The sequence below is a fragment of the Mesorhizobium sp. A556 genome, assembly GCF_054489545.1.
Window position 1 is genome coordinate 335,562 of the sequence record NZ_JBTMXA010000003.1, and the last position, 56,783, is coordinate 392,344.

At 62.2% G+C, this 56,783-nt stretch carries 50 protein-coding genes and 1 riboswitch (2 of these 51 cut by a window edge); of the genes, 27 read left to right on the forward strand and 23 right to left on the reverse strand.

The features are described 5' to 3' along the window. A protein-coding gene (locus ACX3P0_RS10125) for a thiamine diphosphokinase (protein WP_459088118.1) crosses the window boundary here: on the reverse strand, positions 1-325 show its 5' portion. Its footprint begins 320 nt before the window's first position; the window shows 325 of its 645 coding nt (coding positions 1-325); the start codon lies at positions 323-325; the stop codon falls past the left edge of the window. A gap of 101 nt (positions 326-426) precedes the next feature. Beyond that, positions 427-541: riboswitch (TPP riboswitch) on the forward strand. A gap of 42 nt (positions 542-583) precedes the next feature. Between ACX3P0_RS10125 and thiB the strand changes: the two genes are divergently transcribed. From thiB to ACX3P0_RS10145, 4 genes are all read left to right on the forward strand, one after another. Then, on the forward strand, positions 584-1,579 hold the full coding sequence (gene thiB, locus ACX3P0_RS10130) for a thiamine ABC transporter substrate binding subunit (RefSeq protein WP_459088120.1): 996 nt from the start codon (positions 584-586) through the stop codon (positions 1,577-1,579). A 38-nt stretch (positions 1,580-1,617) separates the two neighbouring features. Next, the gene (gene thiP, locus ACX3P0_RS10135) at positions 1,618-3,240 is read left to right on the forward strand and encodes a thiamine/thiamine pyrophosphate ABC transporter permease (protein WP_459088122.1); all 1,623 of its coding nucleotides are present in this window, start codon (positions 1,618-1,620) and stop codon (positions 3,238-3,240) included. Then, positions 3,237-4,010 (forward strand): thiamine ABC transporter ATP-binding protein, encoded by a 774-nt coding sequence (gene thiQ, locus ACX3P0_RS10140; RefSeq protein ID WP_459088124.1) that lies wholly within the window; start codon positions 3,237-3,239, stop codon positions 4,008-4,010. The genes thiP and thiQ overlap by 4 nt, the downstream gene beginning before the upstream one ends. Before the next feature lie 287 nt (positions 4,011-4,297). Further along, positions 4,298-5,701, forward strand: coding sequence for a M48 family metalloprotease (locus ACX3P0_RS10145; protein WP_459088243.1), 1,404 nt, complete (start codon positions 4,298-4,300; stop codon positions 5,699-5,701). 14 nt (positions 5,702-5,715) lie between these two features. On the opposite strand, the gene ACX3P0_RS10150 is transcribed toward ACX3P0_RS10145, so the two are convergent. Next, complete coding sequence (locus ACX3P0_RS10150; protein WP_459088245.1) at positions 5,716-6,573, reverse strand: RNA polymerase factor sigma-32; 858 nt, start codon at positions 6,571-6,573, stop codon at positions 5,716-5,718. A 333-nt stretch (positions 6,574-6,906) separates the two neighbouring features. Here ACX3P0_RS10150 and ACX3P0_RS10155 point away from each other — a divergent pair, with 333 nt between their 5' ends. The 3 genes from ACX3P0_RS10155 to ACX3P0_RS10165 all read left to right on the forward strand — a co-directional run bounded on the left by ACX3P0_RS10155 (position 6,907) and on the right by ACX3P0_RS10165 (position 9,255). Then, positions 6,907-7,680, forward strand: a complete 774-nt coding sequence (locus ACX3P0_RS10155; protein ID WP_459088126.1) for an amino acid ABC transporter substrate-binding protein — start codon at positions 6,907-6,909, stop codon at positions 7,678-7,680. A 139-nt stretch (positions 7,681-7,819) separates the two neighbouring features. Next, a complete protein-coding gene (locus ACX3P0_RS10160; protein ID WP_459088128.1) occupies positions 7,820-8,500 on the forward strand; it encodes an amino acid ABC transporter permease in 681 nt (226 codons plus the stop codon). Further along, complete coding sequence (locus tag ACX3P0_RS10165) at positions 8,497-9,255, forward strand: amino acid ABC transporter ATP-binding protein (protein WP_459088130.1); 759 nt, start codon at positions 8,497-8,499, stop codon at positions 9,253-9,255. The genes ACX3P0_RS10160 and ACX3P0_RS10165 overlap by 4 nt, the downstream gene beginning before the upstream one ends. Here the strand turns inward: ACX3P0_RS10165 and ACX3P0_RS10170 are convergent. Next, positions 9,218-9,877 carry a TetR/AcrR family transcriptional regulator gene (locus ACX3P0_RS10170; RefSeq protein ID WP_459088132.1) on the reverse strand — a complete coding sequence of 220 codons (660 nt, stop codon included), beginning with the start codon at positions 9,875-9,877 and terminating at the stop codon, positions 9,218-9,220. The genes ACX3P0_RS10165 and ACX3P0_RS10170 overlap by 38 nt on opposite strands. Positions 9,878-10,008: 131 nt before the next feature. On the opposite strand from ACX3P0_RS10170, the gene ACX3P0_RS10175 reads away from it, so the two are divergent. Continuing rightward, positions 10,009-12,045: an oxidoreductase gene (locus ACX3P0_RS10175; RefSeq protein ID WP_459088134.1), complete on the forward strand. Its 2,037-nt coding sequence runs from the start codon at positions 10,009-10,011 to the stop codon at positions 12,043-12,045. A 46-nt stretch (positions 12,046-12,091) separates the two neighbouring features. Here ACX3P0_RS10175 and ACX3P0_RS10180 read toward each other — a convergent pair whose 3' ends face one another. Then, on the reverse strand, positions 12,092-14,677 hold the full coding sequence (locus ACX3P0_RS10180; protein ID WP_459088136.1) for a TIGR02302 family protein: 2,586 nt from the start codon (positions 14,675-14,677) through the stop codon (positions 12,092-12,094). A 423-nt stretch (positions 14,678-15,100) separates the two neighbouring features. On the opposite strand from ACX3P0_RS10180, the gene ACX3P0_RS10185 reads away from it, so the two are divergent. Beyond that, positions 15,101-15,238, forward strand: coding sequence for a hypothetical protein (locus tag ACX3P0_RS10185; RefSeq protein WP_459088138.1), 138 nt, complete (start codon positions 15,101-15,103; stop codon positions 15,236-15,238). Positions 15,239-15,285: 47 nt separating this feature from the next. Beyond that, entirely contained in the window at positions 15,286-15,666 is a 381-nt protein-coding gene (locus ACX3P0_RS10190; protein ID WP_459078934.1) for a DUF2794 domain-containing protein, read from the forward strand. On the opposite strand, the gene ACX3P0_RS10195 is transcribed toward ACX3P0_RS10190, so the two are convergent. From ACX3P0_RS10195 to hemC, 6 genes are all read right to left on the reverse strand, one after another. Further along, positions 15,663-16,376 carry a glutamine amidotransferase gene (locus ACX3P0_RS10195; RefSeq protein WP_459088140.1) on the reverse strand — a complete coding sequence of 238 codons (714 nt, stop codon included), beginning with the start codon at positions 16,374-16,376 and terminating at the stop codon, positions 15,663-15,665. The genes ACX3P0_RS10190 and ACX3P0_RS10195 overlap by 4 nt on opposite strands. 132 nt (positions 16,377-16,508) lie before the next feature. Then, on the reverse strand, positions 16,509-16,991 hold the full coding sequence (locus ACX3P0_RS10200; RefSeq protein ID WP_459088142.1) for a tellurite resistance TerB family protein: 483 nt from the start codon (positions 16,989-16,991) through the stop codon (positions 16,509-16,511). A 51-nt stretch (positions 16,992-17,042) separates the two neighbouring features. After that, the gene (locus ACX3P0_RS10205; protein WP_459088144.1) at positions 17,043-18,644 is read right to left on the reverse strand and encodes a heme biosynthesis HemY N-terminal domain-containing protein; all 1,602 of its coding nucleotides are present in this window, start codon (positions 18,642-18,644) and stop codon (positions 17,043-17,045) included. 8 nt (positions 18,645-18,652) lie between these two features. Then, positions 18,653-20,026, reverse strand: a complete 1,374-nt coding sequence (locus ACX3P0_RS10210) for a COG4223 family protein (protein WP_459088146.1) — start codon at positions 20,024-20,026, stop codon at positions 18,653-18,655. A 106-nt stretch (positions 20,027-20,132) separates the two neighbouring features. Beyond that, complete coding sequence (locus ACX3P0_RS10215) at positions 20,133-20,846, reverse strand: uroporphyrinogen-III synthase (RefSeq protein WP_459088148.1); 714 nt, start codon at positions 20,844-20,846, stop codon at positions 20,133-20,135. Then, positions 20,847-21,773: a hydroxymethylbilane synthase gene (gene hemC, locus ACX3P0_RS10220; protein WP_459088150.1), complete on the reverse strand. Its 927-nt coding sequence runs from the start codon at positions 21,771-21,773 to the stop codon at positions 20,847-20,849. It lies immediately after the preceding gene. A gap of 95 nt (positions 21,774-21,868) precedes the next feature. Between hemC and tsaD the strand changes: the two genes are divergently transcribed. Genes tsaD through ACX3P0_RS10245 form a run of 5 tightly spaced genes read left to right on the forward strand, consistent with a single transcriptional unit; the run spans position 21,869 to position 25,368 of the window. Continuing rightward, a complete protein-coding gene (gene tsaD, locus ACX3P0_RS10225) occupies positions 21,869-22,954 on the forward strand; it encodes a tRNA (adenosine(37)-N6)-threonylcarbamoyltransferase complex transferase subunit TsaD (RefSeq protein ID WP_459088247.1) in 1,086 nt (361 codons plus the stop codon). Next, a complete protein-coding gene (locus tag ACX3P0_RS10230; protein ID WP_459088152.1) occupies positions 22,951-23,946 on the forward strand; it encodes an NAD(P)H-dependent glycerol-3-phosphate dehydrogenase in 996 nt (331 codons plus the stop codon). Before tsaD ends, ACX3P0_RS10230 begins: the two co-directional genes overlap by 4 nt. Positions 23,947-23,961: 15 nt before the next feature. After that, the gene (locus ACX3P0_RS10235) at positions 23,962-24,258 is read left to right on the forward strand and encodes a YciI-like protein (protein ID WP_459088154.1); all 297 of its coding nucleotides are present in this window, start codon (positions 23,962-23,964) and stop codon (positions 24,256-24,258) included. Between the two features lie 22 nt (positions 24,259-24,280). Further along, positions 24,281-24,715, forward strand: a complete 435-nt coding sequence (locus tag ACX3P0_RS10240; RefSeq protein ID WP_459078925.1) for an EVE domain-containing protein — start codon at positions 24,281-24,283, stop codon at positions 24,713-24,715. Beyond that, the gene (locus ACX3P0_RS10245) at positions 24,661-25,368 is read left to right on the forward strand and encodes a class I SAM-dependent methyltransferase (protein ID WP_459088156.1); all 708 of its coding nucleotides are present in this window, start codon (positions 24,661-24,663) and stop codon (positions 25,366-25,368) included. Before ACX3P0_RS10240 ends, ACX3P0_RS10245 begins: the two co-directional genes overlap by 55 nt. Here the strand turns inward: ACX3P0_RS10245 and ACX3P0_RS10250 are convergent. Next, the gene (locus ACX3P0_RS10250) at positions 25,365-25,922 is read right to left on the reverse strand and encodes a L,D-transpeptidase family protein (RefSeq protein ID WP_459088249.1); all 558 of its coding nucleotides are present in this window, start codon (positions 25,920-25,922) and stop codon (positions 25,365-25,367) included. The two genes, ACX3P0_RS10245 and ACX3P0_RS10250, sit on opposite strands and share 4 nt — an antisense overlap. 122 nt (positions 25,923-26,044) lie before the next feature. Here ACX3P0_RS10250 and ACX3P0_RS10255 point away from each other — a divergent pair, with 122 nt between their 5' ends. Together ACX3P0_RS10255 and ACX3P0_RS10260 are read left to right on the forward strand one after the other, a co-directional pair. After that, the gene (locus ACX3P0_RS10255) at positions 26,045-26,728 is read left to right on the forward strand and encodes a response regulator transcription factor (protein ID WP_459078923.1); all 684 of its coding nucleotides are present in this window, start codon (positions 26,045-26,047) and stop codon (positions 26,726-26,728) included. Positions 26,729-26,869: 141 nt separating this feature from the next. Continuing rightward, the gene (locus ACX3P0_RS10260; RefSeq protein WP_459078922.1) at positions 26,870-27,328 is read left to right on the forward strand and encodes a cyclic nucleotide-binding domain-containing protein; all 459 of its coding nucleotides are present in this window, start codon (positions 26,870-26,872) and stop codon (positions 27,326-27,328) included. A 57-nt stretch (positions 27,329-27,385) separates the two neighbouring features. Here the strand turns inward: ACX3P0_RS10260 and ACX3P0_RS10265 are convergent, their stop codons facing one another. The 4 genes from ACX3P0_RS10265 to ACX3P0_RS10280 form a co-directional block, all read right to left on the reverse strand. Next, positions 27,386-28,192 (reverse strand): exodeoxyribonuclease III, encoded by an 807-nt coding sequence (locus tag ACX3P0_RS10265; protein WP_459088158.1) that lies wholly within the window; start codon positions 28,190-28,192, stop codon positions 27,386-27,388. 154 nt (positions 28,193-28,346) lie between these two features. After that, the gene (locus ACX3P0_RS10270) at positions 28,347-29,021 is read right to left on the reverse strand and encodes an outer membrane lipoprotein carrier protein LolA (protein WP_459088160.1); all 675 of its coding nucleotides are present in this window, start codon (positions 29,019-29,021) and stop codon (positions 28,347-28,349) included. A gap of 118 nt (positions 29,022-29,139) precedes the next feature. Continuing rightward, positions 29,140-31,836 (reverse strand): DNA translocase FtsK, encoded by a 2,697-nt coding sequence (locus tag ACX3P0_RS10275; protein ID WP_459088162.1) that lies wholly within the window; start codon positions 31,834-31,836, stop codon positions 29,140-29,142. A gap of 277 nt (positions 31,837-32,113) precedes the next feature. Then, a complete protein-coding gene (locus tag ACX3P0_RS10280) occupies positions 32,114-32,851 on the reverse strand; it encodes an SDR family oxidoreductase (protein ID WP_459088164.1) in 738 nt (245 codons plus the stop codon). A gap of 94 nt (positions 32,852-32,945) precedes the next feature. Here ACX3P0_RS10280 and ACX3P0_RS10285 point away from each other — a divergent pair, with 94 nt between their 5' ends. Beyond that, entirely contained in the window at positions 32,946-33,536 is a 591-nt protein-coding gene (locus ACX3P0_RS10285; RefSeq protein WP_459088166.1) for a TetR/AcrR family transcriptional regulator, read from the forward strand. Between the two features lie 54 nt (positions 33,537-33,590). Here the strand turns inward: ACX3P0_RS10285 and ACX3P0_RS10290 are convergent, their stop codons facing one another. Continuing rightward, positions 33,591-34,565 carry an MBL fold metallo-hydrolase gene (locus tag ACX3P0_RS10290; RefSeq protein ID WP_459088168.1) on the reverse strand — a complete coding sequence of 325 codons (975 nt, stop codon included), beginning with the start codon at positions 34,563-34,565 and terminating at the stop codon, positions 33,591-33,593. 118 nt (positions 34,566-34,683) lie between these two features. Here ACX3P0_RS10290 and ACX3P0_RS10295 point away from each other — a divergent pair, with 118 nt between their 5' ends. Continuing rightward, positions 34,684-35,607, forward strand: a complete 924-nt coding sequence (locus tag ACX3P0_RS10295) for a LysR family transcriptional regulator (RefSeq protein ID WP_459088170.1) — start codon at positions 34,684-34,686, stop codon at positions 35,605-35,607. 191 nt (positions 35,608-35,798) lie between these two features. On the opposite strand, the gene ACX3P0_RS10300 is transcribed toward ACX3P0_RS10295, so the two are convergent. Continuing rightward, positions 35,799-36,260 (reverse strand): MarR family winged helix-turn-helix transcriptional regulator, encoded by a 462-nt coding sequence (locus ACX3P0_RS10300; RefSeq protein ID WP_459088172.1) that lies wholly within the window; start codon positions 36,258-36,260, stop codon positions 35,799-35,801. A gap of 122 nt (positions 36,261-36,382) precedes the next feature. Between ACX3P0_RS10300 and ACX3P0_RS10305 the strand changes: the two genes are divergently transcribed. The 3 genes from ACX3P0_RS10305 to ACX3P0_RS10315 all read left to right on the forward strand — a co-directional run bounded on the left by ACX3P0_RS10305 (position 36,383) and on the right by ACX3P0_RS10315 (position 39,931). Continuing rightward, the gene (locus ACX3P0_RS10305; RefSeq protein ID WP_459088174.1) at positions 36,383-36,760 is read left to right on the forward strand and encodes a nuclear transport factor 2 family protein; all 378 of its coding nucleotides are present in this window, start codon (positions 36,383-36,385) and stop codon (positions 36,758-36,760) included. A gap of 457 nt (positions 36,761-37,217) precedes the next feature. Further along, positions 37,218-38,423: a sugar transferase gene (locus ACX3P0_RS10310; RefSeq protein ID WP_459088176.1), complete on the forward strand. Its 1,206-nt coding sequence runs from the start codon at positions 37,218-37,220 to the stop codon at positions 38,421-38,423. Positions 38,424-38,626: 203 nt separating this feature from the next. After that, positions 38,627-39,931 (forward strand): DUF4214 domain-containing protein, encoded by a 1,305-nt coding sequence (locus ACX3P0_RS10315; protein ID WP_459088178.1) that lies wholly within the window; start codon positions 38,627-38,629, stop codon positions 39,929-39,931. A gap of 307 nt (positions 39,932-40,238) precedes the next feature. Here the strand turns inward: ACX3P0_RS10315 and ACX3P0_RS10320 are convergent, their stop codons facing one another. After that, positions 40,239-41,324, reverse strand: coding sequence for a porin (locus ACX3P0_RS10320; RefSeq protein WP_459088179.1), 1,086 nt, complete (start codon positions 41,322-41,324; stop codon positions 40,239-40,241). A gap of 443 nt (positions 41,325-41,767) precedes the next feature. Beyond that, positions 41,768-43,171 (reverse strand): mannose-1-phosphate guanylyltransferase/mannose-6-phosphate isomerase, encoded by a 1,404-nt coding sequence (locus ACX3P0_RS10325; protein ID WP_459088181.1) that lies wholly within the window; start codon positions 43,169-43,171, stop codon positions 41,768-41,770. 354 nt (positions 43,172-43,525) lie between these two features. Between ACX3P0_RS10325 and ACX3P0_RS10330 the strand changes: the two genes are divergently transcribed. From ACX3P0_RS10330 to ACX3P0_RS10350, 5 genes are all read left to right on the forward strand, one after another. Continuing rightward, entirely contained in the window at positions 43,526-44,881 is a 1,356-nt protein-coding gene (locus tag ACX3P0_RS10330; RefSeq protein ID WP_459088183.1) for a phosphohexomutase domain-containing protein, read from the forward strand. A gap of 243 nt (positions 44,882-45,124) precedes the next feature. Then, positions 45,125-46,789, forward strand: coding sequence for a hypothetical protein (locus tag ACX3P0_RS10335; RefSeq protein ID WP_459088185.1), 1,665 nt, complete (start codon positions 45,125-45,127; stop codon positions 46,787-46,789). Positions 46,790-46,829: 40 nt separating this feature from the next. Then, a complete protein-coding gene (locus ACX3P0_RS10340) occupies positions 46,830-48,455 on the forward strand; it encodes a DUF6311 domain-containing protein (RefSeq protein ID WP_459088187.1) in 1,626 nt (541 codons plus the stop codon). Beyond that, positions 48,452-49,426, forward strand: coding sequence for a glycosyltransferase family 2 protein (locus ACX3P0_RS10345; protein WP_459088189.1), 975 nt, complete (start codon positions 48,452-48,454; stop codon positions 49,424-49,426). Before ACX3P0_RS10340 ends, ACX3P0_RS10345 begins: the two co-directional genes overlap by 4 nt. Beyond that, complete coding sequence (locus ACX3P0_RS10350) at positions 49,392-49,778, forward strand: GtrA family protein (protein WP_459088191.1); 387 nt, start codon at positions 49,392-49,394, stop codon at positions 49,776-49,778. The genes ACX3P0_RS10345 and ACX3P0_RS10350 overlap by 35 nt, the downstream gene beginning before the upstream one ends. Before the next feature lies 1 nt (position 49,779). Here the strand turns inward: ACX3P0_RS10350 and ACX3P0_RS10355 are convergent, their stop codons facing one another. The 4 genes in view from ACX3P0_RS10355 to ACX3P0_RS10370 are tightly spaced (at most 5 nt apart) and all read right to left on the reverse strand, a layout consistent with a single transcriptional unit that may run on beyond the window. After that, positions 49,780-50,904 carry a glycosyltransferase family 4 protein gene (locus tag ACX3P0_RS10355; RefSeq protein WP_459088193.1) on the reverse strand — a complete coding sequence of 375 codons (1,125 nt, stop codon included), beginning with the start codon at positions 50,902-50,904 and terminating at the stop codon, positions 49,780-49,782. A 5-nt stretch (positions 50,905-50,909) separates the two neighbouring features. Then, on the reverse strand, positions 50,910-54,575 hold the full coding sequence (locus tag ACX3P0_RS10360; protein WP_459088195.1) for a glycosyltransferase: 3,666 nt from the start codon (positions 54,573-54,575) through the stop codon (positions 50,910-50,912). Then, a complete protein-coding gene (locus tag ACX3P0_RS10365) occupies positions 54,568-55,764 on the reverse strand; it encodes a class I SAM-dependent methyltransferase (RefSeq protein WP_459088197.1) in 1,197 nt (398 codons plus the stop codon). Before ACX3P0_RS10365 ends, ACX3P0_RS10360 begins: the two co-directional genes overlap by 8 nt. Then, positions 55,761-56,783, reverse strand: partial view of an ABC transporter ATP-binding protein gene (locus ACX3P0_RS10370; protein WP_459088199.1) — the 3' portion only. It continues 195 nt past the right edge of the window; the window shows 1,023 of its 1,218 coding nt (coding positions 196-1,218); its start codon lies off the right edge, out of view; it ends in the stop codon at positions 55,761-55,763. Before ACX3P0_RS10370 ends, ACX3P0_RS10365 begins: the two co-directional genes overlap by 4 nt.

Here is a 56,783-nt window from a genome sequence, read left to right on the forward strand (position 1 = left end):
AGGCGTGATCGGCGCGCGCGCCGCCGAAAGCGCCGGCAAGGACCAGCGAGGTTGCGCCGCGTTCAAGGGCTGCCGCGATCGCCAGTTCGCCATCGGTCTTGTCTTTTTCCGGCGGAAAGGTCTGCCGCAGCGTCGAGGCGAGATGATCTGGCAAATTGGGCGGCACGGAATCGAAATCGCCGACCCACAGTTCCGGCGTCAGGCCGAGCGTGACGGCATGGCCTATGCCGGCATCGGCGGCGATGATGCGGGTGTCCGCGATCTGACGTTCAAGCAAAGGCGTGCGCACGAGATCGCCGCCAAGCAGGATGGTGAATTGGCTCATGGCCGACGCCTCTATCAGCCCGGCATCGGAAACGGAAGCCGCGCTTGCATCACCGCGACAAACTTCGCTTGCCTCCCACCCGATCCCACCCTATGTCTCAGGGTGCTCTAACGGGGTGCCGGACGCGTTTTTCGTGGACCGGCTGAGAGGCAATCCTGCCAACCCGCTGAACCTGATCCGGTTTGTACCGGCGGAGGGATTAGTGCTTCGGTAGCCCGACGCCTCAATTCCTTTCAACACTTGGCAAAGGAGGCGCCGATGCGCATTTTTTCTCTACTCATTATTCCAGCCCTGGCGCTGCTCGTTTCTCCCGCTTCGGCGGCGGAAAAACTCACCGTTTATACCTATGAAAGTTTTACCGCCGAATGGGGCCCCGGCCCGCAGGTGAAGAAGGCGTTCGAGGCGGAATGCGGCTGCGAGGTCGACTTCGTCTCGGTCGCCGACGGCGTGGCGCTGCTCAACCGTGTCAAGCTGGAAGGCGCTTCGACCAAGGCCGATGTGGTGCTCGGCCTCGACACCAACCTGACCGCCGAGGCCAAGGCGACGGGGCTGTTCGCCCCACATGGCGCGGTATCCGACGTGACCGTTCCGGGCGGCTGGAGCGACGCTATTTTCGTGCCCTATGATTACGGTTATTTCGCCGTCGTCTACGATACCGAAAAGCTGAAGAACCCGCCGAAGAGCATGAAGGAACTGGTCGAGGGCGACCCGTCGCAAAAAATCGCCATTCAGGATCCGCGCACCTCGACACCGGGCCTCGGCCTGCTTTTGTGGGTGCGCTCGGTCTATGGCGACAAGGCACCGGAAGCCTGGGCCAAGCTCAAGGATCGCGTTCTGACGGTGACGCCGGGCTGGAGCGAGGCCTACGGCCTGTTTACCAAGGGCGAAGCGCCCATGGTGCTGTCCTACACGACGTCGCCCGCCTATCACATGATCGCGGAGAAGACCGACCGCTACCAGGCGGCATCCTTTGCCGAAGGCCACTATCTCCAGATCGAGGTCGCGGGCGTCACCACCACCGGCGCGAAAAATCCGCTGTCGCAGAAGTTCATGGCGTTCATGACCGGCCCGAAATTCCAGGACGCCATCCCCGAAACCAACTGGATGTTCCCGGCCGGCAAGATGGACAAGCCGCTCGATCCGGCTTTCGACAAATTGGTGAAGCCGGCCAAGACGCTGCTGTTTTCGCCGGAGGAAGTCGCCGCTAACCGCAAGGCATGGGTGAGCGAGTGGCTTGATGTGATGAGTAAGTAAAATTGACGACGCTGTCTGATCAGAGGGATTGCTAGGCCATGCGCGTTGGCCATCCCGCCGATCCTCGCATCGCCACCGGCCTTGCCGCACTTGGCTTCGTCACCATCCTGATCGGCGGCGCCTTCGCGGGCCTCGCCGTCGAGGGCGCGCAAAACACTTCCGGGGCGGTCGCCGCCTTCGATCCCTATCTGTTCCGCATCGTTCGCTTCACGCTTTGGCAGGCTACGCTATCGACGCTTTTGTCGGTGCTGCCGGCGCTGTTCGTGGCGCGCGCCTTGTCGCGGCATCCGCGCTTTTTCGGCCGCAGCGTCATCCTGCATTTGTTCGCCGTGCCATTGGCGCTGCCTTCCATCGTTGTCGTGCTGGGTGTTCTGGCGCTCTATGGCCGCGCCGGCTATCTCGCCGGCATTCTCTCGACCGTCGGCGGTGAAAGCTGGCCCGGCATCTACGGCATTTCCGGCATTCTCGTCGCCCATGTCTTCTTCAACCTGCCGCTTTGCGTGCGGCTGTTCCTGGAAGTGTTGCAGACAGTGCCGGCCGACCAGTGGCGGCTGGCCAGCCAACTTGGCATGGGGCCGCGTTCCGCCTTCCGGCTGATCGAATGGCCGGCACTACGGCAGGCCGTGCCGGGCGTTGCCGGTCTCGTCTTCATGCTGTGCGTCACCTCCTTCACCATCGTTTTGATGATGGGCGGCGGGCCTCGCGCGACCACGCTGGAAGTCGCCATCTACCAGGCGCTGCGCTTCGATTTCGACCCCGCCCGCGCCGTGGCGCTGACCGCCTTGCAGGTTGCGCTTACCTTTGCCGTGGTGCTGGCGCTGGCGCGCCTTGGCGCCAACACCACCGGCGACGCCAATCTGCCGGTCGCGCCGCGCCGGTTCTCAACGCCGGGCAGGACCGAGACGGCGCTCAATTCCACGCTCATTCTTGTGGCGCTGCTGTTCGTCGCCGGGCCGATGCTTGCAACGGTTGTAGCCGGCCTTCAGGCCGACCTTGGCCGGCTCGCCGGCGAAGACGCTGTGCGGCAGGCGACGCTGACCAGCATCGTGCTGGCCGTCCTGTCGGCACTGCTTTGCGTGCTGCTTTCGCTTTCGCTGGTGACGGCACGCCGGGCGCTGGCGCTGCGCCGCAAGGGCAACGCGAAGAAATCGCTGCTGGAACATTTGACCGACACAGGCGCAAGCTTCGTGCTGGTGGTGCCGCCCATCGTCATCGGCGCGGGCTGGTTCCTGCTGCTTCGCCATTTCGCCGATGTCTTCGCCATCGCGCCCATCATGGTCGTGACCGTCAATGCGGTGATGGCGATGCCCTTCGCCGTTCGCGCCGTGCGCCCGGCCTATGATGCGGCCAGCGAGCGCCACGAGAAACTGTGCGCGCTGCTCGGCATTTCGGGCTGGAACCGGCTGAGGCTGATCGACTGGCCTTCGCTTCGCCGCCCGTTTGCCACGGCCTTCGCCTTCGCCATGGCGCTGTCGCTCGGCGATCTCGGCGTCATCGCCCTGTTCGGCAGCGATGCCGTGCAGACGCTGCCCTATCTTCTGCTGGGCCGCATGGGCAGCTACCGCACGCAGGATGCCGCCGGACTGGCGCTGTTGCTGGGGCTTGTCTGCCTTGCGCTGATGTTTGCCGCCACCCGCATGGGAAAGGAAAAGCCGTCATGAACGCCGGTGCGGAAAAAGGGGGAGCTGCTGTGCGTCTCGATCGGGTCTCTTTCAGCTATGGCGAGGCCCCGCTTTTCTTCGATGTCGCGTTCGCGCCGGCAACCGTCACCGCCATCATGGGGCCGAGCGGTTCGGGAAAATCGACGCTGCTCAATCTGGTTGCTGGCTTCGAGACGCCGCAAACCGGCCGCGTGCTGATCGCAGGCCGGGATATCACGGCGGACCCGCCGGCGGCGCGACCCGTTTCGATGGTGTTTCAGGAGAACAACCTTTTTGCGCATCTGAGCGTCGAGCAGAATGTCGGGCTGGGCCGTTCTCCGGCCTTGAGACTGGGCGATGCCGACCGCGCGGCTGTGACCGATGCGCTTGCGCAAACCGGACTTGCCGGCAAGGAAAAGCGCCTGCCGCATGAATTGTCCGGCGGCGAGCGCCAGCGGGCGGCGCTTGCCCGCGTGCTGGTGCGCGAGCGGCCGGTGCTGCTGCTCGACGAGCCTTTCGCCTCGCTTGGGCCGGCGCTCCGCGAAGACATGCTCGATCTTGTTTCCAATCTGCAGGAGGCGCGCGCCATGACGATCCTGTTCGTCACGCACCAGCCGCAGGATGCACGCCGCATGGCCAAGGCCATCGTATTCGTGGAGGATGGCAAGGTCGCGGCAACCGGGTCCGTGGGCGATTTTTTCAACGGCGCTGGACCTGAAGCGTTCAGGCGCTATATCGGAACTGAAACCGGTGACGGCGTATCACGCGATGTTGCCCGAAAGCAGACATAATTTACGGCCAAGACCGCTGCATGGGCGACGGGGAATCCTTGCCATGCAGGGTTGAGTATGGCTAGGTCCGGCTACTCGGCCGATTCTTTTGGTGCCGGATTTTTGTGGCTTGGCCGTTCGTATTCCGGGATGCGAAGGACCGGTTTCGGAAGATTGTTATGCTCGAACCGTTCCCTGGAACCCGAAAGGAAGCCACCCTGCCTGTCGGCGTTCACCGCACTTGCCTGCGTTCCCTGACGCGAACCATCGCGCTGGGCAGCCTCGCTATTGCGCTCGCAGCGTGCCAGATGGTCACGCCGGATATCCAGGAATCGGGATTCCAGCCATCAAACAAGCCGGTCACGGTCGACAACGTCACCGCCAACAACAAGCTCGCGGCACTCGCCAAGGCGCAACACCCGCGCATTCTTGCAACCTATGGCGGTGAATATTCCGACCCGAAGCTGGAGCGGATGGTGGCCAAGGTGGTCGGCAGCCTCACCACGGTATCGGCCAACCCGACCCAGACCTACCGCATCACCATCCTGAACTCGCCCAACGTCAACGCCTTCGCGCTGCCGGGCGGCTATCTCTACATCACGCGCGGGCTTCTGGCATTGGCCAACGATTCGGCGGAACTCGCCGCCGTGATCGCGCATGAAATGGGGCACGTCACCGCCAACCACGGTCTGCAACGGCAGCAAAAGGAAGCCGAGGAAGTGCTGGCGACCAAGGTCGTGTCCGACGTGCTCGGCGACAGCCCGACCGCCAAGGCGGCGCTGATCCGCGGCAAGCTCAGAATGGCACAGTTTTCGCGCAACCAGGAGTTGGAGGCGGACGCCATCGGCATCAAGTCGGTGGGCGAAGCCGGCTATGACCCCTATGCCGCCGGCCGTTTCCTGCAGTCGATGTCGGCCTATACCGATTTCCGTTCGATCAGCGGCGCAACCGATGCCAGCCTCGACTTCCTGGCGACCCACCCCAACACGCCGCAGCGCATCGAATTGGCGCAGCGCCACGCGCGCGAATTCGGCCCGCCCGGCGTCGGCACCGTGGACCGGAATTCCTTTCTGGCCGGCATAGACGGCCTGCTCTACGGCGATACGCCCGAGGAAGGCTATGTGCGCGGCAACACCTTCATGCATCCGCGCCTCGGCGTTTCGTTCTCGGTGCCGGACGGCTTTTCCATCGACAATTCGGCAGCGGCGGTGACGGCCACCGGACCGGGCGACATGGCGGTGCGCTTCGACGGCGTAGCCATCGACAAGAGCCGCTCTCTGCTCGATTACGTCCGCAGCGGCTGGGTTGCCGGCCTCGACAATGCCAGCGTTCGCGAGGAAACCATCGACGGCAACGAGGCGGCAGTCGCCAAGGCCAGCGCCGATGGCTGGCAGTTCGATATCGCCGTCATCCGCGCCAACGGGCAGGTCTATCGGTTGCTGACCGCCGCACCCAAGGCCAGCACCTCGCTCGATGCCGTGGCGCGTACGGTCAGCGGCAGTTTCCGCGTACTGAACGCCGCCGAAAAGGCCGCGCTGAAGCCGCTGCACATCCGTGTCGTCACCGTAAAGCCGGGCCAGACGATCGGTACGCTGTCGGCCATGATGGTCGGTGTCGACCGCAAGCTGGACCTGTTCCTGGTGCTGAACGCCATGTCTCCCGGCGCCAGCGTCTCGGCCGGCGACAAGGTGAAAATCGTTACCGATAGATAGGGGCCGGATGCCGTTCAGGCGGCCAGGAATTCGGGGTTCTGCTTTACCAGCGCGGTTTTAAGCTTTTCCATCGCGCGCACCTCGATCTGGCGCACGCGTTCCTTGGAGATGCCCAGTTGCGCGCCCAGCGCCTCCAGGGTCGCGCCCTCGTCGCTCAGCCGGCGCTCCTCGATGATCCGAAGTTCACGCCCGTTAAGCCCCTGAAGGGCCTCCCGCAACCACAGCGCGCGCCGCTCGACATCGATCGCATCGCCTGCGATCTCATCGGGCAGCGGGTAATCGGAAACCAGGAAATCCATCCGTTCCGCCGCACCGGCCTCGTCGGCAAGCGGCGCGTTAAGCGAACTGTCCGGCGCCGAAAGCCGGGAATCCATCATCGCCACATCCGCTTCGGAAACGCCGAGCGCGTCGGACACCTGCCGGTAGAGCGCATCGTTCGTCAGCGGGCCGTCGCCGGTGGCGAGACGGGCGCGCAAGCGTCGAAGGTTGAAGAACAACGCTTTTTGCGCCGAACTGGTGCCGCCGCGAACGATGGACCAGTTGCGCAATATGTAGTCCTGCATCGAGGCCCGTATCCACCACGTCGCATAGGTGGAAAAGCGGACCTCCCGATCCGGGTCGAAACGGGCGGCGGCTTCCAGCAGGCCGACATGGCCCTCCTGGATCAGGTCGCCGGCAGGCAGGCCGAAATGCCGGAATTTCGACGCCATCGAAATGACGAGGCGCATATGGGCCACAGTCATGCAATGCAGCGCATTCTGATCGTTGTCCTGCTTCCAGCGCAGCGCCAGCAGATGTTCCTCCTCGCGCTCGAGATAGGGAGCTTTCATGGCCCTGCGAATGAAGGTGCGACCGGCAGTATCTTCCATAATTGCGCGCTCCCATATCAGACCCGGCTGCACTCAAATGCCGGCGCTCGGACGGGGTAAATGCTTGAAATGTTCGTGCATCGCCCTAGGCTGAAAATAACGTGCCGGGCCGGAAAATGGTTCCGTCGGTCAGGCGGCAATAGCGATCGCGCTTCCACCGCTGGAAGCACACCATCGTCTTTCCGGGATACTCGGTATGAAATACCCCATATGGTCCATCATTAGAAAATCATTCCTTATTTTGCCAAGGCCACTCTGTCAGATTGCGCCTCATTCAAACACCGGCGAACGGTCGGCAAACATCGGCGAAACGGCCGGAAAGCAGGGTACCCCACCATGAAATGGCTCAATTCACTCATCATCGCCGGCGCCGTGCAGGCGCTGGCGCTGACCGCCTCCTTCGCCGGCGCCAACCTCGACCAGATCAAGGCCGACGGCGTCATCAAGATCGGCACGGAAGGCACCTACGCGCCTTTCACCTACCATGACACCGACAACAAGCTGGTCGGCTTCGACGTCGAGATCGGCGAGGCGATCGCCGCCAAGCTGGGCGTCAAGCCCGAATTCCTCGAAGGCAAGTGGGACGGCCTGATCGCCGGCCTTGACGGCAGCCGCTATGACGCGGTTATCAACCAGGTCGGCATCACGCCGGAGCGCGAGGCGAAATATGCGTTCTCCGACCCCTATATCGCCTCCAAGGCGGTGCTGATCGTCAAGGGCGACAACACCGACATCAAGTCCTTCGCCGATCTCAAGGGCAAGAAGTCGGCGCAGTCGCTGACCTCGAACTTCGGCAAGCTGGCGCAGGAGAACGGCGCGGAACTGGTCGGCACGGAAGGCTTCGATCAGTCGATCCAGCTCCTTCTGACCGGCCGCGCCGACGCCACCATCAACGACAGCCTGTCCTTCCTCGACTTCAAGAAGCACAAGCCGGACGCCAATGTGAAGATCGCCGCGCAGGAAGAAAACGCCGACCATTCCGGCGTCATCGTTCGCAAGGGCGACCCGGAACTGGTCGAGGCGATCAACAAGGCGCTGGCCGACATCAAGGCCGACGGCACCTACCAGAAAATCGCCGACAAATATTTCGGCCAGGACGTTTCGAAGTAAGAACCGGACGGCTCCCAATCCGGTTTTTATGCGGCGAGTTGTCTTTGACGGCTCGCCGCTTTTCGTACGATATGAAGCACTGGGCTGTGCCAGTGGCGGTATCCGCCCCTAGCCGTGACCCCGCAAGGAGATGTTTCCCGTGCCCCATTGGCTGCAATTGATGCTGGATTCGCTCGGCCCCCTGTTGTGGGCCGCAGCCGTCTTCACCGCGCCGCTGACGCTTTTGTCCTTCGCCTTCGGGCTGACTGTCGGGCTGGTGGTGGCGCTGATCCGGCTGTTCGGGCCAAAGCCGCTGGTCGCGCTGGTGCGTTTCTATGTCTGGATCTTTCGCGGCACGCCGCTTCTGGTGCAGTTGTTCCTGATCTTCTACGGTCTGCCTTCGGCCGGCATCCTGCTCGACAACTTTACGGCCGCGCTGATCGGCTTCACCCTCAATGTCGGCGCCTACACATCCGAGATCATCCGCGCCGCCATCGGCTCCGTGGCGAAAGGCCAATGGGAGGCGGCCTATTCGATCGGCATGAGCTGGAGCCAGGCGATGCGCCGCACCATTCTGCCGCAAGCGATGCGCGTGGCGGTGCCGCCGCTCTCCAACACCTTCATTTCACTGGTCAAGGACACGTCGCTTGCCGCAGCCATCACGGTGCCCGAGATGTTCCAGGCAGCCCAGCGCATCGTCGCAACCACCTACGAGCCGCTGATCCTCTATGTCGAGGCGGCGATCCTCTATCTGGCCATGAGTTCGGTGCTGTCGGCCCTGCAGACGCGGCTCGAGGTGCGCCTCAACCGCTATGGCGGCTTCCTGGAGGCACGGGCATGATCGGCCTTACCGACATCGAAAAGCATTTTGGCGAAAACCATGTGCTGAAGGGCGTCAGCGTCACCATCACGGAGGGCAGCGTCACGGCCCTTGTCGGCCCCTCGGGCGGCGGCAAGAGCACGCTGCTGCGCTGCATCAACCTGCTGGAGATCCCGACCTCCGGCAGCGTGCGCATCGGCGACGACAAGCTGGTGTTCAAGCCGGGAGAACGGCTCGCCACGAAGGACATCCAGCGGCTTCGCCGCCAGACCGGCATGGTGTTCCAGAACTTTCAGTTGTTTCCGCACCGCACCGCCATCGAGAACGTCATGGAAAGCCTGACGACTGTGTTGAAATGGCCGGCCGAGCGCGCCAAAATGCGAGCAATGGAACTGCTCGAGAAAGTCGGCATGGCGCACAAGGCCGACGCATGGCCGGCGACCCTGTCGGGGGGCCAGCAGCAGCGCGTGGCGATTGCACGGGCGCTGGCGCCTTCCCCAAAAGTGCTTTTGTGCGACGAGCCGACCTCGGCGCTCGATCCCGAACTGGCGCAGGAAGTTGTCGATGTGCTGGGTACATTGGCCAACGAAGGCACGACGATGGTGATGGCGACGCACGATCTTCGCCTCGCCTCGAAAATCGCGCGCGAAGTGGTTTTCCTCGACGCCGGTGTCGTCGTCGAAACCGGGCCGTCGGCCGAGTTGTTCGGCAATCCGCAACGTGAGCGCACCAAGCGCTTTATCGCGACCCTGCGGCAGGAAGCGGAAGCGAAATAGCGGGAAAGCCGTATCGCGCGTGAAAACGCTCGATCTCGCGCGGTTTCGGCGCCTGCCCGGTGAAGATTTCGACATATTCGGGGATGCGCCGCATGCGCGTTGCAAGGTCTTCATCGACCTTCATCGAGATATAGCCGATCTGGACAAGATAGATGGTGCGCGCCCGCACGTCGGCCTGCGAAGGGTCGCAGCCGAAGCGCACGAACATCGACGTCAGCGCCACGATCCGCGCGGTATCCGCCTCGGCGACATGAGCCGCGACATCGGCGGACTGCAGCGCCCAACTGCGGATGGCGAATTCGAACTGTGAATCGAAAAGAGCGCCGTCGAGCCAGCAATCGAAGACGTTGAGCATGGCTTCGGCAATGCTCTCGGCATAGGCCTGCGACTGCCGCACGATGCCGCCCGTATTCGTGGTGCGCCAGCGTTCGACCAGCGCCGCCAGCAGCGCATCCCTGTCCTTGAAGAACCAGTAGAAGCTGGTGCGCGAAAGCTTGAGTTTCTGCGCAAGCGGAAGGATGCGCACCGCATCGACGCCAGCATCGATCAGCGCGTCATAGGCCGTTTCCAGCCAGGTCTCTGCGGAGCCTCTCCAGCCCGTATCGGTCGCCCTTTGATCCATCGGGCGAACCTAGCAGGCACGCCTTGCAGTCGCAACGAAAATGTACAGCGTGGTCTATTCAACGTACACTTAAGTGCGTATAATATACACCGTTGTACATTTCACTTCGCCGCGTCGATCAGGAGCCATGCATGTTGAACGATCCCCTTCTGCAACCCTACCAGTTGAAGCACCTGACGCTGCGCAACCGGCTCATGCTGACCTCGCATGAACCGGCCTATCCGGAAGACGGCATGCCGAAGGAGCGTTACCGGGCCTATCATGTTGAACGGGCCAAGGGCGGTGTCGCGCTGACCATGACGGCCGGTTCGGCTGCGGTGTCGCGCGACAGCCCGCCCGTGTTCAACAACGTTCTCGTCTACAAGGACGAGGTGGTGCCGTGGCTGAAGGCGCTGACCGACGAATGTCACGACCATGGCGCGGCGGTGATGATCCAGCTGACCCATCTCGGCCGGCGCACGCGCTGGGACAAGGGTTATTGGCTGCCGGTCGTCTCGTCCTCGCACGAAAGGGAAGCGGCCCACCGTGCCTTTCCGAAGAAGCTCGAGGACTGGGACATCGAGCGCATCATCACCGACTATGCGGACGCTGCCGAACGCATGAAGGCAGCCGGTCTCGACGGCATCGAGCTACAGGCCTACGGCCATCTGATGGATCAGTTCTGGTCGCCGCTGACCAACGATCTCGACGAGCCTTATGGCGGTTCGCTCGACAACCGCCTGCGCTTCACCTTCGACGTGCTGCGCGCCATCCGCAAGCGGGTCGGGCCGGACTACATCGTCGGCATCCGCTACACCGCCGACGAGGTGCTGGAGGGCGGCGTCACCCGCAAGGACGGGTTTGAGATTTCAAAAAAGCTCAAGGAATGCGGCATGGTCGACTTCCTCAACGTCATCCGCGGCCATATCGATACCGACCCCGGCCTCACCGACGTCATTCCGGTGCAAGGCATGGCGAGTTCGCCGCATCTGGATTTCGCCGGCGAGATCCGCGCTGCGACGAACTTCCCGACCTTTCACGCCGCCAAGATCCAGGATGTGGCGACCGCGCGCCATGCCATCGCCTCGGGCAAGCTCGACATGGTCGGCATGACGCGCGCCCACATGACCGACCCGCATATCGTGCGCAAGATCGTCGAGGGGCGCGAGCACGATATCCGTCCCTGCGTCGGCGCAACCTATTGCCTCGACCGCATCTATCAGGGCGGAGCCGCCTATTGCATCCACAACCCGGCGACGGGCCGCGAGACGGAAATTCCGCACGACATCCCCAAGGCAGCGAAGAAGCGCAAAATCGTCATCGTCGGGGCCGGGCCGGCCGGTCTGGAGGCCGCACGCGTTGCCGCCGAGCGCGGCCATGAGGTGGTGGTGTTCGAGGCCGCGAGCCATGCCGGCGGCCAGGTCCGGCTGACCGCGCAAAGCAAGCGCCGGCGCGAAATGATCGGCATCGTCGATTGGCGTGTGGCGCAATGCACGGCCAAAGGCGTCACCATCCATTACAGCACATGGGCCGACGCCGATGCGGTGCTCGGCGAAAAGCCCGATGTCGTCATCATTGCCACCGGCGGCGTGCCGCATACGGAAATATTGAGCGCCGGCAACGATCTGGTGGTGTCGTCCTGGGACATCATTTCCGGCGACGTCAAGCCGGGCGGCAACGTGCTGGTGTTCGACGACGCCGGCGACCATAGCGGCCTGCAGGCGGCCGAGGTCATTGCGGCGAGCGGCGGCAAGGTCGAAATGATGACGCCGGACCGCTCCTTCGCGCCGGAAGTCATGGCGATGAACCTCGTTCCCTATATGCGTTCGCTGCAGAAGCTCGACACGACCTTCACCGTGACCTACCGGCTGGAAGCCGTGAAGCGGCAAGGCAACGGCCTCGTCGCCGTCATCGGCAGCGATTATGGCGGCGTTGCCAGGGAGCGGCATGTCGACCAGGTCGTCATCAACCACGGCACCATCCCGCTGGACGAGCTCTATTTCGAGCTGAAGCCGCAATCGAGCAATCTTGGCGTGCTGGACCACGGCGATTTCATCGAAGGCAAGCCACAGGCCAGTGCCGGCAACCCGCAAGGCGCGTTCCAGCTGTTCCGGATCGGCGATGCGGTCGCCTCGCGCAATACGCATGCGTCGATCTACGACGCCCTGCGGCTGGTGAAGGATTTGTAGGGAGGCCGAAGCAAGGCGGCCCAAGCCGCCTTAGCGGCCCGATACCCTATTTGAGTTCGAGCAGGCGTTCGAGATAGCTGCGCTCGATATCAGGCGACAGCGCATTGCCCAGCCGCTTGCGAATGGCGTCCAGAATCCGGCGAGCGCGCTGCACGTCGATCTCGTCCGGCACCTTGACCGAATCGCCGAAGTCCGGCCCCTGTGTGGCGCGCGGCCGGCCAAGCGGATCGCGATCGCCATCACGCTGGGCGCCGCCCTGGCTGTTGCCCTTGTCGCCCTGCATGGCCTGCATCTGCTTCATCATGCTCCTGGCGCCGTCGCGCAAGGCTTCCAGCGCCTTGCCCTGATGGCCAACCGCATTGTCGCCCTCGCCCTCCCCAAGCGCCTGTTCGGCGCTGTCCATCGACTTGCCGGCCTGGCCGAACCCTTCATTCGGCTCAAGCCCCATGCCCTCAAGGCCCTTCTTGAGTTTTTCGAGGTCGCCTTCCAGTTTGCCCTGGCCCTCCTGCAACTGCTTCAGGGCCTCGGCGAACTCTTCCGGCGTCATGGACTTGCCTTCTTGGGGCTTGCCATCCTGCGGTTTACCCTGTGCGCCGGGCTGGCCCTGATCGTCCAGTTCGCCGAACGGATTTTGTTCGCCCTGTTCGCGCTGCTGCTGGCCGCGCCGCGCCTGATCCATGCGGAACGTCTCGTTCATCATCTCCTGCTGGCGGCGCATGATCTCGCCGAGCTTGTCCATCTGCCGGCGCATCTCGCTGTCCTGCTGGCCCGGCTGCTGCTGACGCCCGGCCTGCAGATTGTTCATCATGTTTTCGAGCTGCGACAGCAATTCCTGCGCCTTGTCGCGATTGCCGGACTTCGCCAGGTTTTCGATCTGGTCCATCATCTTTTGCAGATCGCTCTGGCGAAGCTCCTTGGCCCCCTGCTGCGTCTGGGCCGATTTCTGGTTCTGCTGGCGCTGCGCGAATTCCTTGAGGAAATCGTTCATCGCCTCGCGCAATTCCTTCATCGCCTTGTCGATCTCTTCGTCGCTGGCTCCGTTCTTCAGCGCGTCCTGCAAGGCCTGCTGTGCCTGCCGAAGCCGCTTTTCCGCCGCCGACAAATCGCCTTCCTCGATGCCGAGCGCGATCTGCCACAGATAGCCGACCTCGTCGCGCAGCTGATCGTCGCTGACGGCCAGCTTCAGGCGCGTTCTGGCGCTGATGATCGCCAAATAATGCGTCATGTTGTCGAACGTGTCTTCCGGCCTGAGCGTGATCGCGTCCATCAGGTCGAGCACGCGCTGCTTGGCGTTGGCGTCGAGAGCCAGCAGGCGGCGCTGCTCGATCACCGCCAGCGCCAGCGGGTTGGTGAACGGCCTGGCCGGCATGACGAGCGTCTTGCTTTCGCTCATTGCCGTCTGCCCGGCATCGTCGGTCGCGACAAGCTTCAACGTGACCGGCGCGCCGGCCCAGACATGCTCCGTCAGATCCTTGATGGTTTTGGCGGCGTTCGCCTTGCCGCCGCGGCGCGGCAGCGCCAACGGCATTTCAGGCGGGCCGTAAAGCGGCCGGGCGTTGGGCGCAGGCGCGTCAGCGAGCGCGAAGACGGCCTTGGCCGAAGCCGCGCCATAATCGTCGTCGATCTGGTAGGCCAATTCGGTCGTGCCATTGGCGGCGTGCCTGGGTTCGCCAACGAAGCGGATTGCCGGTCGCGCATCGGGCGTGACCGAAAACGTCCAATGCGCGAGTTCATCCTCGGCCGCCTTCAGCGCCAGCCTGCCGTCGACAGTGAGCTTGCCGGCGAACTGCCTGGCCTTGGCTGGAGCCGCGCCCCCGGCCGCCATTTGTGCGGCAGGTGCCGGCGCTGCGGTCGGTTCGATGGCGCGGCTGTTGCCGCTGGCATCGACGAAGGCAAGCGTTTCTTCGCCGGACCCGCCGGTAACGCGCAGCGCAACCTCGCTGCCCGCCGGTACGGTGACGGCGGCGCCATCCTGCCCTGCGACCGCGGTAAGGAAGATCGGCGGCTTGCCGGTATAGGCCGGTGGGGTGACCCAGGCGTCGACACGAGGCGGGATCGCATCGTGCACTGCGCCTGCGCGAAACGCGTCTGCGGCCCGGCCGCCAAGCGGGCCGAAGGAAAATGCGAAGGCGACGACCACGGCCAACACCGCAATTGCACGCAGACCCCAGGGGTCGCGATCGGGAACCTGCGGTCGCGGAGCATCGGCGGTAACGCGCTCCAGCGTCGCGGCCATGCGCTTCTGGTGCTCGCGCCACAAGGCTTGCGCAAAGCCCCTTTCCGGGCCGCTCGGCCTGTCGGCCTGCGCCTGAAGCGGGCTGTGCAGCAGGGCGTTGGCGGCCTCGATGCGCCGGTCGATCTCATCGGCCTTCGGCAGCCGGAAAAAGCGGAGCGGGTAGAGCGCGGCAAGAGCGGTGATGCAGAACACGGCAAGAACGCCGAACCGCAAAATGTCCGGCATCCGCGCGAAAAGCCCGAACCAGGCGGTGCTGAGGAACAAGGCCATGACCACGAGAAGCGGCAACAGCAACGGCCAGCCGCGCTCGAAAACCATCGAGCATCGCGTAGCCAGCCTGCTAACGGCCAATCTGGCCGAAAGACCTCTGCTTTCAGTGGCGGGTCGGTCCGTCATCGGCCCCTTGTCGCTTTATTTGCGGCCGGCCCGAACAGCTCAGCCTCACAAGCTCTAAAGCACGTCGCAATCTTTCAGATTCGCTTGCCGAGCTTTAGGTCTTTGTTTTCTCGCATGTCATTACCCGAAACCGGTTCCCACTTTCGGGAGACAAGCTCTAGAATAGCAGCAAACACGGCAAAGGCGAGGCGCTGACGGTAACGCGGGTCCCGAATATGAAAAGGCCGACGCCAGCTTGCTGCTGACACCGGCCTGTATTCTGGAATCGTCGCACCTCGCCTTTTTAACAAAGGCTGAGGTTGGTTCGATCCGACTCAGGCCCGTGGGCGGGGGGCTTGGGGTTTACGAGCAAGTGCCGGACCGAACCGTCTCAGGCAACGCAGCCAAGATTGACGGACAATGGGGCGGCAGGGCGGGTAAAAAATGGCTAAAAAAAGGCGGGAAATCACCAATTCCGACAGGGCGTTCGTCAAACGTGACTGGACTACGGCGCAGTACCTGTCGTCCGCCGGTTTTGGCGCGGGCTTGCAATTGGCGGGCGAAAGCGCAACCTTAGGCTAGACAACAGATATGCAAGGCTGGGGCCGTTTAGCCGTGAAAGGGTTGGCATGACCGATGGTGGCTCGGAGGATGGGGACGCATCGGGAATATTGATACCGCTTCATGAGGCCCGCCGCCAACGGCTCGATCTTCCGGTCGCGTTCGAACGGCGGGAACTGGAACAGATATTGAGGCTGTACGGCCGCATGGTTGCCGCCAATGAGTGGCGCGACTATGCCATCGATCATCTGAGCGACCGCGCCATATTCTCCGTGTTTCGCCGCACCAGCGAGGTGCCGCTTTTCCAGATCGTGAAAGACCCCCGGCTGGCGCGAAAGCAGGGCGCTTTCAGTGTTGTCGCCGCCGGCGGGCGCATCCTCAAGCGCGGCCACGAATTGACCCGGGTGCTTGGCGTGTTCGATCGGACTTTGAAGCTGGTCGACGCCTAGCGCGGTTCCAGCGTTCCGAACACCGTCTGCAGGAACTCGCCGAGCCAGCGCCTGAGATGCATGTCCCAGATCAGCCGGCCGCCAAGATGGTCGCGGCCGGGTTGCGCGCCCGGAAGCTCGAAGCGGTGCGCACCGTGCACCACCCAGCGGTGCATCATCATTTGGGTCAGTTCGGCGTGGAACTGAACGCCCCAGGCATTTTCGCCATAGCGGAAAGCCTGGTTGGGATAGGTTCCGCAGGTGGCCAGAAGGGTCGCGCCGCGCGGCAGCGAAAAGCCCTCGCGGTGGAACTGATAGACTTGGCTCGGCCACCGCATCAGCTTTTCGCCCTCCTCGGTTGCCTGGAGCGGATACCAGCCGATCTCGACCAGCCCGTCGCCATGGCTTTCGACCTTGCCGCCGAGATGGTTGACCAGCATCTGAGCGCCCAGGCAAATGCCGAGAAAGGGGCGGTTCTCCTTCAGCGGGACGGCGAGCCAATCGGTTTCGCGGCGGACGAATTCGTCGCTGTCATTGGCGCTCATCGGACCGCCGAACATGACCGTTCCGGCATGATCGTCCAGCGTTTCAGGCAGGGCGTCGCCCAGCGGCGGACGCCGAATATCGAGATCGAAGCCCGCTTCCAGAAGCATGTGGCCGACGCGGCCCGGACTGGAGTTTTCCTGATGCAGAACGATGAGGATTTTTGGCCGGCATGGCTGTGATGGCATTCCTGGAAAATCCTGACTGTCCACACCGCCTAAAGCACGTCGCGATCTTTCAGATTCGCTTGCCGAGCTTTAGGTCTTGTTTTCTCGCATGTCTTTATCCCGAAACCGGTGCCCACTCTCGGGAGACATGCTTTAATCGTCGCTGGAGACGCCGCCGGCCTGGGGCCATTCCGCGGCTGCCTTTTGCCGGGCGGCGATGCGGTCCTGCCGCTCCACGCCCAGCAATTCGGCAACCCGCCACACGACATTGTCTTCCAGTTCGTGCAGTTCGCCGTCCGCATAGACGATACTCCACATCAACCCGACAAAAGCCTTGCGGCCGTCGGCGTCGAGATGGCGCTTCAGCACGCTGGTGAAGGCATAGAGATCGACCGCCTCGCCGTCCGCCTTTTCACCGGCCTTGGCCAGTGCGTCGAGTTCCGCGCCCGTCACGCCGTAGCTTTGCGACAGCACCGCCTTGAATTTGGCCCACTCGACGTCCTGTCGGGCGCCATCGGCGTCCATGACATGATAAAGCAGGGCCGAAGCCGCGACACGCGGATCGTCCGCCTGCGCGGCGCCCCGGCCGGCGCCGCCCGGTAATTCCTTGAGAAAGGACAGTACGCGCTCGAACATCAAACTCCTCCGATTCACCACACACTGACTTAGCGCGGAAGCGGATCACGATCAAAACAAACGAAAGCGACCGGACGATTTCGCATCCGGCTCCTCGTCCTCCGGCTCGATGCCTGGGTCGTCGGGAAGGCGCATCGGTTCGGCCGGCTCAATCGCCTCTTCATCGATCGGCACGGCGGCCAGTTCGGCAGCCGTAACCGGTGCGATGGAATCGCCTGCAGTTGCCGGTTCCTTCTCCACCGGAGCAGCCTTCGGCAGGAGTACCGGGCGATCGGCCTCAACCACAACCGGCGACGCTGTCGGCGCGGCAAGCACGGGAGCATCGATCTCCGGCCGGTCTTCGTCGCTTTCGATCAGTTGGCCAAGCCGTTCCATCGGCGCGCGCCATTCGAACGCGTCGAGCCTGCCCGTGACCGGCGATACCGGTGCCCAGCACTCGGAAGCGACGCCGTCGGCAACCCATTCCGGATCGCGCGGCGCCCGCACCGCCTTGGACAGAAGTTGCCTGACCTTACCCTGGTCGCCCGTATCGGCCTCCTCGATGTCGGCCAACAACAGGTAAGCCCCCTCGCGAGGGTCGATGCGGATCGCCGTCTCGGCCTCGCGGCGCGCTGTCGCAAAGTCCTGCGCGTCGAGCGCAGCGCGCGCTACCGCCATCGAGGATTCGGCATTGTTCCGCTTCAGTTCCTGCAGTTTGCGCGCCCGGTTCAAGCGGTCGAGAACCGCATCGCCGGGCCGGGCATGCGTATAGAGTTCAGCGATCTCGGGATGCGGCTCGGCCTTCCATGCCGCCTCGAGGATTTTTGCGCCTTTGCGCACATCGTTGTGCCGAAACAGCGCGCGGGCGGCAGCGACTGCGGCCGGTGCGAAGCCGGGGCGCAGGCGGTTGGCTTCAAGCGCCGCCGCCCTCGCCGCATCGGGGTCGCTGTCGAACAAGGCTTGCGCCTTGGCGGTAAGCAGCACGGCGCGGCGGTTATTGGCCGATTCCGGCTCGATCTGCCGTGTCGATTTCTGCGCGTTGACCAGTTTGAGCGCGCCGTCCCAGTCGGCGCGCTGGGTCAGTTCTTCCAGCGTCGATTCGGCCGCCCAGGCCAGTTGCGGCGCCACCTGCGCCGCGCGCCCGGCATAGTGGCGGGCGGCATTGCGGTCGCCCAGCCTTTCGGCCTCGAGATAAAGTCCCCGCAGGCCAAGCAGGCGCATTTCCGGATCGTCGAGCATGGCCTCGAATTTCCCGCGCGCCGTCTCGTGGTCGCCTTCAAGCAGCGAAGCCTGCGCGTCGAGCAGGTGGATCAGCGGCTCCTGGTCGGAGCGGATCAGCTTGGCCGCCTCCTTCGCTTTCTTGCGCGCCAGCGCTGCGTCGCCCGCACCGGCAGCGATCATGCCCGTCGACAGCGCCTGATAGCCCCGGTCGCGGCGGCGCACGCGAAAATGCCGCGCAATAGTGTAGGGGCTGTTCCAGATCGACTTGAACAGCCACCAGAGGATCATCACCGCTGCCACGACAGCCACCACGGCCACCGCCGCCACCATCAGGCTGACCTGATACTGGTAGCCGTTGAACGTGACGACCATGTCGCCCGGCCGGTCCGCCAGCCAGGCAAAGCCGAGGCCCAGCGCGAAGACGATGGCGAGGAAAACGAGAATGCGGATCATCTGGGCCCTCACGCCTTCATGGCATTGGCGATCAGCGCGTCGATCTGCGCTTCGACATCAAGCCGCGCCTTGATCTTCGCGGCGAAATCCGCGCCGGCGGCCTTCACCGCATCGGGCAGCGTATCATATTCGGCAAGCGCCTTGGCGTAGTCCCCCTGGTTGACCGCCGCCTCCATTCGGGCGACCGTTTCGGGCACCCCGGCACCCGCTACCGCGCCGATCGGGCGCACCTTGACCAGCGATTCCGCGCTGGACATCAGGCTTTGGAAAAAGCCGCCATTCGGGTCGGGCGGGGTGGCAGCCGAAACCATCGTGGTCGCAGCCGCATCGACGCCGGCCGCGATTTCGGCGCGGGTCGCGACCCCCTTTTCGGCATAAGCGCGCAGCGCGGCAAGCTGCGGCGCATCCGGCGCGATGGCCGCGAAGGTTTCCAGTTCGGCCGCAAAAGGCGCGCCGCGATCCAGCGCCGCCTTCAGTGCCGAAGCCGCAATCGCCAGCGCGATCTTCGGCTGCGAGGCCTGCGCCTCGACCTTGGCCGACAGTTGCGTGACCGATTGCTCGAGCGCGCCGATTCTACCCTGCTGTTCGGAAGCAGCATTGCCCGCCGATTTGACCAGCGCATCCAGTTCCGTGATTTTGTCACTGAGCGGCTTGAGGTCGGACGACGCCATGGTTCCGGCCTGGCCGAGTGCGGCAACCGTCGTTTCCAGGGCCGCAATCTTGTCGCGCAATTCGGTGACGCCTGCCGTATCGCCGGTTTGCGATCCGGCGGAAGCCTTCAGCGCGGCGACATCCGTCTTGACCTGATCTAGCGCATCGGAAAGTCCCTTGACCCGCGCCATGGCGTCGCCGCCATTCTCCGAGTTCGATATGGCCGCGATCTGGGTTTTCAGCGCGGCGATGTCGCTGTTGACGCCTTCCAGGGAAGCCCCGGCGCCCGGCGCGCCGAGAAGGCCGGCATATTGCAAACCGCCGGCGCCGACGAGCGCGATGATCCCGCCGACGACGCCGGCAACGATGGCGTTCATGCTGCCCCGCCTGGGCTGGACCGGCTCGCCCGCCACGAAATCGGCCTTCGCAGCGGTATCGGTGTCGGCCGCCAGCTTGGCCGGCTGCGGCGTATCGTCGAAACCGTAATCGGCGCTGGCGCTCGCCCGGTCCGCCTGTTCGGCGGCCGCGATGCGTGCCGCCTCATCCTTTTCCCACGGCTCGAAATCGGCCGCTTCCGCCCGCATTCCCTCCTGGCCCGACGCCTCGTTCTCCGTTGCCTCAGGCGCTGCAGCCTGCTCTTCTCCGACCCGTGAGACGTCGCCCGGCTGAAGCTCGATGGTCACCGGCTCGCGGTGGGTTTTGGAATGTCGCGTCTTCGGCGTCTTGACCATGCTTGGCTCCGCTATTTCGCTTCGTCTTGACCGGCACCGGCTTCAGGAAAGGTCTACCACACCTCAACCGTGTGAAAAGGGCAGCGTGATGACGCGGGAGGACGCATCAGCCCCGCAACAGGTCGAACAGCGCCTCTTCGTTCGGCTCCCGGCTCACATGAATTCTTTCTCTCCCCAGCGGATCGAGAACCGCTGCAACGCGTCCCGACAGGCACAGGAAACTAGCGTCATCGAACAGTGGGGCAAGTTCTGGCGTCCGGGCGATCGCACGGATGGCCTGCGCTGCCTTGACCGAATAGAGCAGCACCGTGTCGACGGGGTGGCCATCAAGGGACGCTGCGATTTCCGCACTGTCGTAACCGATCGCCACCGTATCGTAGGTCTCGACCGGATGGACGCGAACGGATGCCGCACCCAGCCTTTGTTCGAAGGTGGAAAGCCTCACCCTGCCGCACAGATAGACGACGGCCATGCCGGACAGCGAAGCCGCCATATGGGCGGCCAGCGCCTCCGCGTCGCCCGGCCCTTCATGCACCGACAGAAAACCTGCCGCGCGCGCCGCTTCCGCGGTGCGTTTGCCGACGGCATGGCATGGCAAATGCGCCAGCGCCGCAATCAATTCCGCAGGCGCATGGCGCAAGGCGTTGGCGCTGGTTGCCGCAATGGCTACCGCGTCTTCCGGCAGACCGTCAATCGTGACAGGAAGCGGATGCGTCCGGGTCAGCGGCAGCAGGACCGGCTCAAAGCCCAGCGCCGCAAGCCTGGCTGCGGTGCGCGCGGCACCCGGTTCCGGCCTTGTCACCAGAACGCGGCGGCGCATTCAATACCATCCGTCAAAAAACTCTTCGCCGGCTTTCGCCCGCACGGCCGCACCGGCCTGCGCGCCGATCAGCGCGGCTTCCCGCGCCAGTCCCTCGGCCTCGATGGTGTGCGACTGCGTACCGTCGGGCGAAATGATCAAGCCGCTGAACGACAGCCTGTCCCCGTCGATCACCGCATAGCCGGCAATCGGCGTGCGGCAGGAGCCGTCGAGCGTGCCAAGGAAGGCGCGCTCGCAAGCCAGCGCCTGCCCTGTCGGGACATGATGGATCGCTGCCAGCATCTCGCCCACCGCGTCGTCGCCGATCCGGGTTTCGATGCCGATGGCGCCCTGCCCTGGCGCCGGCGGAAAATCGGCCAGCGGCATCAGGTCGGTGACGAGATGCTCCAGCCCCAGCCGCTTCAGCCCGGCCAATGCCAGGATGGTGCCTTCGGCCACGCCTTCGTCGAGTTTGCGTAACCGCGTCTGGACGTTGCCGCGAAACAGCACCACGTCGAGGTCGGGTCGCATGCGGCGGATCAGGGCCTGCCGGCGCAGCGAAGACGAGCCGACCTTGACGCCGCGCGGCAATTCCGCGATCGATTTCGCAGCCTTGCCGATAAAGGCGTCGCGGGCATCTTCGCGCGGCAGGAAGGCCGAAAGCTCCAGCCCGGCCGGCAATTGCGTCGGCATGTCCTTGGAAGAATGCACGGCAATATCGATGCGGCGGTCGAACAGCGCCTCTTCCAGTTCCTTGGTGAAAAGCCCCTTGCCGCCGGCCTCCGACAGCGCCCGGTTCTGGATGCGGTCGCCGCTGGTCGAGATCGGCACGATTTCGAACGCCGATTCCGGCAGCTGGTGCGCCGCCATCAGCCGCGCCTGCGTTTCCTGGGCCTGCGCCAGCGCCAGCAGGCTGCCCCTCGTTCCGATCCGTAATGGTGTTTGCATGACGCGCCGTCCGTGATAACCCCCGGCAGGCGGGGCTTGCGCACTCCTAGCGGGGATCGCGCGCATGCACAATCTTCGAGGGCAGCGACCAATTGATCCGCGTTCTGGGCATAGAGACGAGTTGCGACGAGACGGCGGCCAGCGTTGTCGCCCTGTCTGATGATTCCGAGCCCCGGATTTTGTCTAGCGTCGTGTTCAGCCAGATCGAGGAACATGCGGCCTTTGGCGGCGTGGTTCCCGAGATTGCCGCGCGCGCTCATGTCGAGGCGCTGGACGGCATCATTGAGGCAGCCCTTGCCGAGTCGGATACGGCGCTTGCCGAAATCGACGCCATCGCCGCGACCGCCGGTCCCGGCCTCGTCGGCGGGCTGATCGTCGGGCTGATGACGGCAAAGGCGATTGCGGCGGCGGCGGGGAAAAAACTGATCGCCATCAACCATCTGGAGGGCCATGCGCTGACCGCCCGCCTGACCGACGGCGTCGCCTTTCCCTATCTTTTGCTGCTGGTTTCCGGCGGCCATACGCAGATCGTCGCGGTGCGCGGGGTCGCAGACTACCAGCGCTGGGCCACCACCATCGACGACGCGCTGGGCGAAGCCTTCGACAAGACGGCCAAGATGCTCGGCCTGCCCTATCCGGGCGGTCCCAATGTGGAAAAGGCGGCAAGGCAGGGCGATGCCGGCCGTTTCGCCTTTCCGCGGCCGATGAAAGGCTCCGCACAGCCCGATTTTTCCTTTTCCGGCCTGAAAACCGCTGTGCGCCAGGCTGCAAGCGCCATCGCGCCGCTCAGCGAGCAGGACGTCGCCGACATCTGCGCCTCGTTCCAGGCGGCGGCCGCCGATGCGCTCAGTGACCGCGTCATCCGCGCCCTGAACCGGTTTCGCGAGACGTTTCCCGAGGAGAAGACCCCCACTCTGGTCGTGGCCGGCGGGGTTGCCGCCAACGGCACGATCAAATCGGCACTGGAAGCCCTGTGTGCGGATCATGGCTTTGCTTTTGTCGCGCCGCCGCTGAACCTGTGCTCCGACAATGCTGCGATGATCGCCTGGGCCGGCATCGAACGGCTGCGGGCCGGCAAGGTGGACGCCGATGCTTTCGATTTCGTGCCGCGGTCACGCTGGCCACTGGATAGCGTCTCGGAGCCGATAATCGGTTCGGGCCGGCGCGGGGCGAAAGCATGAAGGGCGGCGGCAACTGGCGCGTCTGCGTGCTTGGCGGCGGCGCATGGGGTACCGCGCTGGCGCTGGCGATGCTGCGCGCCGGCCACTCCGTCCGGCTGTGGGCGCGCGACGCAGAAAGCGTTGCCGCCATCAATCGCTGCGAGAACACGCGCTATCTGCCGGGCATCGCGCTCGATCCCGGTATCGAGGCCACCACCGACCTGGCGACAGCACTGGCCGGTGCCGATTGCGTGCTGGCCGTTACCCCGGCGCAGTCGTTGCGCGGCGTTCTGGCTACAGCGCAAGGTTTCATGCCGAAAAACATTCCGCTGGTGCTGTGCGCCAAGGGCATCGAGCGCGACACCGGCGCGCTGCTGTCGGCGATCGTCGGCGAGTTCCTGCCGAAAAACCCGATCGCGGCCCTTTCCGGCCCGAGCTTTGCAGCGGACGTGGCGAAAGGCCTGCCGACGGCGGTGGTGGTCGCGGCGCGTGACAATGCGCTCGCCGGTGACCTTGCCGCGCGCTTTTCGGCACGAAACCTTCGCTGCTATTCCAGCGACGATCTTGTCGGCGTCGAGATCGGCGGGGCGCTGAAGAACGTCTTCGCCATCGCCGCCGGCGCGGTGACGGGTGCGGGCCTCGGCGCCAGCGCGCAGGCCGCCATGGTGACGCGCGGTTTCGTCGAGTTACGCCGCATCGGCGCCGCCTTCGGCGCGAAGCCTGAAACGCTGATGGGCCTGTCGGGGCTGGGTGACCTCCTGCTCAGTTGCGCCTCGGTGCAATCGCGCAATTTCGCCTATGGGCTGGCGCTGGGGCGCGGCGAACAACTGGCCGGCCGGCCGCTGGCCGAAGGCGTGCCGACCGCCGCAATCGCCGTGCGCATTGCCGACGAGCGCGGCATCGACGCGCCGATCATCGCAGCGGTGGCCGCGATATTGGACGGAACGATTACCATCGGCGAAGCAGTATCCGCGTTGATGACGCGACCGCTGAAGACAGAAGCCGACGCTTAAACGAAAGGATACCACATGCTGTTTGCCCTGATCTGCACCGACAAGCCCGGAAAATTGCAGGTGCGCGCGGATACGCGGCCCGATCACCTGGCTTTCCTGCAAGGGTTGAACGATGAGAAAAAGCTGGCCTTCGCCGGCCCGTTCCTCGATGCCGACGGCAAGGCGAATGGCAGCATGGTCGTGCTCGAAGCACCCGACATGGAAGCGGCCGGCGCGCTTGCCGCCGCCGATCCCTACGCCAAGGCTGATTTGTTCGCGAGCGTCGAAATCCGCCAGTGGAACTGGGGCGTCAACAACCCGGCGAACGGCTGAGACGGAAGGCGGGGACAATAAAATGAATTACTGGCTGTTCAAATCCGAGCCATCCACCTTTTCCTTCGACGCTCTGAAGGCGACCGGCAAGACCGGCACGCAGTGGGACGGCGTGCGCAATTATCTGGCGCGCAACAACATGCGCGCCATGCAGATCGGCGATCTTGGTTTCTTCTACCATTCCAACGAGGGGCTTGAGGTGGTCGGCATCGCCGAGGTTTGCGCACTCGCCCATCACGACACGACGACCGAAGACCCGCGCTGGGAGTGCGTCGATATCCGCGCCGTGCGCGACGTTCCCCGGCCGGTGAAGCTGGCCGAGGTCAAGGCCAACCCGAAGCTGGAGAAGATGGCGCTGGTCACGTCGATGCGGCTTTCCGTGCAGCCGGTGCTACTGGGCGAATGGCAGGAAGTCTGCCGCATGGCCGGCCTCGATCCAGCAACCTTGATGCCTTGACGCGAATCTCGCCACTGGACGCCGAACGTTTCATTCTGGACAACACCACGCTTGCGTCGCCGCCGCATGTGCCGGAAATCCGCCTGCACCTGGCCGACGAAGCGCATGATCTATGGCAGCGCACGGAGGATGAACTGGCCGAGATCGGCCTGCCGCCGCCTTTCTGGGCTTTCGCCTGGGCAGGCGGGCAAGGGCTTGCGCGTTACATCCTCGACCACCCGGAAGCGATTCGGGACCGAAAAATTCTCGACTTCGCTTCGGGCTCCGGCCTTGTCGCGATAGCGGCGGCAAGGGCAGGCGCAACAAGCGTGATTGCCGCCGACATCGATCCGTTTTGCGCAACCGCGATTCGGCTGAACGCCGAAGCCAACGGCGTGGCGGTCGAATTCACGGACAGGGACCTGATCGGGATGGATGAAGGCTGGGGCGTGGTGCTGGCCGGCGACGTTTTTTACGACGCCGCCTTTGCCGGGCTGCTGCTGCCCTGGTTCAAAAACCTGTCGGCGCGCGGCGCGGAAATTCTCGTCGGTGACCCGGGCCGGGCCTATCTGCCGAAGACAGGGCTGGAAAATCTGGCGGTCTATGAAGTGCCGGTGACCCGCGCGCTGGAAGATGCCGACGTCAAGCGCACCACAGTATGGCGCTTTTCCTAACGAACCACCCGCACCACCGTCCGGTCCGACAAAAACGGCAGCAGCCGCGCCATAACCTGCGCCGTCACCGCCACACAGCCCTGCGTCGGCGTAAAGCCGGCCCGCGCCAAGTGAAAGAAGATCGCGCTGCCGCGTCCGCGCCGGCGGGGCGAAATGTTCCAGTCCAGCACCAGGCAGGCATCGTAGAGGCGGTCGTCGCGCTTCATGCGCTCATGGCTGGCGCCATAGGGGATTTTTACCGGGCGATTGTAGTTGCGGTCTTCCGGCACCTCGCACCAGCCGAGATCGGCGTCTATCGCCGTCATGGCCAGCCGGGTCCGCCGCCCGCCGGCAAACTGATCGTTGCGAAAATAGCCATGCAGTATCCGCATGGACGCCAGCGGCGTCGCCCCGTCTCCCTCGCGCTTGTTGGCCGAGATGCCGCCGCGCCCCAGCGCACAGGGAAATACCAGCCTGCCGGCCTGCAAAAACCCCTGGCTGGGATGGCCGGGCCGGGCGCGAACGGTGATGACGCGTAGGCCCGCCGGCAAAATTGCGCCGGCAGCATTGTTTATGCGTTTTTTCAGGTATGATCGTGCCACGGAACAAATCACTGTGATGGGCTGTTTTGTTCATCAAGTTCCGCATAAACGGGCAGCGGTCAATTGAAATTCATTGCAAAACAACGGATTGATTCATGACATCACGCACCATCCTGATCGTTGACGACGATGAAGACCTGCGCGCCACGCTTGTCGAGCAATTATCGCTCTACGAGGAATTCAGCGTGCTGCAGGAAGCGACCGCCGCCAAGGGCGTTGCCGCCGCACGCGCCGGGCTGATCGACCTGCTCATCATGGATGTCGGCCTGCCCGACATGGACGGTCGCGAAGCGGTGAAGATCCTGCGCAAGGGCGGCTACAAGGCGCCCATCATCATGCTGACCGGCCACGACACCGATTCCGACACCATCCTCGGGCTGGAGGCGGGCGCCAACGATTACGTGACCAAGCCGTTCCGCTTCGCCGTGCTTCTGGCCCGCATCCGCGCGCAACTGCGCCAGCATGAACAGAGTGAGGACGCCACCTTCGCGGTCGGGCCATACACGTTCAAGCCCAGCCAGAAACTCCTGATCGACCAGCGCGGCGCCAAGGTGCGGCTGACCGAAAAAGAAGCCTCCATCATCAAATACCTCTATCGCGCGGAACAGAAGGTGGTAACGCGCGACGTGCTTCTGGAGGAGGTGTGGGGCTATAATTCGGGCGTCACCACGCACACGCTGGAAACCCATGTCTATCGGCTGCGGCAAAAGATCGAGCGTGATCCTTCCAATGCCGAGATTCTTGTCACGGAAAGCGGCGGCTACAAGCTGGTTCCCTAAGCGGATAACCCGTATGTAACCATCATTGATTCATAATTCGTCCGATTTGCGGTTCGGGGCGGGGCCGCACGGAAAACGAGCATGATCCGGCTTCGGGACCATGGCACGGAAAGGGGAACGGCCTGACGGTTCGGGGACATAATGGCGCTGGATGACGACATCCGCATCCTCTCCGCCGTGGGGCTTTTCGAGGGCTTCACGCAGGAGCAACTGCGCCTGCTCGCCTTCGGGGCCGAAACCACGCATCTCGGCGCCGACAAGAAGCTTTACCGCGAGGACGACGTTGCCGATTCGGCCTATGTCATGGTCAGCGGTCGCATCGTCCTCTATCGCGAGGGCGGCGACCGCGAGCGGCTTGTGCTCGGCCATGTCGGGCCGGGCTCGATTTTGGGAGAACTGGCCCTGATCGCCGATACCAGGCGGCTGACCAGCGCCTCGGCGGAAATCGATTCGGAGGTGCTGCGCCTCAACCGCAGTATGTTCCGGCGCATCCTCGAAGAATACCCGGAGGTTGCGGTGCAGCTTCACCACCGGATAACCGCCGAATTGCAGGCGTTCCTGCAGAAGATCGAAAACCTGGCGCCACGCTTCGCGGGCTGAGGCGCAGTCCGCGCAGCGGACGAAAAGTCGGGAGCCGTAGCGGAAGACTTGTGCGGTTCATTCCAGGTCGAAACGGGCGATCACCGGCACATGATCGGAAGGGCGCTCCCAGCCGCGCGCAGCACTTAATATCTCGTAGCCATGGAACAGCGGGGTTAGGTTGGGCGACGACCAGACATGGTCGAGGCGACGGCCGCGATTGGAGGTCTCCCAATCCTGCGCCCGATAACTCCACCAGGTATAGAGCTTCTGGTCGAGCGGAATGTTGTGGCGCATCAGGTCGACCCAGCCGCCGCTTTCGCGCATGGCCTGGAAATTCGTCGTTTCGATCGGCGTATGGCTGACCACCTTGAGAAGCTGCTTGTGCGACCAGACATCGTGCTCCAGCGGCGCGATGTTGAGGTCGCCGACGAGGATCGAGCCGGACGCATCGTCGTGGTCGGCGCGGATAGCATTCATTTCGGCGACGAAATCAAGCTTGTGCCGAAATTTTCGGTTGATCTCGGGGTCCGGTTCGTCGCCGCCGGCCGGAACATAGAAATTGTGCACGGTAAGCGCCTTGCCGCCGGCCGCGACCCGGACCGAAATATGCCGGCTGTCCTCGATGCCGCAAAACCGGCGCTTCTCGACGATCTCGATCGGTCGCCGCGCCACCGTCGCCACGCCGTGATAGCCCTTCTGGCCATGGATGGCGATGTGCTCGTAGCCGAGCTTGCGAAAGGCGGCAGCCGGAAAAAGATCGTCCTGGCACTTGGTTTCCTGAAGGCACAAGACGTCCGGCGCATGCTCCATAAGCAGGCGCTCGACCAGCGGCATGCGCAGGCGAACGGAATTGATGTTCCAGGTGGCGATCGAAAAAGACATGCTGCAGGTCCGGCGGGAAAATCGCCCGGAACCTGCCAGCGTGGCTCGTCAAAGGCAAGCGGGGTGTAGCTGCGCGGCGCGGTGTGGCCGGCTTTCCACAACTACCGCAGTTCAAGCCTGGATTGACGGCTCTATCCGCCGCCTTCGGAGGAAATCAGCGCGGCGACTTCGACTTGGTGTTGAGTTCGCGATTCGCCGTGTAGTCGATCTTGAACGTATCGGGGGCGAAGCTGACCCCTTGCTTGGTGTTGAAGATCATCACGGTCGTGTCCTTGCCCTGCGCGTCGGTAATGGTCCACTGGCGCAGTTCGTAGGATTTCGGGTCGAACATCATGGTGATCTTCGAATTGCCGAACACGGATTTGTCAGCAAGCTGGATCGTCGTGAGATCGTCTTCTTCCTTGACGCTTGTCACCTTGTCGCCGGAGAGGTCGATCTTGTCGTCGAGCAGCAGCTTGAGCGGGGTCTTCGACAGCGGATAGAGATCGGACGTCTTCATCTTCTTGTTGAGAATGACGACGGACTGACCGTCCGATATGACCTGGAATTTCGACGAACCGTCATAGTTGAAACGGATCCGGCCCGGCCTTTCCAGATAGAACTTGCCGCCGGTCTGCTCGCCCTTCGGTCCGAACTGAACGAATTCGCCGGTCATCGTCTTCACCGAAGAAAAGTGATCGGCCACCTTCTGCGCGGCGACGGGAACCGCCGCCTGCGCCTGCGCCAGAAGACGAAAGCCGGGCACTGCGTTCATGGCGGCGGCACCTGCGAGGGCAAGGCCAAAGCCAACGAACTGGCGGCGCGTCGGGACAAAGGGAAAGTCGTTCATGCCTGTCGCTTTCGTCTGATTTCCACTCAAGGCGCGGGTGTGGCCCCCCAGTTGGGCTTTAGTTTGGCAAAATTGCCGGACCTGCCTAAACCCCGCCGTTCCGGCAAGGTTCCGTCCGTCAGAACTTGTCGTCTTCCGTCGGCACCAGGATTTCGCGCTTGCCGGCATGGTTGGCGGGGCCAACAATGCCTTCCTGCTCCATTTTCTCGATGATCGAGGCGGCGCGGTTATAGCCGATGCCCAGCCGGCGCTGGATGTAGCTGGTAGACGCCTTGCCGTCGCGCAGCACCACGGAGACCGCCTGGTCGTAAGGATCGTCGGAATCCTCGAAATTGCTGTTGCCGCCGCTTGAGCCGCCCTTGCCGGAGGACTCCTCTTCGTCGTCCTCGTCGCTCTCGGTGATGGCGTCGAGATATTCCGGCACGCCCTGCAATTTCAGGTGCGCCACGATCTTTTCCACCTCGTCGTCGGAAACGAAAGGCCCGTGCACGCGCTGGATGCGCCCGCCGCCGGCCATGTAGAGCATGTCGCCCATGCCGAGCAGTTGCTCGGCGCCCTGCTCGCCCAGAATGGTGCGGCTGTCGATCTTCGACGTTACCTGGAAGGAGATGCGGGTCGGGAAGTTCGCCTTGATCGTGCCGGTGATGACGTCGACCGACGGCCGCTGCGTCGCCATGATGACATGGATGCCGGCCGCGCGCGCCATCTGCGCCAGGCGCTGCACCGCGCCTTCGATGTCCTTGCCCGCGACCATCATCAGGTCGGCCATCTCGTCGATGATGACGACGATATAGGGGATCGGTTCGAGATCGAGCGCTTCCGTCTCATAGATCGCTTCGCCGGTCTGCCGGTCGAAGCCGGTCTGCACGGTGCGCGTGATCTTTTCGCCCTTCTTGTCGGCCTGGGCGACACGCGCGTTGAAGCCGTCGATGTTGCGCACGCCGACCTTGGACATCTTGCGATAACGGTCTTCCATCTCGCGCACGGTCCATTTGAGCGCGACGACGGCCTTCTTCGGATCGGTCACGACAGGGGTCAGAAGATGCGGAATGCCGTCATAGACGGAAAGCTCGAGCATCTTCGGGTCGATCATGATGAGGCGGCACTGCTGCGGCGTCATCTTGTAGAGCAGCGACAGGATCATCGTATTGATGGCCACCGACTTGCCTGAACCGGTGGTGCCAGCGACCAGAACGTGCGGCATCTTGGCGATATCGACGATGACCGCCTCACCATTGATGGTCTTGCCCAGCGCCAGAGCGAGCTTGGCCTTGGTCTGCTCGAAGTCGCGGCTGGCCATGATCTCGCGCAGGTACACCGTCTCGCGCTTGGCGTTGGGCAGTTCGATACCGATGGCGTTGCGGCCCGGCACGACTGCGACGCGGCAGGCAATGGCGCTCATCGAACGGGCGATATCGTCGGACAGGCCGATGACGCGCGACGACTTGATGCCGGGCGCGGGCTCCAACTCGTACATCGTGACCACCGGGCCGGGGCGGACGTGGATGATCTCGCCCTTGACGCCGAAATCCTCCAGCACGCCTTCGAGCAGGCGGGCGTTCTGTTCCAGCGCTTCATTCGACAGGCTGGCATCGCGCACCACGCTCGGCGGCTGCAGCAGGAAATGCAGCGACGGCATCTCGAAATGATCGGCGCCGATCAGCGAGGTCTGGGCCTCGCGCTGGGCGCGGCTTCCCTCGACCGGCCGCGCCACCGGCGCATCGATCTTCGCACCGGCAGGCGAGCGGAAGGCCTGCACATTGGCATTAGGAGCACCGGGGGCATTAGGGGCACCGGAGGCAGCGCGGCTCCGCACAGGCGGCTCCGGCGCAAAGTCCATGGCGTCGCCATGCGCGAAATTGTCCTCATCGAAGATGTCGGCGTCGTCGGGGTGGACCGACGCTCCGCGCTCGCTGACCATGGCGGCGAAAAACTCCGGCTCGACGCGTGCCCTGCCGCGCGAACTCATCCGTGCTTCAGCGATCTCCGCCACCTCGACCCGTTCGGCGGCACGCCGCCATGCGCTTTCGCGCGGGGCATCGTCGAAGCCGAGATCGTCGTGCTCGCGTTTGCGGGCCGCGCGGCGGCGGAAATAGGCACGCGCCGACAGCCACCAATGGGTGATCGCGCCCAGCGCCAGCATGCCCTCGCCGCCGTCGTCCTCTTCGTTCTCGAACATGGCCTGTTCGGCGTCGACCTGCTCGGGCACGACCGGCTCCTTGACGGCAAAGCCGTTCTTGCGGGCAATCAAGGCCGACCCGTATGCAAAAAGCCACAGCGCCGGCGCGACGAACAGCACGGCAAGCACACTGGCGATCATGCCCGTCGGGTAGCCGCCGACGAAGATGCCTGGAATTTTCAGCACCATGTCGCCGAACACGCCGCCAAGGCCGGTCGGCAGCGGCCAGGTTTTTGGCGGCACCACGCAGCCAGCGATCGCCGCCGCCAAAAGGGCAAAGCCGAGCCATGCCAGGCCCCGCTTCGGCAGTCTGTCGACGCCGCGCGCGGAAAACAAAAGGAAGCCCCACACCACCGCCGGCACCAGCGCCGCCACCGCCGACAGGCCGAAGAACTGCATGGCCAGATCGGAAAAGACTGCGCCCGGATAGCCCATCGCATTGGTGACGCTATTGTCGGTCGCATGCGAAAAACTCGGATCGGCGACATTCCATGTGGCAAGGCTGGCGACGCCGAAAACCACGACGCCAAACAGCGCTGCGCCGGCAAGACGCCCGACCTGACGCCGCGCGAACGCGTGGATGCCGTGTCCGATCGTATCGGTGAACACAAGCTGTGCTGAAGCCCCTGAGCGCATGCGGCCTTCCCCGTCTGTCATAGCCTGCACGAGACGCGGCGCGCCCGGCAGATTCAAGGGTCAGACTATCGGCTTGAAGGTTAAGGCTGCTTTAACCATGAGCGTTTTTGTCCGCCCTGAACACGCAGACTTCCATCCGAAGCGCTACGGGATCAATCCATCAGGCCAGGAAACGCGCTAGTCGGGCTAGGAGAGCACAGTCCGGCTGCTTTTTCGTGCGGCCAAAAGTGCATAATCGGGCTTGGACTCTGCCGTCAGCACGCTCTTCAGGCTGCGCTCAGGCTGCGCCGCCGTTGACGAAGACCGTCTGGCCGTTGATCCAGCCGCCATTGCTGCTTGCGAGCATCGAGACGACGTTGGCGATGTCTTCCGGCTCGCCCAGCCGCTCCAGTGGAGAGAGTTTGGCAATGTTCTGGATCAATTCCGGCGATTTGCCGCTGAGGAACAGTTCGGTGGCCGTAGGTCCCGGGGCAATTGCGTTGACGGTGATGCCGCGCCCGCGAAGCTCCTTGGCGAGGATCAGGGTCAGCATCTCGACGGCCGCCTTGGTGGCGGCATAGGCTCCGTAGGCTGGCAAGGCGAGCCGGGTCACGCTGGTCGAGGTGTTGATGATCTTCGCGCCTTTTTCCAGGCGCCGCGCGGCTTCCCGCAGCGTGTTGAAGGTGCCCTTGAGGTTGATCGCCACCATCGCGTCGAAGCTCGCATCGTCCATCTCGGCAATCGGCGCGAGGTTCATGATCCCGGCATTGTTGACCAGCAAGGTAACCTTGCCGAGCCGCGCTTCGGTTTCGTCGAACAGGGCGGCAACCTCTTCCGGCTTCGAGACGTCGGCCTTGATGGCGACCGCCCTGCCTCCGGCGGATGCTATTTGTGAAACGACTTCTTCGGCCGCTTTGGCCTTTGCCGCATAGTTCACGGTCACGGCAAAACCGTCACCGGCAAGCCTCCTGGCAATGGCGCCGCCGATCCCGCGCGAGGCTCCGGTCACGATGGCAACGGGTGATGTGGACAACATGAATGGCTTTCCCTTTTATATTACGGATCGTTTCGTAAATTAATATTGGTCGACTGTCAATTGTCATTACGTATCGTTTCGCTATTGTCATCTCATGAACAGCAAATCGCGCCCCGTCGGGCGGCCCCCCAGCAAGGCCGCGACCGCCCATGACGACATCCTGTCCGCCGTCCATGCTCTCCTGCAGACGATGTCGGTGCGGGATCTTACGATCGAGCGCATCGCCAAACAGGCCGGCGTCGGCAAGCCGACACTCTACAAATGGTGGCCGTCCAAGGCCGACATCGTGCTGTGCATGTTGCAGGAGCGCGTTGTTCCGGCGCTTGACCCGCCCGAAGGGCTGTCGCTGGAGGAGTCGATCCGGATCAAGGCGCGAAGGCTGGTCGATGCGTTCAACGGCTTCTTCGGGGCGGTGATCGCCGGGCTGATCGCCGAGGGCCAGCACGATCCGGAATTGCTGCAAAAGCTGAACGAGGAATACATCCTGCCCCGCCGCGCCGGCACCGTAGCGGACATCCGCCGCGCGCAGGGCGAAGGAACATTTCCGCCGGAGATTGACCCCGAAATCGTGGTTGATGCCGTCTTCGGCAGCATCTACTTTCACAGGATCACGAAAGTGCACCCGTTGACGCACGAATACGCAGACGCGCTCGTCGACAATTTGCTCGCGCTGACACGGCGCTAGGAGCTGCGATGCCCCGGCCGTCATCCGACCGGGGCAAGTGCCGCGCACCTGGCGTCAGTGCGAGGTCGAATAATTCACCGGCACCCAGCCATAGGCGTCGCCTTGCTTGCGAACGTGGCCGAGGCCCGGAAACGGCAGATGCGCGCCGGCGACGAGATATTTACGGTCGGCGGCGTCGGCGAATAGCTTGGCGCGTTCGCCCGCAGCTTCGCCGCTATCGCTATCGAACTGGATGGTGACCTGCGGGTGGGCGAATTGTATCGCGGCCACATGCACCACATCGCCCCAGATCATCAGGCTCTGGCCCTCGCTTTCCACCAGATAGCCGGTGTGTCCCGCCGTGTGACCGGGCAGTGCAATGGAACGCAGGCCGGGCAGGAATTCGGTCGGGCCGTCGAAGGTTTCAAGGCGCTTGGTCTCGACATAGGGTTGAAACGAAGCGATGGCGCCCTGGAAAAACCCTTTCGCGGCCTCTGGTGCCGCGTCGAGGTTCGCCTGGCTCAGCCAGTAATCGGCGTCGGCCTTGGCCGCATGGACAACCGCGTTGGGAAACACAGCCTTGCCGCCTGCCGCCAGGCCGCCGACATGATCGGGGTGCATATGGGTGACGAGGATTTCATCGACCTGATCGGGCCGGTAGCCGGATGCCTCGATATTGCTGAGCAGCTTGCCCAGGGTCGGGCCGAATAGCGTTCCGGCACCCGTGTCCACCAGCACCAGCTTGCTGCCGGTGTTGATCAGATAGGCGTTGTCGGACGTCTCTAACGGCGAGGCCTCGAAGTCGGCCGCCAGTTCGGCATCGACCGCTTGCGGCGTCGTATTGGTCAGCAGTTGGTCGACTGGCAGATCGACCGTCCCATCGGAAATCGCCGTGACTTCGAAAGCGCCGACCATTGTGCGGTAATAGCCCGGCGCCGAAGCCTTCTGCATCGGGGCTGCCGCATGGGCGGCGGTCGTCGCCATGGCGGCCAGGCCGAAGCTGGCCATCACCAGCGCCGACAGGGTTAGTCTCGTGGATGTGCTGTTCATCTGTATCTCCTTCAACCGCCGGATCGCGGTTTGTACGAGCCTATATCTACATTTGCGGTAATTTGAACAATCAGCTAGGCTGCAACTACATTTTGCGATATTCGCAAAAGGAAAGAACATGCTTGAAACCGTTTCTACCTTTGTGGCGGTGGCGACTGCCGGCAGCTTTTCCAGTGTAGCCAAAGCGCAGGGCGTCGCGGTTTCCTCGATCACGCGGCGGGTGGAGCTTCTGGAGGCCGACCTGCAGGCCAAACTGTTCATCCGCAGTTCTCGCAGGCTGACGCTGACCGATGCGGGGCAGAATTTTCTGCCGCGCGCCCGCAACCTTCTCGCCGAACTGGCCGAAGCACGCGACGGCCTGTCGGCCCTTGACGCCGCGCCGCGCGGCTTGCTCACCATCACCGCCCCGACGATGTTCGGGCGTCAGCACGTGGCGCCGGCGATCGTGAGTTTCCTGGCCGACTATCCGCATCTGGAAATAGAGCTGCATTCAGACGACGCGATCGTCGACCTGTCGGAGCGCCGCGTCGACGTGGCCATCAGAATGGGATTGTTGCCCGATAGCGACCTTGTCGCGACCCACCTCGCCCCGGTGCGCCGACTGGTCTGCGCCAGCCCGGACTATCTGAAGAAAGCCGGCACGCCAAAGGTTCCGATGGACCTCTTGGAGCGCAACTGCCTGACGGTGGCGTCGAACCGCACCCCATCCGGCTGGTGGAGCTTCGCCGGGGTCAACCGCGACCAGGCGCTGCCGGTTCACGGCAATATGCGTTCGGACGATACCGGAGCGCTCATCCACGCGGCGCTGGCAGGCGTCGGGATCGTGCACCTGGCAAGCTGGCTGGTCAGCGACTTGATCGTAGCCGGCAGCCTGGTGGAAGTGCTCCCCGATACAAGGCAGCCATCGGCGCGGTCGACATCGATTCACGCCATTCGCATGCCAGGTCGGTCCCATACCGCAAAGGTCAGGCTGTTCGTTGCCCATTTACGCAAGACCTTCGGCACACCGCCCTACTGGGACAGTGCTATCGGGCTGAATTGAGCGCGCCGGATGCTGAAGCGTCAGCGCTTACACTGCCACACCCGGTGCTGGCGAAATCCGCAACGACGTGGCGCCCTATGATCTGCTGCACGCGATCGGCAATGGTTTCCGGAGACGACGGGGCCGCCCACACCCGGCGCATGGTCATGCTGCTGCTCCACGGGCTGCGCTACGGGGCCAGTTCGCAAAAATCATGAACCGCGCGAAGGATTTTCGGCGCTAGCGATTTGATCGAGATTGCCGATCAGCCGTTTAAGCAGAGCAACAAGCAGTGCCGCTTCCGCAGGCGTGAATCCGGCCATCGCCTCGCGGTTCCCCTGAAACAAGGTCGTTATCGCCTCGGGCATGCGCTCCTGCGCGGCCCTCGTCAGCACGATGCGGCTGCTGCGGCCGTCCGCCGGGTCGCGTGTCCGCTCGATCAAACCATCCCGCTCCATGCGAGCCAGCATCTGTGCCATCGGCGGTTGCTCGACCTTGGCGAACCGGGCGAGGTCGCGCTGCGTGCTGGCCTTGCCGTTCTGGAGCGCGATCAGGACCGGCAACTGGCCAACGCCGAACCCGAGCGGCTTAAGCCGCTGCTCGCTAAGGCGTGCGAAACCCCGCGCCGCCAGGCTAATGAGATGCCCCGGCGTGGAAAGCACGTTTTCAGCCATTTTACCCCCGGTTCACCAAGCTTGACTCAAATAGATACGTACATATATATCTCCGATGAACGCTTGGCAATGACGGATCGAGGCCGTCGGCGGTCCCTTCAACCAGTCTTGAGGAAATGACCATGTCAAAAGACGACGTACGCGTTATCAGGGGCCTCTATGACCGTTTCAACGCCAGGGACATCGACGGCGTGCTTGCCGCACTTGCCGACGATGTCGTGTGGGCCAACGCAATGGAGGGCGGTCACGTTCATGGCCACGAGGCTGTGCGCGCCTATTGGACACGCCAATGGGCTGTCGTCAGCCCCCATGTCGAGCCGATAGCGTTTCAACAAACACCGGATGGCACCGTGTCTGTCGAGGTGATCCAGTCGGTATTCGACCTCGATGGTCAGCCGTTGGTCGGTCAGACGCACGGGCTGAAAGACAAGACAGTGACCCACATTTTCCGGATGGCCGGCGATAAGGTCACGCGCTTCGATGTTCCAGAAGATCATTGAGCATCGCGTCCGAACAAGGCGGGAATGACCCTTGACGCTCCGGCCGTCCATGCTTGCCGCCGTCGGACCGGCCTTCTTGCGCTTCCATTTAGCCGTTGCAACAAAAGCTGGCATGGTGCTACCGGTGGCGCTCGACGAGAGCATCCCACATGTACTGCGGTAGGTCTCACATCTCTCTTGCGTCAAATTTTGATGAGGCTCTGGTACATCCGTCTTGTGCGCCGATCGGCAGGTCGTCTTCGCCAGCGACGCTGATAGGAATCTCCTCGATCCCCAGCATGGTCCGGCGAGAAATTTTCGAAGACCTGGATGAAATATCCGTTGTTGCTGCTCATCGTCGCTTGACCGGGCAACACGCTCGTTACCGGACACCCCGCCTCGGCCAAAATTTTGCCTATGTAGCCAGCGAGAGAAACGCCCCGCGTAAAAGAAGCGCTGAGTAAGGATCGAGCGTGAAATGCGAATAGCTATCACCGGCGCCAGTGGCTTCCTGGGGAAACAGCTGGTGCTTTTGTTGAAAGGTCATGCAGCATCGCTGTTGCTGGTAGGTAGAGACATCGTCTCCCTGGGAGCCGCGTTTCCGAACGATGAAGTCAGCCGGTACGAGGCCCTATCGGCATCCGCGGTTGGGTGCGATGCCCTGGTTCATCTCGCTGTTCTCAACAACGACAGCAATTCCCCCTGGGAACAGTTCCGGCAGGTCAACGTGACGCTGGCCGTCGAAACGTGCCTTAAGGCACGCGATGCCGGTGTACGAAAGTTCATCTTCCTGTCATCGACCCACGCGCTTGATCCATCGGATAACAGCCCATACGCTCGATCGAAGCGGCAAGCGGTGGACGAACTGGAGAAGATCGTCGGCATCGATCTTGTCGTTTTGTACATCCCAGCAATTGTGGGAGAGCAATTGGCCGGCAAGCTGACCCGGTTGAACCGCCTCCCGCCTCTGTTCAAGCGATGGGCACTTACGCTTCTCAGTGCGTTCAAGCCGACGGCGAATGCCGAAGTCGTGGCGCAGTCGATCATTGAGCACGTCGAGAACCCAAACCGAAGTGGCCGGACGATCCTCAGCAATGACCAGGATGGAAACCCCGTTTATCGCGTCACCAAACGAGCGCTCGACCTGGCGGTAGCGACCGGCATTCTGGTGCTGCTCGGGTGGCTCATGGCCATTATCTGGGCCGTTGTGCGTTTGCAAACGTCGGGGCCCGGCATCTTCAAACAGGTCCGAATGGGCAAGAATGAGGAGGCCTTCACTTGCTACAAGTTCCGGACAATGGTGGTTTCAGCTCCATCCGCGGGAACGCACCAGGTCTCCCACAGTTTTGTCACGCCCGTCGGCAAATTTCTTCGGCGTACAAAACTGGATGAATTGCCCCAGATATTCAACATTTTCAAAAACGAGATGAGCTTGGTCGGGCCGCGACCGTGCCTGCCCTCTCAGACGGAAGTAATTGTCGCTCGGCGAGCGGTGGGCGTGTTCGGGATAAAGCCCGGCATCACCGGCCTGGCACAGGTCAACGGAATAGATATGAGCAGGCCGGGAATTCTGGCCCAATGGGATGAGCGATACCTCCGCTTGCGCACGCTGATCCTGGATATCCGCGTTATCGTATTGACCGTTTTTCGCCTAGGGACGGCTGATAGTACAGATTCCGGCTAAGGAATCTCCATTCTTCCCATGGCTCGACCCTGAAATGTGGCCCCCCCTTATGGATGGCTTTGAGCCGATGGAGGCGGACGAGATCGTCACGAAGTCGCGACAGATTGATGTTCTGGCTTCGCAGGCTGCCGGGGCCGCTCCAACCATCTGTTGAAGTTGGCTCACGCCCGGGGCATGATCGCATCTTCTGGGGGGAGATCGACATGACCACATATGCCGATGATGATGCCTATCCGTTTCTCACGATGGCGTATATCGAGACTCGCTTTGGAAATGAGTGGTTTTCCGGCTCGGGGGTCCTTGTTGGAAGAAATGACGTGCTTACCGCATCCCACCTTGTGTACGATCAATATTACGGCGCCGCCGACGAGATCATAGTCTATTTTTCCTATGACCCAGATTTGATTAACACCCCTTACAACGCCGTATATGCCAACTATTACACAAATTTTGACCCGGACGGCGACGGCTATATCAGCTTCGGAGACGGGCGCCCCGGCAGCAGCCTGGGAGGGGCGGAGCTGGACGTCGCTCTCTTGTCGCTTCCCACCGCCGTGGGGGATGCCCTGGGCTGGATGGGCATGGACTTCTCATTCACGTCTGGAACCGTGAATGTCACCGGCCACCCCGGCGCTTATTCCAACTATATGGTCAACGATGTCGATTATGCGTGGAAAGACACCACCGATCAAACCATCAACATCTCTAACATGGAGATAAATCCCGGCAATTCGGGAGGTCCGATTTGGTACGATACGGGCAATGGCCCCTATGTCATAGGCGTCGTTTCCACGGCTGACGCCGCGCCCAGCCTCTCACCACATGCCCAGTGGCTGAAAGATATCATCAACGACAATGATAAATTCCTCCCCGGTGGCAACAACAATAGCACGGTCATCTATGGAACGGACGGTGACAATCTATTCATAGCGGACGCATCCGTGACGTCGTATGTCGGAATGGCGGGAACCGATACCATCAAGTTCAACGAGGTACGCAACCACTACTACGTAGCGGTTAACGCCACCGGGGATGGTACGGTTGAAAACGCTTCCGGCCATTCATGGTCGCTTTCTGGAATCGAAAGAGTGTCATTCGTGGACGGCACGCTCGCCTTCGATTTCGACGGCAACGCCGGCAAGATGTACCGGCTGTATCAGGCGGCCTTCGACCGAAAGCCCGATGTCGAGGGCTTGAGTTACTGGATCGAGCACCAGGATGATGGGCTGTCGAGCTTGAACGCCGTTGCCGACAGCTTCATTCACTCACCGGAATTCGTCCGCACCTACGGAACGCCCCAGACAGTGACCAACGCGCAATATGTCGAGTTGCTCTACAATCACACGCTCGGACGCATCTCGGATGGACAGGGCTACAATTACTGGGTGAACAAACTCGACCATAACGCCACCAACCGAGGGGACCTCCTGGCCTTCTTTTCGGAAAGCGACGAAAATGTCGCGCGCGTCGAGCCCGATATTCATGACGGAATTTGGCTCATCGCCTGAGGCCGCTCGGCTCATCGCAAAACTGAAGCAGCGGCGGCGATCGGCAGCCTAATGCATGTCGCCCGAAAGTGGGAACCGGTTTCGGGGCACCGACATGCATCAAAACAAGGGCTTGAAGCGCACCCGCATGAATCCATTCAGGTGCGACGCGCTGTAGCGGAGGGCCGAACCCTCAACAAGATGCTTGTCCTATGATTTTGTGGACCGAATAGAGCGTCCTCTTTGCGTCCAATCGGACACACGGCGCGCTAAACAAAAAAACCCGGCGGTTGCCCGCCGGGTTTTTCTTTAGACAGAAAGCGTCGTCTTAGAACGAGCGCTGGAAGCGGATGATGCCACCGATCGAATCGTCGGTTGCGCCAGTCCAGCTGCCGGCACCAGCGACATTGTCGCCTTCGTTGACGTAGTCGACTTCGGCCGTGACGTTGAAGCCCGGAACGATGTCGTAGGAGACGTTCGCTGCAACGGCGAGGGTCTCGTCTTCGTCATACGAAACCTGTGCGTTCAAAGAAGTCTTCTCGTTGAGCTTGTAGGAAGCGCCGCCCCACAGAGCCCAGTTGCCGCCCCAAGGCTTGTAGAAGTTACGAGCGACGTTGTCGTCCGAACCGTAACCGCCCATGATGAACAGCGACAGCTGCTCGGTGGCGTTCACGTCCAAACGGACCTTGCCGGACCATTCTTCCCAGTTGCTGTTGTAGGCTGCGACACCGGAGATGCCACCCCAGCCAGCGGTGTACTTGACGCCGCCAACCACGTGCGGGACGTAGCTGTCGATGACGTCGAAGCCGTTACCGTCGGCGTTGTTGCCCTGCTCGACCGAGACGATCGCCGAGAAGCCGTTGCCGCCGTCGAACGTGTAGCTGATCAGGTTGGTTTCGAAGCCGCCGTAAGGAACCAGCGTATCCTGGATGACGTTACCGGCATAACCCTGGAACGTGTCGAAGACCGACTCGTCAGCGCCGATGCGCAGGCCGCCAAGCTGGATCCAGGCGTAGTTCAGCGAGGTCGAGCTGCTGCCATTGGCGTAGTTGAAACGCGTCTCGGTGTAGGTTTTCAAGGTGCCGAGTTCGGTTTCCTGGCCGGTCCAGGTGCGGAGCGCGAAGCGGCTCTGAACATGGTAGGAGCGGCGAGCGGTGCCGTCCATCACGTCGGTCGTAGCACGGCCGTCGAACGAGCCGGCATCGCCGCCCGAGATGTCGACGCGGACATAGCCGCCGACGCGCAGGCAGGTTTCGGTGCCGGGAATGTAGAAGTAGCCAGCGCCGTAAACGTCGCAGATGCGGACGTATTCAGCGGGTTCCGGCTCGGCGACGACGACAGCGTCGGCGGCGCGCGCACCGGATACTGCGACGAGAGCCGCAGCGGAGCCGAAAAGAAGGCTCTTAATGTTCATTTTCTGACCTCCAGTCAAAAGTTAAAAAACGGGTCTGGGTATTTTTTGCTGAAGGACAGCGTTCCCTGCCCCATCCCCACTACCGAAAAAGATGCGCACCGCGCCGCTTCCTCTTTCCCGACATTACCCATCGGTTAGCAGCGTTCAACCATGATCGCGCCGCCGAAAGCGCCGACGGGTTGCTATCAGCCCCCGCTGTTGCACAAAGAACACATTTTTGCCCGGACTTTAAGCTTTTGTTAGGAGAAACCCGACTTTCAGGCCGAGCCAGAGAGGCGCGGCATGGGCATGGAGTTGGTCGAGTCTTTGATTCTACGTGCCAGTAAGGACGCTCGCACGCCCGTCATATGACCGGCCATGCCGTGTCGCAAAGCGGTAGGGATCGGGGCCGAAGCCCGCTTCCCAAGCAAGCTTCGGCTGCCCGGCCAACGAGCGGCATCTCATCAGTTACGGCCGTACAGATCCTCAAAACGCACGATGTCGTCTTCGCCCAGATAGGAGCCGGTTTGCACTTCTATCAACTCCAGCGGTATCCTGCCGGGGTTCTCCAGGGCGTGAATCTCGCCGAGCGGAATATAGGTCGACTGGTTTTCCGTGAGAATGATCGTGTCGTTGCCTTTTTGAACCTTTGCGGTACCTTTCACCACGACCCAATGCTCGGCGCGGTGGTGGTGCATCTGCACTGATAGTTTGGCGCCGGGTTTCACGGTGATCCGCTTGACCTGGTCGCGCTCGCCGACGTCGATGGAATCGTAATGTCCCCAGGGCCGATGCACTTCGCGGTGAGAGAGATGCTCGGTACGGCCTGACCGCTTGATCTGGTCGACGATCTGCTTGACGTCCTGAACCCTGTCCTTGTGTGCGACCAGGACCGCGTCCTTGGTTTCAACCACGACCAGGTCCTCGACACCGACCAAAGCCACCAGTCTTGAGTCCGAACGGGCGAAGCTGTTCTTGCTCGATATGGCAATGACATCGCCACGAAACGCGTTGCCCGCCTCGTCGTGCGGCTGCGTCATCCAAAGTGCTGCCCAGGACCCGACATCGCTCCAGCGCGCGTCGAGCGGCACGACAACAGCATCAGCCGTTTTCTCCATGACCGCATAGTCCACTGAAATATCAGGGCATTTGCTGAACGTCGCCGCGTCAATCCGGATAAATTGCATGTCGGGTGAAACCGTCGCGGTTGCCGCTGCGCAAGTCTCAGCAACCACCGGATTTTGGGATTTCAGTTCGGCGAGGTAACGGCTGGCCCGAAACATGAACATGCCGCTGTTCCAGAGATATTCACCCGAAGCCACATAGGCATCGGCGGTCGCCAGATCCGGCTTTTCTTCAAAGCGGTCCACGGCATAGCCTGCCCCGATCTCACGGCCGCGCTTTATGTATCCGTATCCGGTTTCCGGCCGGTCGGGCACGATGCCGAAGGTCACGAGCTTGCCCTGTTCGGCGAGCGGAACGGCCGCTTTTACAGCCGCCTGGAAGCGATCGACATCCTGAATGCTATGGTCTGCGGCAAGCACGAGAAGGATCGGATCGTGGCCCGAAGAAACGGCTATGTTCGCGGCCAACGCGATGGCGGGCGCCGTATTTCTGCCCACCGGCTCCAGAATGATCTTGGCGTCCTCGATGCCGATAAGGCGCAACTGCTCGGCGGCCAGGAAGCGCTGCTCCTCGTTGCAAATCACCAGCGGAGCTTCCGGCGTCAGCCCATCGAGACGTTTCAGCGTTTCTTGCAGAAGCGTATGCTCGCCGCTGAAGGCATGGAACTGCTTTGGGAAAAGTTGCCGCGAAAGCGGCCACAGCCGGGTACCGGAACCGCCAGCCATCACAACCGGGACAAACATATGTCTTTCTTCCCCTGCTTTTCGTTGGGCGTTCATATCTAGAACCTCGGTAGAACGCTACACGGAGTTAGAAGCTTTATACGGCGCATTCGTGGCCGCTCGGACGCCGCCACTTTAACGGTACATGGGGCGGAAGCGAGCGGTTTCGGCCCAAGTCGAATGCCGCCACCAGAACGCCGTGCGTCCAATCGGACGCGCCAGGAACGCTCTAACACTTTGATGTAGCATCGGAATAATCCGGGCGCCACGACAACGCCGCGCTTTTTGCCGATTGCTTTTGCTTGCGCTCCCGAATAACTGGGCGCAACTCTAACGTTGGCCTCGGACCCGGTTGTCCGATACGCGGAAAGTGAAATGTCGTCGCCTTTCAAAGCCTATGATGTCCGGGGAAAGATTCCAGGCGAGATAAACGTACCGTTCGCCTATCGTTTCGGTCAAGCGGTCGCCCATCTGCGCGGCCCGGCGACTGTCGTGGTCGGGCACGACATGCGCCAGGACAGCCCCGCACTTGCCGATGCCATGGCCCAGGGCTTGCTTGACACCGGCGCCAGCGTTCTGCCGCTCGGGCAATGCGGGACCGAAGAAGTCTATTTTCACACCGGCGCACTTGGCGCCGATGCAGGACTGATGGTGACGGCAAGTCACAATCCCGAGGATTACAACGGCATCAAGATGGTACTCGCGGGGGCAGCCGCGGCCACCCGCGACAATGCGCTGGATGCGATCGAGGCGCTGGTGCTTTCGGATTCGCCGATCGAACGTGTCAGCGATTATAGCGCGCGCGGCCGGCTCGCCCGGCCCGTGTCGCGCGCTCCCTATATCGAGCGTCTTCTCAACCAGGTTTCCACGCGCGCGCTGAAGCCGATGAAGATCGTCTGTCATGCAGGAAACGGCTGTGCCGGGCCGATCATCGATCTTCTGGAGCCGCATCTGCCGTTCGAGTTCATCAAGGTCGATCACGAGCCCGATCCGTTTCTGCCGAACGGCATTCCGAACCCTCTCCTGCCGGAAAAACGCGTGCGGGCGAGCCGGGCAGTCGTCGAACACCAAGCCGATCTCGGCATAGCGTGGGACGGTGATTTCGATCGCTGCTTCTTCTACGATCACACCGGAGCGTTCGTGGAAGGCTATTATCTCGTCGGTATGATCGCCCAAAGCCTGCTGCGCGATCATCCGGGAGAAACCATCCTCTACGACCCGAGGCTGACCTGGAACACGATCGACCTGGTCGAGGCAGCGGGCGGCACGGCCAGGATTTGTCCCACCGGCCATGCCTTTTTCAAGGACAAGATGCGTCGCGAAAACGCCCTTTATGGCGGCGAAATGAGCGCGCATCACTATTTCCGGGATTTCAGCTTCTGCGATTCCGGGATGCTCACCTGGCTGCAAGTCGTGACTGAGCTGTGCGAGCGCGGGCTTTCGCTCCAAGAGGTTGTGGCCGAACGCATCCGGGCCTTTCCATGCTCGGGCGAAATCAATTTCACCGTCGCCGACGTAAGGCAAACCCAGGACCGCATCGCCCGGCACTATATGCCGGCTAACCCGACCATCGAAACTCTGGACGGAATCGGCATGGAATTCAGCGACTGGCGCTTCAATTTGCGCGCATCCAATACAGAGCCGCTGCTTCGCCTGAATGTCGAGGCGCGTGGCGACCGACGTCTTCTGGAAGAGAAAGTAGATGAGTTAAGCCGGCTCATCCAGGGGTAGCGCGCGCTACCTTGACGTGCATTCGCCCATTCAGGGCATTCCCGGCCCGCAAATCTTACGGATGCACATTCATCGCGCAGCAAGAAGTAAGCGCGGCCGTATTCCTGTCTGCTTCGTCTGGGCGAGAGCGCCGATCGCAGACAAGAAACTGTTCGCCAAAGGGCTCTTGATGCTCTATGTTCCGGTTTCACACGAGATTCTCTTCGTCGATCAGGCCAATGCCTCCTAAGTCCGGACCTTGCGATGGCCGATATCTTAACGTTTTACGGCTTCAGAAAACGGGTTGCCGCGGCGGACGACTCAGAGAATTTGCAGTATGCGGCCGAACCGCGGGATACAACCCCGGGGCATACGCCGAACGGCCTTGAGGCTCATCTTGCCGTTTCGCAAGCCGCGTGTGACTGGACCAACCAGGAGCTTGCCGACCTTTACCGGGTCGAGGCGCTGCTCGCACAAGCCAACGTCCGCATCGAAACCACACGGGGCACCAGCGACGAGGGCGATCCCTGGTTCGTTTTCTGCCGGGCTGACGGCGAGGTGTTCGTGCATCTCGCGCGCATCGACGGCATGTATATACTGGACAGTCCAAAGCTCGATATCGTGCTTACCGGCCCCAGTTTCGCGGCCCTTATCGATCGCTTCTCCAATGCGGTCGTGCTGTGTGCGCCGACGGGTAATATCGTACAGCTTCGCCCATTCTCGAGAAATTCGGTCGTGCGCATCCATCCTGCGGCGATGCTGGCAGCTTTGGTGTGGTCCCTCTATCTTGCCTGCGACAACATGGTTGGCAACGCACATGCCGGGGAACTGGAGCCTGCCACGGATGGCGGACACCTGACACCTATCCCAGGACTGGACGTGGACGCAGGTGCCGACAAGGCGCAGACCCGGCTTGAATCCGACCGCAAGCTTGCGGCGGTGGATAACCATGCGCCCGTGGCCAACCAAACCGACCATTTCCGCGTCTTGGCAGCCTCCGACGGGTTTTCCTGCAATGTGGCGAACGCCGCTGCCGGGATCGCCATCGGCCTGACGACGATTGCGATCTCTTTCGGGCTCTTTGACCGGGATATCGAGGCCACCCAAAACGCCGCCAAGATGGAGATGAGCGAAGGGCTGCAGAGCACGTCAGACCTCGCCCACGTGACCTCGCTCCCGTTGAGCTTCACGCCGATCGAGAAGTCCTTGTCGGAAATCAAGGAAGAGACCCCGGCGGAATCGGTGGCGACTGCGACGAACCCGACCGGGCTTACGCTGAATACCGGCGAGCATATGCGAGAAGTCGCAATGCAAATCGATACCGAGATAGCCGTCGACAAGATGGCGCAATCAGCCGCCGAAAAAGCCTCCTGGCCGCTGGCGGTCGACAAGGCCGTGGTGACGACGTTTACGCATACTTTTTCCTCACAGACTTCCGATCTTGCCGAGACGGCATCCTCGGTCGACGCGAAGGATCTGCAAGCGTTGATCACGCTTGCCACGGAACATCTCGGTCAGCTCTCCACCTACAACATCGTCGGTCTCAGTGTGGATGCGACCTTCGATGTATCTACCCTTAGCAAGCAGGTCGCGCAGTACGTCTTGGCTGATCTGACGGGCGGGCCGGACAGCACCGAAACGCCGCTTAATAACGCCGACGCCCAGCTACCCGACAACGGTTCGCATACGGATTTAATCGCGCAATATCTTCCTTATGACGACGCTGCCAAGAGCTTTGTCTATCAGTTCCTCCTTAACTCGCACACGATCGAGATGATCCAGTCCGGCAATTCGATCGTCTTTTTCGACACGACGCTGACAGGCGATCCCAACGATCAAGCTTATACCGTGAGCTGGATAACGGACGATCACACGATCGTCTCCACCATTGGCCACGCGCAGGATTTCGCCGACCTCGTGCTGGCTTGATAGCACCACATCGTTGGCAAAGGTTTCATCAGGAGTGGGAATGCTGTCCACGGCGACTCTTCGGGGCCTCGGACTCAAATCCTCAGGCCCGGTCGGCCTTATCCTTTCGATTCTTTTCGGCGCGCTTTTCGCATTCGTGGTGACGCCAAAGGGCTTTATCGCAGGGACGTCCAGCTACTGGCACACCCAGGTCGAAGACATCGCGCAGTATCTCTCGGGCTATCTGGCTTATCTAAACGCGCCCTGGTCGCTACCGCTGCTGGCCATCCCTTCCTTGAACTGGCCGGCGGGAACCGTCGTCACGTTCGTGGACGCGATCCCCTTATATTCTCTGTCGCTGAAACTCCTTTCGCTGATGGTCCACCTGCCGGAGAATCCGTTCGGCATATGGGTGCTGTTGTGCTTTGCCTTGCAAGGCGCCGCAGCCTGGTTTGCGGCATCGCAGTTGCGCGAGGACGATTGGTGGGCGCTGGGGCTTGTCGTATTTCTGTGCGTGCTGATGCCGACGCTGACGGCGCGTATGGGTCATCTCAGCCTGCAGGCGCATTTCATCCTGCTCTTTTCGCTCGGCCTGTATATCCGTACCCAGCGGCTGCAACGAAGCGTCATCGGTTGGTGGACACTGCTTCTCGTCGCGGCGTTTTACATCAATTTCTACCTGACCGCGATGGCGCTGGTCGTGTTCGGCGCATGCCAGATCGATCTCTACCGCAAGACAGCCAACCGGAGAGATCTGGCGGTCATCGCCGTGCCCGTCATCGCGATCGCCGCCACCATTTTGCCCATGCTTGGTGCCGCCTTCGGCAAGGCCGTGCCAGACACAGGTTTCGGCTACTATTCCATGAACCTGCTGGCCCCCATTGCGCAAGGCAGCCTGATTTCGATGCCCTTCTTCGTGGATGCCACGGGGGGCCAATATGAAGGCTACAACTACCTCGGGCTGGGCCTGATTGCGTTGATTGCGCTGTCTTTCTCGCGTTGGGCGCGCGTGGACGCCGAATGGAAGCGGCCGGGGTATTTTCTCGTGCTGGCCCTTGTTGCCTTTACAGTCTACTCGCTTTCGAACGAAATCTATCTCGGCCCGGTGCATCTGTTGCATGTTCGTGTCCCCGGCGCTTTTGATTCATTGTTCGAGACGTTCCGCTCCTCCGGGCGGTTTTTCTGGCCCGTCGCCTATGCGCTGGTGCTCTTTGCGGTCATACGCTTCGTCCATCTGCCGACGGCTACTCGAATTTGCCTGGCCGTGGCTGTCATTCTCGTCCAGTGCGTGGATTTGCAGCCTAGTTTCGCCCAATTCAAACAGGCGCTGAAGCGGGAGGCCAACGAGCCGGCCAATATAGCCCAGTGGAATGCGGCTCTTGCAGGCGTGACTACGATACATGCGTTTCCGAAGTTCAAGTGCAACGGCGCCCTGATGCGCGAGATCCTGCCCCTGCAGATGGTAGCGGCCAGGGGCGGCTATAACCTCACCACCGGCTTCATCTCGCGTTACGGCGCGGACTGCGACGCCATTGCCCCCGAGATCGCCGCTTCCGATCCCAGGACTTCCGCCTATGTTTTTACCCGCGCCCAGTTCACCGACGAGCAGATCGCATCATACGTGCCGGCGGGTACGCAGTGCCGTCAGCTTGACATATGGATGGTGTGCAGGAAAGAACGGGAATGAGCGGTGTAGAACTTTCGATCGTCGTCCCCTGCTACAATGAGGCCGCCGGAATAGAGGCCTTCTGGGAGAGGTTGACGAAGGCTGTCGTCCCCCTGGGCATCAGTTGGGAAGCGATCTTCGTCAATGACGGCAGCAGCGATGGCACGCTGGAGGCGATCTCGCGGCTTGGATCGGAAACCGGGGCCTTGCAGATTATCGACTTCAGCCGCAATTTCGGGAAAGAGGCCGCCATAACCGCCGGTCTGGACCACTCCCGGGGCGCGGCCGTGGTGATCATCGACGCCGATCTCCAGCACCCGCCCGAGACTATCCCGCAAATGGTGGAACTGTGGTCGAGAGGCACGGAAGTGGTTTTGTGCAAGCGCACGAACCGCGACATGGAATCCCCGTTGCGGGCGTTCATGAGCGGCTTGTTCTACAAGCTTGCCTCGCGTCTGTTCGAGGTGGAAATACCACGCGATGTCGGCGATTTCCGCCTCATGGACCGGGCCGTCGTCGACGCGCTTGGCCGGCTTCGGGAAAACCAGCGGTTCATGAAAGGCCTGTTTGCCTGGATTGGGTTCCGTACCGAAACCATCACGTTCAACGTCGAGCAACGGGCGCATGGCGCCACAAAATTCCGCTTCTGGAAACTGCTGAGTTTCGCCGTCGATGGCATCACCAGTTTCAGCACCGCGCCGCTGCGACTGTGGTTCTATCTCGGTCTCATCCTGTCGCTGCTTGCCGTCGGCTATGGCTTGACCATCACGCTCAGCGCCCTGCTGTTCGGCAACCAGGTTGCCGGCTATCCATCGATCGTGGCACTTGTCACATTGTTGGGCGGCTTGCAGCTCGTCGGCATTGGCATGCTCGGCGAATATGTAGGCAGGACGTACAAGGAAGTGAAGTTCCGGCCCCTCTACGTTATCCGCAAAGCGTCTGTGCAAGAGCCGAAGAATGTTCAAGTTTCCGGCACCCGACAGCCGTCGTGAATTCCTGACCTTTTGCGTCATTGGCGGCGCGAACACGCTCGTTCATGGCGCGATCGTGTTGCTGCTCGCCGGACACCTGTCCATCGATCAAGTCACCTCGAACGTCTGCGGCTTTCTGGCCGCAAATTTCGTTTCCTTCATATTGAACTCGATTCTCACTTTCCGGGTTCCTGTTGTTTTCATGAATTATTTCAAATTCCTGTCGTCGTCGCTCGTCACGCTCGGTATTATCGTCGTGCTTTCCTCTATTACACAGTATTTTTCAATCAATTATCTTTACGCACTGGTTGGCCTGATCGTCCTGTCGCCGATCCTCAATTTTCTGATCTTGAAACGCTTCGCGTTTCGGTAGCTCAGAGCCCGTCTCTGGACGTCGGCTTGCGATGCGCGAACAGGCCCAGCAATTCCTGCGCGGCCTTGTCCCAATCGAACCGCGCCACATTGCCTGCGGCAGCCTCCGATAGCTGCGCCCTCAGCTCGGACGACGAGATCAAGCGAGCCAACCCATCCGCGATCGCGTCGACATTGAGCGGGTCGACCAGCACCGACGCGCCGTGCGCCACCTCGGGCATGGAAGATAAATTGGCGGTAAGCGACGGCAGCCCATACCGCATCGCTTCCACCAGCGGCAGACCAAAACCCTCGTAGAGAGAGGGCATGGTCAGGAACAGCGCGTTTTCGTAAAGCGTGGAAAGTTCGCGCTCATCGACATACCCCGTCAGATGGACTTTCCCCTGCAATCCGAGCGACGCAACGGTCTTTTCAAGATCGACGTCTCCCCACCCGCGGCCGCCGGCCACGACGAGGTCCGCTTGTTGCATCACCTCGGAGGGTAGAGTGGCATAGGCTTGCAGCAGCCGGCCAAGGTTCTTTCTCGGCTCAAGCGTGCCGACAAACAGCATGTAGGGCCGCGTAATGCCCCATTTCGTCAGATATTCAGGCGGGTGTCCGCTCGGCCGGGGGGAAACGCCGGGATAGACCCGTGTGATGGGTGCCTTAAGCTTCGGAAAAGTCCGTGTGATGTCCATCTTCGTATGCCCGGACACGGCAACGATAGCGTCGGCCCGCCGCAGCGCCGGCGGCATCAGCACCCTCTCGACCAGCCGGCTCGCCGGCGCCATCGTATTGCCGGCAAAGCGCCAGACCAGATCATGGATCGTCAGGCAGCCGAAAATCTCTCGCGGAAGCCCAAGCGGCAGCCGATGCGCCGGACCCCAGAACACGTCGGGGCGATCGCGGCGCACCTGGAGCGGCAGCACCAGCTGCCCCCATAGAAAACGGCGGGCCCCGCCCTGCATGACCGTTATGCGCTCCTTATAGCGCCCGGTGCCCAGATGCAGCGGATGGATCAATGGCCCCGGCGCGTAAAGAACAAGGTCCGCATTCGCGCGCAGCAGCGCATTGACCATTTCATGCGTGTAGCGACCGATGCCGGTCAGGGGCCGAGCCAACAGACGCGCATCGACGCCGATCCGCATCGGCTTTAGCGTTCCAGATCGGAAGGCGGCGCTGGCCTGTCGCGAAATAACCCCTTCAGCATGCCGTTCAAGCGGCGGCCCAACACGGGATAGGCGTGGCTGTCGCGCCACTTCCGCGCTCGCCCCACCCGCTCCAGGAAGTCAGGCTCTCCGGCAGCAGCGGCCGCTGCGATGCGTTCCAGCCCCTGCGCGATATGTTCGGGCGTCGTACCCGGCAGCTTGAAGACGCTTTCCTCCAGGTCCTGAAAGATCGGCAGCGGGGTCACGACGACAGGCTTTTCCGCCGCCAGGCCATAGCGTACCGCGCCGCTCGCCGATTCGGTTGTCTCTTGATAGGTGTAGGCGATCAGATCGGCGCTGGAGAGCAACGCCAGGCTATCCTCGTCGCTGAGGAAATCGGTGCGCAAGTCGACATAGGGCCACAGCCTATATTTGCCGATAAGCGTCTTCGCCTCCTGGATCAGCCGATAGGAAGTGTCGGCCGGAAACTCGGCGTTGACCAGCCGCAGGCGGAAGTCGAGCCCCTTGCCCCGCAGCAGATGGATCGCCTCGATCAACTCCAGCAGCCCCTTGTTGGGCAGGAAGAAACCATAGCTCGCCACCGTGACCCGGCGGCTGCCGCGGCCTCCAGATGGTGCTGCAGCAGTCGAGGACCGTCTTGGCGCCAATACGCCGTGTGGGAATAGCGAGACGTTCTCGACCAGCCCCAGGCGCTTGAGCCTGTTCATGTCGTCGACCGAATGCACCAGCAGGCGGTCGCAGCGGGCAAGTGCGGAAACAAGCATTTCCAGCTTGCGATGCGGTTCGTGAGCCGGATCGATCGTGGCGTGGAGGGTGACGATTACGGTCTTGCCGGCATCCGCGAGGCGGTGGAGGAAGGCGGCGAAGCGTTCAAACTCGTAGAACCCGTAATTGAACTGGACCACGAGCAAATCGAGCTTCCACGTCTCGATGGCCGCCAGCACATCGGCGAAATCGTCGGATTTGCCTTCATGCCAGCAGCGGACGACGTTGTCGCCGTCCTTTCCCAGTATCTGGTCCGTATGGCCGGCCAGGATCACGGTGGGCAGCCCGAGCACGTCGATGAGGTGCTGGGAGTAAGTCGCAATGCCGCAACGCTTGTTGTAAGTCGACATCCAGCCGACTTTCGGGTCTGCGAGGAATGATGCCTCGGCGGCTTGCGCTGCCGCTTGCACATTGCGTCGCGCCACTGCGGCCCAGCCATAGTCCTCCAGAAGCCCCTTTGGAACGGGAAGACGCGGCTGGCCGGCCTTGCGGCGGAAGGCGTCAGTCATCAGCAAAGCCAGGTGATCACCGTCCGGCTCGGCCCACACGCTTTCAGGCTTGTCGGGCTGATGCGTTTCCGCGCGCGCAAGGCTGAAGTCGATAAGATCGGCATTGTCTCCGGTGCAAAAATCCATCTGCCCGCTCCAGCCGGTAGCGATCACGTGCAATCCGCACAGCATCGCCTCGGCGATCGGCAGGCCGAAGCCTTCCGCGCGGCTGGGCGCGACCAGCGTATCGCACTGCTGGTAGAGCGCTTTCAGTTCACCATCGCCGATGTCGTCCATGATCAGCAGCACGGCGGGATAGGCCGGATTGGCCGCGCGGCGCTCGGCCAGCATTTCCTCGATATGGTTGTGCGGGTTGCGAAACGTCTTGATGACGAGAAGAACGTCATCCTTTTCGCTGAAACTCTTGCCGTAGCTGTCCAGCAGCACGTCCGTTCCCTTGCGCGGGAAACAGGAGGAGACGTGCAGAAAGGTGTAGCCGGCAGTCGCGACCTTGTAATCCTTGTCTGCCTCGACACGCTCCCAATGGTCGATGCCATTGCCGACCACCGAGATCGGTATCGAAACCCCGCTATCGACAAGCAAGCGCTTGACGTGTTGCGACGTGACGGTGGCGAACTGCAGGCTCTCGTTAAAACCCTGGGCATAGTCGAAGGGAAACCCGGTCTCTTCCCAGGCGTAATTGTGCATCCCGTTGATGCGGGCATCCATGTCGGCCACGCGTGGCGGGTACATGTTGCGGCTGACGACGTCCACGGCACCGGCAGGCGTCGCCGACGCGCGTTCATGCAGCTTGTTAAGGTCGGGATTGGCGGAGAGGAAAGCAGCGTCAGGTTCGAATTCACCTGGCCCTTCCGCCGAAAGCAGCGACACGGTCGCGCCACCGGCTTCAAGCGCACGCGCCAGTTCGCGATTGACCACGGCCAGGCTGTAGGTTGAATCGAACGGGCCTTCGAGCCGCCACTGCATGGGGCTGGAAAGCCCCCCCGCGCGCAGCCGGGCCTCGGCGGCCGTCCGGTTGCGCACTACGGCCTCGGCGAATTGGATGAGATCCTGCTCGCTCGCTTTGGGACGCAGGGGCTGCAGGGCGCTCAGCAGTCTTTCCTGACAGCGCTCGATGCGCGACAAAGCCGCGGCCCAGTCTTCCGGCGGTTCCGAGACGGCAGCGGCCTTCTTGATGGCCGCAAGGGCCAGTTCACCGCTATGCTGCCAGGAGAACGTGGCCGCCTGTTGCAAGCCGCGCTCGGCAAGGCGGGCACGCAAATCGGCATCGGTCAGGGCCGCTTGCATTTTCGCGGCCATGTCGTCGACCGACAGCGGGTCGAACATGGCCTCGTCATTGCCGATCACCTCGGGGAGGCTGGATGTATTGGCGGCAAGGACGACGGTGCCGCACTGCAAGGCCTCAAGGCAGGGAAGCCCAAACCCTTCATGCAGCGACGGAAAGACGAAAAGGCTGGCCAGATTGTAAAGCCGGATCAGATCGTCGTCGGCGACATAGCCTAAAAATTTCACCGCATCCTTTGGCAACCCCTGCCGGCGCGCCACGTCCTGGAGTGCGAAACGATCGAGTTCCGATATCGAGCCGGCGAGCACGAGTTGATGGCTTTCGCGAAGCTCGTCCGGAAGACGGGCGAACGCCTCGACCAGGCGAGCCAGGTTCTTCCGTGGATCGCTGCCGCCGGTATAAAAGATGAACGGCTTTTCGAGCCCGAACGTGGCTCTTATGTTTTTCTTGTCGGCTGCCGAAAGCTCCAGCACGCGGAATTGCGAATCCGCAGCCTCGGAGGCGTTGACGATCATGTCCGGGGCCACGCCGAGAAACTCGACGGCCTCGGCAAAGGAAGATTGGGAGATGGTGACGATGCCGGCGCTTTTCTTCAGCTCCTCCAGCTTGGCCAGATAGTGCCTTTTGAAATCCGGTGCCTTGTCCAGATAGTCCTGCCGGTACACCATCGGGATAAAGTCATGCACCGCGGTGACGACCGGCACCGACGAAAGGCGACCGATGCTAAGGACGGCGCTATCGATATAGCCCTCGAAGAATGAGGGGCAGAAGACCACATCGGGTCTTATCATCTCGATATAGGCTTCCCGTAACAACGCCGAGGCGCCGTGGCGCCAGCGCAGCCGTGGCGAACGATCTTCGCAATGGTCCAGCAATTCAACGACATGGATATTGCCCGGCCTGACAAGACCGTCGAATACCCGCCGTATCGCTGGCAGCGTCTCGGGAAAAGTCGAGTTGACGAGCAAATGGATAACATTCTCGCCAGCTTGCTCGGCAATCGCCTGAACCAGCGAATAGGCATAGCGGCCGAGGCCGCGAAACCGGCTCTCCGTCTGGCAGGCCTGCATATCAATCAGGATGTCAGTCATTCTTCCCCACGCCCAGACGCTCGCTCAAGGCCCTGTAAAGTTGCCGCCCCTTCGGAGACAGGCTGGAGACCGTTACGTCGTGCTGAAAATGCTGGCTCTGCGCCCAGTTGCCGAGCGGCCGCAGGAAGGGACGCATCCGCACCTGAATGCCTGGAAAGCGGTCCAGCACCCACTTGCCGGCGACACGGACCCGGGGGTTGGAGGCGGCCAGCATCAAAAGCCGCCTTGTCGTTTTCGTGCCTAATGCCGCGAGCGCTGCAGGCGCGCGGGCTGCCTTGGCCTTGGCGTCGCCCAAGAGCCGGCTTGCGACGCGCAGTGGCCTGGTGATCCGCCAAGACGTACTCTCATAGACGGCGGCAAGCCGCTGCTGATAATCGACGAACTCGCGCAATTGATCGCGAAGATCCGCCACATGGTTCTCCACGGACCTGATCTCCTGGCGGATGCCATGTTCGAAACGCCCCGAGAGCGTGTCCAGGGTAAGTCCGTAGTCCGCGGCAAATAACGGGTCGAACTGCGCCAGGAATTCCGGCTCGCCGGCTTTCTGCGCGATCACGGCATAATCGGGGCTCACGCCACGGAAAACGTCGATCAGCCGCACCGTATCGGCATCCAGCAGCGATTTCCGCTCCTGCAGGCGCAGAACCTTGCATCGGGCAAAGCCGTGATAGCGTGGAAGGAAGGAAAGCAGGCCCGGCGGCAACGGCTTGTTGTGCGTCGGGTCCATATGAAAGCTCAGCGTGCCGACATCGAGGTTTTCGGCATTCGGCGTCTCCAGGATGAGCAGGCCGCCAGGGCGAAGCACCCGGTGCGCCTCCGCAATGAGGGTCTGAAGCACCTCGAATGGAAGATGCTCGGCAATGTGGAAGCCGGAGACTACCGCCTGGCTGCCATCGGCCAGCGCGCGCAGGAACGCGATGGCATCCATGTTGCGCGCCGACAGGCCGCGAGAAAAACACTCCTGCAGCATGCCCTCATCGAGGTCGACCCCCTGGGCCTGCATGCCGTGTTCGCCGGTAAGTTCCAGCCATTCGCCCCGGCCACAGCCGAGATCGGCCAGTTCCGCGCCTTCGGTCGACTGGGTGAAGGGGCGAAGGAAAGGCAGGTAGACGGCCAGGCGCTCCAGAATCTCCTCGCGCCTGCCGCGAAAATTCGCCTCGAACTCATGGTAAAATGCGTGGTCCGTCATTGCGTCCGCTCCAGCTTGGGTGGCGCCCAGGACATGCCGACGAAGCGGGGCTTGTCCGTGTTGATGACGGAAAACGTCAACGCAAGATCCTGCCAATGGTAACTGCGGCCCAGATGCGTGTCGCCCTCATGCAGGGCGACCGCGACGGAATAGTTTCCTTCGCCGAAATTGGCGTCAAAGGTAAAGCCCAGGGACAATTCCTCCCCGGCCTGCCGCACCGCAAGGGGCTCGCCAAGATGGTACGTATTGGTGCCGAAAACGGGTTGGCCGAGCCTGTCCTTTATCATGTAGCCAACAACGAGATTGGGAATGTCGGCAATAAGACGGATATCGAGACGCAGGGTAACGCGCTGGCCCACCTTCAAGATGTCGATCTCGGCGCCGTCTGCATCCAATAAAGCTACCTTGTCGATCACCGCCTCGCCGTTACCGGACGTCGTGCGTATGCGGCCATCCTCGCCGATTGTCTGGCTGACCGTGTAGCCCTCTTTTTCGGCAATGATGGCATTGTACACGTCCAGCACGCTTTCGGGATCGCCATCGGAGCGAATGGTGCCCTTGTCGATCAGGATGGCACGGTCGCAGAGTGAAATGATGGCGGCACGGTCATGCGAAACGAGCAGCAGCGTCGTGCCTTCGGCGCGGAACTGTCGGATGCGGTCGAAGCTCTTGTGCTGAAAGTAAGCATCGCCCACCGACAAAGCCTCGTCCACGATCAGGATCTCGGGACGTACGGCGGTGGCGACCGCGAAGGCGAGCCTTACCTGCATGCCGCTCGAATAAATACGGATCGGCTGGTCGAAATACTCGCCGATCTCGGCGAATTTCTCGATGTCGGGCAATGCCGCCTCCGCCTGCATGCGCGAAAGGCCCATCAGCGCGGCCGTATTCAAGGTATTGGCCCGGCCCGTCATATCCGGGTTGAAGCCCATGCCCAGTTCCAGCAGCGCCGCCACGCGCCCATCGATAAAGACATTGCCGCTGGACGGCTGTATCGTTCCCGCCAATATCTTCAACAA

Bases quoted from the DNA above. Each gene is read 5' to 3' on its own strand.
- thiB (WP_459088120.1), top strand. From the start codon at position 584: ATGCGCATTTTTTCTCTACTCATTATTCCAGCCCTGGCGCTGCTCGTT.
- thiP (WP_459088122.1), top strand. From the start codon at position 1,618: ATGCGCGTTGGCCATCCCGCCGATCCTCGCATCGCCACCGGCCTTGCC.
- thiQ (WP_459088124.1), top strand. From the start codon at position 3,237: ATGAACGCCGGTGCGGAAAAAGGGGGAGCTGCTGTGCGTCTCGATCGG.
- ACX3P0_RS10145 (WP_459088243.1), top strand. From the start codon at position 4,298: ATGGTCACGCCGGATATCCAGGAATCGGGATTCCAGCCATCAAACAAG.
- ACX3P0_RS10155 (WP_459088126.1), top strand. From the start codon at position 6,907: ATGAAATGGCTCAATTCACTCATCATCGCCGGCGCCGTGCAGGCGCTG.
- ACX3P0_RS10165 (WP_459088130.1), top strand. From the start codon at position 8,497: ATGATCGGCCTTACCGACATCGAAAAGCATTTTGGCGAAAACCATGTG.
- ACX3P0_RS10170 (WP_459088132.1), bottom strand. From the start codon at position 9,877: ATGGATCAAAGGGCGACCGATACGGGCTGGAGAGGCTCCGCAGAGACC.
- ACX3P0_RS10175 (WP_459088134.1), top strand. From the start codon at position 10,009: ATGTTGAACGATCCCCTTCTGCAACCCTACCAGTTGAAGCACCTGACG.
- ACX3P0_RS10180 (WP_459088136.1), bottom strand. From the start codon at position 14,677: ATGACGGACCGACCCGCCACTGAAAGCAGAGGTCTTTCGGCCAGATTG.
- ACX3P0_RS10185 (WP_459088138.1), top strand. From the start codon at position 15,101: ATGGCTAAAAAAAGGCGGGAAATCACCAATTCCGACAGGGCGTTCGTC.
- ACX3P0_RS10190 (WP_459078934.1), top strand. From the start codon at position 15,286: ATGACCGATGGTGGCTCGGAGGATGGGGACGCATCGGGAATATTGATA.
- ACX3P0_RS10195 (WP_459088140.1), bottom strand. From the start codon at position 16,376: ATGCCATCACAGCCATGCCGGCCAAAAATCCTCATCGTTCTGCATCAG.
- ACX3P0_RS10200 (WP_459088142.1), bottom strand. From the start codon at position 16,991: ATGTTCGAGCGCGTACTGTCCTTTCTCAAGGAATTACCGGGCGGCGCC.
- ACX3P0_RS10205 (WP_459088144.1), bottom strand. From the start codon at position 18,644: ATGATCCGCATTCTCGTTTTCCTCGCCATCGTCTTCGCGCTGGGCCTC.
- ACX3P0_RS10210 (WP_459088146.1), bottom strand. From the start codon at position 20,026: ATGGTCAAGACGCCGAAGACGCGACATTCCAAAACCCACCGCGAGCCG.
- ACX3P0_RS10215 (WP_459088148.1), bottom strand. From the start codon at position 20,846: ATGCGCCGCCGCGTTCTGGTGACAAGGCCGGAACCGGGTGCCGCGCGC.
- hemC (WP_459088150.1), bottom strand. From the start codon at position 21,773: ATGCAAACACCATTACGGATCGGAACGAGGGGCAGCCTGCTGGCGCTG.
- ACX3P0_RS10230 (WP_459088152.1), top strand. From the start codon at position 22,951: ATGAAGGGCGGCGGCAACTGGCGCGTCTGCGTGCTTGGCGGCGGCGCA.
- ACX3P0_RS10235 (WP_459088154.1), top strand. From the start codon at position 23,962: ATGCTGTTTGCCCTGATCTGCACCGACAAGCCCGGAAAATTGCAGGTG.
- ACX3P0_RS10240 (WP_459078925.1), top strand. From the start codon at position 24,281: ATGAATTACTGGCTGTTCAAATCCGAGCCATCCACCTTTTCCTTCGAC.
- ACX3P0_RS10245 (WP_459088156.1), top strand. From the start codon at position 24,661: ATGGCAGGAAGTCTGCCGCATGGCCGGCCTCGATCCAGCAACCTTGAT.
- ACX3P0_RS10255 (WP_459078923.1), top strand. From the start codon at position 26,045: ATGACATCACGCACCATCCTGATCGTTGACGACGATGAAGACCTGCGC.
- ACX3P0_RS10260 (WP_459078922.1), top strand. From the start codon at position 26,870: ATGGCGCTGGATGACGACATCCGCATCCTCTCCGCCGTGGGGCTTTTC.
- ACX3P0_RS10265 (WP_459088158.1), bottom strand. From the start codon at position 28,192: ATGTCTTTTTCGATCGCCACCTGGAACATCAATTCCGTTCGCCTGCGC.
- ACX3P0_RS10270 (WP_459088160.1), bottom strand. From the start codon at position 29,021: ATGAACGACTTTCCCTTTGTCCCGACGCGCCGCCAGTTCGTTGGCTTT.
- ACX3P0_RS10275 (WP_459088162.1), bottom strand. From the start codon at position 31,836: ATGCGCTCAGGGGCTTCAGCACAGCTTGTGTTCACCGATACGATCGGA.
- ACX3P0_RS10280 (WP_459088164.1), bottom strand. From the start codon at position 32,851: ATGTTGTCCACATCACCCGTTGCCATCGTGACCGGAGCCTCGCGCGGG.
- ACX3P0_RS10285 (WP_459088166.1), top strand. From the start codon at position 32,946: ATGAACAGCAAATCGCGCCCCGTCGGGCGGCCCCCCAGCAAGGCCGCG.
- ACX3P0_RS10290 (WP_459088168.1), bottom strand. From the start codon at position 34,565: ATGAACAGCACATCCACGAGACTAACCCTGTCGGCGCTGGTGATGGCC.
- ACX3P0_RS10295 (WP_459088170.1), top strand. From the start codon at position 34,684: ATGCTTGAAACCGTTTCTACCTTTGTGGCGGTGGCGACTGCCGGCAGC.
- ACX3P0_RS10300 (WP_459088172.1), bottom strand. From the start codon at position 36,260: ATGGCTGAAAACGTGCTTTCCACGCCGGGGCATCTCATTAGCCTGGCG.
- ACX3P0_RS10305 (WP_459088174.1), top strand. From the start codon at position 36,383: ATGTCAAAAGACGACGTACGCGTTATCAGGGGCCTCTATGACCGTTTC.
- ACX3P0_RS10310 (WP_459088176.1), top strand. From the start codon at position 37,218: ATGCGAATAGCTATCACCGGCGCCAGTGGCTTCCTGGGGAAACAGCTG.
- ACX3P0_RS10315 (WP_459088178.1), top strand. From the start codon at position 38,627: ATGACCACATATGCCGATGATGATGCCTATCCGTTTCTCACGATGGCG.
- ACX3P0_RS10320 (WP_459088179.1), bottom strand. From the start codon at position 41,324: ATGAACATTAAGAGCCTTCTTTTCGGCTCCGCTGCGGCTCTCGTCGCA.
- ACX3P0_RS10325 (WP_459088181.1), bottom strand. From the start codon at position 43,171: ATGTTTGTCCCGGTTGTGATGGCTGGCGGTTCCGGTACCCGGCTGTGG.
- ACX3P0_RS10330 (WP_459088183.1), top strand. From the start codon at position 43,526: ATGTCGTCGCCTTTCAAAGCCTATGATGTCCGGGGAAAGATTCCAGGC.
- ACX3P0_RS10335 (WP_459088185.1), top strand. From the start codon at position 45,125: ATGGCCGATATCTTAACGTTTTACGGCTTCAGAAAACGGGTTGCCGCG.
- ACX3P0_RS10340 (WP_459088187.1), top strand. From the start codon at position 46,830: ATGCTGTCCACGGCGACTCTTCGGGGCCTCGGACTCAAATCCTCAGGC.
- ACX3P0_RS10345 (WP_459088189.1), top strand. From the start codon at position 48,452: ATGAGCGGTGTAGAACTTTCGATCGTCGTCCCCTGCTACAATGAGGCC.
- ACX3P0_RS10350 (WP_459088191.1), top strand. From the start codon at position 49,392: ATGTTCAAGTTTCCGGCACCCGACAGCCGTCGTGAATTCCTGACCTTT.
- ACX3P0_RS10355 (WP_459088193.1), bottom strand. From the start codon at position 50,904: ATGCGGATCGGCGTCGATGCGCGTCTGTTGGCTCGGCCCCTGACCGGC.
- ACX3P0_RS10360 (WP_459088195.1), bottom strand. From the start codon at position 54,575: ATGACTGACATCCTGATTGATATGCAGGCCTGCCAGACGGAGAGCCGG.
- ACX3P0_RS10365 (WP_459088197.1), bottom strand. From the start codon at position 55,764: ATGACGGACCACGCATTTTACCATGAGTTCGAGGCGAATTTTCGCGGC.